The sequence below is a fragment of the Deltaproteobacteria bacterium genome, assembly GCA_016930875.1.
Taxonomy (GTDB): domain Bacteria; phylum Desulfobacterota; class Desulfobacteria; order Desulfobacterales.
Genome location: JAFGFW010000191.1, coordinates 1 through 53,519 on the forward strand (window position 1 = coordinate 1; position 53,519 = coordinate 53,519).

43 protein-coding genes are annotated in these 53,519 nt (G+C 49.5%); 32 read left to right on the forward strand and 11 right to left on the reverse strand.

Annotation, left to right across the window (positions count from 1 at the left end; translation table 11 throughout):
• The 12 genes from JW883_15935 to JW883_15990 all read left to right on the forward strand — a co-directional run.
• The coding region (locus JW883_15935) for a cation:proton antiporter subunit C (GenBank protein ID MBN1843755.1) at positions 1 to 364 on the forward strand (364 nt) is incomplete at its 5' end.
• 7 nt (positions 365 to 371) lie between these two features.
• Positions 372 to 1,865 (forward strand): monovalent cation/H+ antiporter subunit D family protein, encoded by a 1,494-nt coding sequence (locus tag JW883_15940; GenBank protein ID MBN1843756.1) that lies wholly within the window; start codon positions 372 to 374, stop codon positions 1,863 to 1,865.
• 305 nt (positions 1,866 to 2,170) lie between these two features.
• Positions 2,171 to 3,757: a response regulator gene (locus JW883_15945; protein MBN1843757.1), complete on the forward strand. Its 1,587-nt coding sequence runs from the start codon at positions 2,171 to 2,173 to the stop codon at positions 3,755 to 3,757.
• Between the two features lie 204 nt (positions 3,758 to 3,961).
• On the forward strand, positions 3,962 to 4,345 hold the full coding sequence (locus JW883_15950) for a response regulator (protein ID MBN1843758.1): 384 nt from the start codon (positions 3,962 to 3,964) through the stop codon (positions 4,343 to 4,345).
• A 125-nt stretch (positions 4,346 to 4,470) separates the two neighbouring features.
• Complete coding sequence (locus JW883_15955) at positions 4,471 to 4,905, forward strand: hypothetical protein (protein ID MBN1843759.1); 435 nt, start codon at positions 4,471 to 4,473, stop codon at positions 4,903 to 4,905.
• On the forward strand, positions 4,859 to 6,982 hold the full coding sequence (locus JW883_15960; protein MBN1843760.1) for a PAS domain S-box protein: 2,124 nt from the start codon (positions 4,859 to 4,861) through the stop codon (positions 6,980 to 6,982). The genes JW883_15955 and JW883_15960 overlap by 47 nt, the downstream gene beginning before the upstream one ends.
• A gap of 441 nt (positions 6,983 to 7,423) precedes the next feature.
• Complete coding sequence (locus JW883_15965; protein MBN1843761.1) at positions 7,424 to 8,410, forward strand: DUF4065 domain-containing protein; 987 nt, start codon at positions 7,424 to 7,426, stop codon at positions 8,408 to 8,410.
• Between the two features lie 29 nt (positions 8,411 to 8,439).
• A complete protein-coding gene (locus JW883_15970; protein MBN1843762.1) occupies positions 8,440 to 9,762 on the forward strand; it encodes a PAS domain S-box protein in 1,323 nt (440 codons plus the stop codon).
• The gene (locus tag JW883_15975) at positions 9,759 to 11,189 is read left to right on the forward strand and encodes a sigma-54-dependent Fis family transcriptional regulator (GenBank protein ID MBN1843763.1); all 1,431 of its coding nucleotides are present in this window, start codon (positions 9,759 to 9,761) and stop codon (positions 11,187 to 11,189) included. Before JW883_15970 ends, JW883_15975 begins: the two co-directional genes overlap by 4 nt.
• A 501-nt stretch (positions 11,190 to 11,690) precedes the next feature.
• Positions 11,691 to 11,963, forward strand: a complete 273-nt coding sequence (locus tag JW883_15980; GenBank protein MBN1843764.1) for a CBS domain-containing protein — start codon at positions 11,691 to 11,693, stop codon at positions 11,961 to 11,963.
• Positions 11,964 to 12,075: 112 nt separating this feature from the next.
• The gene (locus JW883_15985; GenBank protein MBN1843765.1) at positions 12,076 to 13,380 is read left to right on the forward strand and encodes a sulfite exporter TauE/SafE family protein; all 1,305 of its coding nucleotides are present in this window, start codon (positions 12,076 to 12,078) and stop codon (positions 13,378 to 13,380) included.
• On the forward strand, positions 13,377 to 14,063 hold the full coding sequence (locus JW883_15990; GenBank protein MBN1843766.1) for a hypothetical protein: 687 nt from the start codon (positions 13,377 to 13,379) through the stop codon (positions 14,061 to 14,063). The genes JW883_15985 and JW883_15990 overlap by 4 nt, the downstream gene beginning before the upstream one ends.
• A gap of 75 nt (positions 14,064 to 14,138) precedes the next feature.
• On the opposite strand, the gene JW883_15995 is transcribed toward JW883_15990, so the two are convergent.
• From JW883_15995 to JW883_16025, 7 genes are all read right to left on the reverse strand, one after another.
• Entirely contained in the window at positions 14,139 to 14,555 is a 417-nt protein-coding gene (locus tag JW883_15995) for a response regulator (GenBank protein ID MBN1843767.1), read from the reverse strand.
• Between the two features lie 181 nt (positions 14,556 to 14,736).
• On the reverse strand, positions 14,737 to 16,953 hold the full coding sequence (locus JW883_16000) for a PAS domain S-box protein (protein ID MBN1843768.1): 2,217 nt from the start codon (positions 16,951 to 16,953) through the stop codon (positions 14,737 to 14,739).
• Positions 16,954 to 17,161: 208 nt separating this feature from the next.
• Complete coding sequence (locus JW883_16005) at positions 17,162 to 19,741, reverse strand: pyruvate, water dikinase (GenBank protein MBN1843769.1); 2,580 nt, start codon at positions 19,739 to 19,741, stop codon at positions 17,162 to 17,164.
• Positions 19,742 to 19,766: 25 nt separating this feature from the next.
• Entirely contained in the window at positions 19,767 to 20,243 is a 477-nt protein-coding gene (locus tag JW883_16010; protein MBN1843770.1) for a CBS domain-containing protein, read from the reverse strand.
• Positions 20,222 to 21,379 (reverse strand): hypothetical protein, encoded by a 1,158-nt coding sequence (locus tag JW883_16015; GenBank protein MBN1843771.1) that lies wholly within the window; start codon positions 21,377 to 21,379, stop codon positions 20,222 to 20,224. The genes JW883_16010 and JW883_16015 overlap by 22 nt, the downstream gene beginning before the upstream one ends.
• 98 nt (positions 21,380 to 21,477) lie before the next feature.
• Positions 21,478 to 23,007: an SLC13/DASS family transporter gene (locus tag JW883_16020; protein ID MBN1843772.1), complete on the reverse strand. Its 1,530-nt coding sequence runs from the start codon at positions 23,005 to 23,007 to the stop codon at positions 21,478 to 21,480.
• A gap of 15 nt (positions 23,008 to 23,022) precedes the next feature.
• Positions 23,023 to 23,547 carry a CBS domain-containing protein gene (locus tag JW883_16025; protein MBN1843773.1) on the reverse strand — a complete coding sequence of 175 codons (525 nt, stop codon included), beginning with the start codon at positions 23,545 to 23,547 and terminating at the stop codon, positions 23,023 to 23,025.
• Between the two features lie 315 nt (positions 23,548 to 23,862).
• Here JW883_16025 and JW883_16030 point away from each other — a divergent pair, with 315 nt between their 5' ends.
• From JW883_16030 to JW883_16060, 7 genes are all read left to right on the forward strand, one after another.
• The gene (locus tag JW883_16030) at positions 23,863 to 24,816 is read left to right on the forward strand and encodes a sigma-54-dependent Fis family transcriptional regulator (GenBank protein MBN1843774.1); all 954 of its coding nucleotides are present in this window, start codon (positions 23,863 to 23,865) and stop codon (positions 24,814 to 24,816) included.
• A 35-nt stretch (positions 24,817 to 24,851) separates the two neighbouring features.
• The gene (locus JW883_16035) at positions 24,852 to 26,024 is read left to right on the forward strand and encodes a sulfite exporter TauE/SafE family protein (protein ID MBN1843775.1); all 1,173 of its coding nucleotides are present in this window, start codon (positions 24,852 to 24,854) and stop codon (positions 26,022 to 26,024) included.
• 185 nt (positions 26,025 to 26,209) lie between these two features.
• Positions 26,210 to 28,813, forward strand: a complete 2,604-nt coding sequence (locus tag JW883_16040) for a pyruvate, water dikinase (protein MBN1843776.1) — start codon at positions 26,210 to 26,212, stop codon at positions 28,811 to 28,813.
• Between the two features lie 15 nt (positions 28,814 to 28,828).
• Positions 28,829 to 30,484, forward strand: coding sequence for a GHKL domain-containing protein (locus tag JW883_16045; protein MBN1843777.1), 1,656 nt, complete (start codon positions 28,829 to 28,831; stop codon positions 30,482 to 30,484).
• A gap of 12 nt (positions 30,485 to 30,496) precedes the next feature.
• A complete protein-coding gene (locus JW883_16050; GenBank protein ID MBN1843778.1) occupies positions 30,497 to 30,916 on the forward strand; it encodes a response regulator in 420 nt (139 codons plus the stop codon).
• Between the two features lie 35 nt (positions 30,917 to 30,951).
• Entirely contained in the window at positions 30,952 to 32,637 is a 1,686-nt protein-coding gene (locus tag JW883_16055; protein ID MBN1843779.1) for a two-component sensor histidine kinase, read from the forward strand.
• A gap of 2 nt (positions 32,638 to 32,639) precedes the next feature.
• The gene (locus tag JW883_16060) at positions 32,640 to 33,071 is read left to right on the forward strand and encodes a response regulator (GenBank protein ID MBN1843780.1); all 432 of its coding nucleotides are present in this window, start codon (positions 32,640 to 32,642) and stop codon (positions 33,069 to 33,071) included.
• Between the two features lie 287 nt (positions 33,072 to 33,358).
• Here the strand turns inward: JW883_16060 and JW883_16065 are convergent, their stop codons facing one another.
• The gene (locus JW883_16065) at positions 33,359 to 35,965 is read right to left on the reverse strand and encodes a phosphoenolpyruvate synthase (protein MBN1843781.1); all 2,607 of its coding nucleotides are present in this window, start codon (positions 35,963 to 35,965) and stop codon (positions 33,359 to 33,361) included.
• Positions 35,966 to 36,263: 298 nt separating this feature from the next.
• On the opposite strand from JW883_16065, the gene ftsH reads away from it, so the two are divergent.
• The 5 genes from ftsH to JW883_16090 all read left to right on the forward strand — a co-directional run bounded on the left by ftsH (position 36,264) and on the right by JW883_16090 (position 42,756).
• The gene (ftsH, locus tag JW883_16070; GenBank protein MBN1843782.1) at positions 36,264 to 38,090 is read left to right on the forward strand and encodes an ATP-dependent zinc metalloprotease FtsH; all 1,827 of its coding nucleotides are present in this window, start codon (positions 36,264 to 36,266) and stop codon (positions 38,088 to 38,090) included.
• Positions 38,091 to 38,094: 4 nt separating this feature from the next.
• On the forward strand, positions 38,095 to 40,077 hold the full coding sequence (locus tag JW883_16075) for a GAF domain-containing protein (protein MBN1843783.1): 1,983 nt from the start codon (positions 38,095 to 38,097) through the stop codon (positions 40,075 to 40,077).
• A 4-nt stretch (positions 40,078 to 40,081) separates the two neighbouring features.
• Entirely contained in the window at positions 40,082 to 41,488 is a 1,407-nt protein-coding gene (locus tag JW883_16080; GenBank protein ID MBN1843784.1) for a sigma-54-dependent Fis family transcriptional regulator, read from the forward strand.
• A 160-nt stretch (positions 41,489 to 41,648) separates the two neighbouring features.
• On the forward strand, positions 41,649 to 42,023 hold the full coding sequence (locus tag JW883_16085; protein ID MBN1843785.1) for a response regulator: 375 nt from the start codon (positions 41,649 to 41,651) through the stop codon (positions 42,021 to 42,023).
• Between the two features lie 310 nt (positions 42,024 to 42,333).
• Positions 42,334 to 42,756, forward strand: a complete 423-nt coding sequence (locus JW883_16090) for a universal stress protein (protein ID MBN1843786.1) — start codon at positions 42,334 to 42,336, stop codon at positions 42,754 to 42,756.
• Positions 42,757 to 42,833: 77 nt separating this feature from the next.
• Here the strand turns inward: JW883_16090 and JW883_16095 are convergent, their stop codons facing one another.
• Entirely contained in the window at positions 42,834 to 44,654 is a 1,821-nt protein-coding gene (locus JW883_16095) for a hypothetical protein (GenBank protein MBN1843787.1), read from the reverse strand.
• A gap of 182 nt (positions 44,655 to 44,836) precedes the next feature.
• On the opposite strand from JW883_16095, the gene speD reads away from it, so the two are divergent.
• A complete protein-coding gene (gene speD, locus JW883_16100) occupies positions 44,837 to 45,202 on the forward strand; it encodes an adenosylmethionine decarboxylase (protein ID MBN1843788.1) in 366 nt (121 codons plus the stop codon).
• A gap of 36 nt (positions 45,203 to 45,238) precedes the next feature.
• On the opposite strand, the gene JW883_16105 is transcribed toward speD, so the two are convergent.
• Complete coding sequence (locus JW883_16105; protein MBN1843789.1) at positions 45,239 to 47,749, reverse strand: sigma 54-interacting transcriptional regulator; 2,511 nt, start codon at positions 47,747 to 47,749, stop codon at positions 45,239 to 45,241.
• Between the two features lie 338 nt (positions 47,750 to 48,087).
• Between JW883_16105 and JW883_16110 the strand changes: the two genes are divergently transcribed.
• The 7 genes from JW883_16110 (at position 48,088) to JW883_16140 (ending at position 52,943) form a co-directional block, all read left to right on the forward strand.
• Positions 48,088 to 48,498 (forward strand): universal stress protein, encoded by a 411-nt coding sequence (locus JW883_16110; protein MBN1843790.1) that lies wholly within the window; start codon positions 48,088 to 48,090, stop codon positions 48,496 to 48,498.
• Between the two features lie 104 nt (positions 48,499 to 48,602).
• Positions 48,603 to 48,854, forward strand: coding sequence for a hypothetical protein (locus JW883_16115; GenBank protein MBN1843791.1), 252 nt, complete (start codon positions 48,603 to 48,605; stop codon positions 48,852 to 48,854).
• Positions 48,855 to 49,054: 200 nt separating this feature from the next.
• Positions 49,055 to 50,086 (forward strand): sulfite exporter TauE/SafE family protein, encoded by a 1,032-nt coding sequence (locus tag JW883_16120; GenBank protein ID MBN1843792.1) that lies wholly within the window; start codon positions 49,055 to 49,057, stop codon positions 50,084 to 50,086.
• A 41-nt stretch (positions 50,087 to 50,127) separates the two neighbouring features.
• Positions 50,128 to 50,469, forward strand: a complete 342-nt coding sequence (locus JW883_16125) for a hypothetical protein (protein MBN1843793.1) — start codon at positions 50,128 to 50,130, stop codon at positions 50,467 to 50,469.
• Between the two features lie 671 nt (positions 50,470 to 51,140).
• Positions 51,141 to 51,368 carry a hypothetical protein gene (locus JW883_16130; protein MBN1843794.1) on the forward strand — a complete coding sequence of 76 codons (228 nt, stop codon included), beginning with the start codon at positions 51,141 to 51,143 and terminating at the stop codon, positions 51,366 to 51,368.
• A gap of 19 nt (positions 51,369 to 51,387) precedes the next feature.
• Positions 51,388 to 52,176: a hypothetical protein gene (locus JW883_16135; GenBank protein ID MBN1843795.1), complete on the forward strand. Its 789-nt coding sequence runs from the start codon at positions 51,388 to 51,390 to the stop codon at positions 52,174 to 52,176.
• Positions 52,177 to 52,211: 35 nt separating this feature from the next.
• Complete coding sequence (locus tag JW883_16140; protein MBN1843796.1) at positions 52,212 to 52,943, forward strand: hypothetical protein; 732 nt, start codon at positions 52,212 to 52,214, stop codon at positions 52,941 to 52,943.
• 240 nt (positions 52,944 to 53,183) lie between these two features.
• Here JW883_16140 and JW883_16145 read toward each other — a convergent pair.
• On the reverse strand, positions 53,184 to 53,519 hold a 336-nt coding region (locus JW883_16145; GenBank protein MBN1843797.1), incomplete at its 5' end, for a response regulator.

Consider the following 53,519-nt stretch of genomic DNA (forward strand, 5'->3'; position numbering starts at 1 on the left):
CAACTATTGGATGTACGTAGGTCTGATGATGATCGGCTTTTATGCCATGATGGCAAAGAGGAACTTGATAAAGAAGATCATCGGCATGAACATCTTTCAGTCAGCCATCATATTTTTCTACATCTCCACATCCGTCAAGAAGGGTGCGACCGTCCCCATTCTGGAGCATGCCCACGGAGGCCACGGGCACCATGCCGTTGATGTTATGCAATATGCCAACCCATTGCCCCATGTGCTCATGCTTACAGCCATTGTAGTGATGGTAGCCACACTGGGAGTGGCACTGGCTGTGGCCATCATGATTTACAGGAGATATCATACATTAGAGGAAGACGAGATCATTATGAGCATAAGAAGAGGTTGAGAAGATGATAGCACAGATCCCGATCCTGATTGTTGTAATCCCGCTGATATCCTCTATGTTGTGCCCCCTTATCGGACTGTGGAGGAAAGGCCTATGCTATTTTTGGGCCGTTTTCGTCCTTGCGTTATCTGCGCTGGCATCCATGAGTACGCTGCTTAGGGTGATAGAGAGCGGTACCATCCACTATCGTCTGGGAGGCTGGGCGCCTCCCTTCGGGATTGAGTATGTTGTTGATCAACTGAATGCCATGATGCTGGTTATCGTGTCTGTCATCAGCCTGATGGTTGCCATCTATTCCAAGCGGAGTGTCGAACAGGAATTGCCAGAAAGAACCGTTTACTTTTACACCGTTTTTTTACTCCAGGTGACGGGTTTCTTAGGCATCGTCATAACCGGTGACCTGTTTAACCTTTATGTGTTTTTGGAGATCGGCTCCCTGGCCGGCTATGCCCTGATCGCCGTCGGCGAGGATGGCGCGCCCCTGGCCACTTTTAGATACATCGTTATGGGAACCATCGGCGCCTGTTTCTATCTACTAGGCGTCGGCTATATCTACATATCGACCGGTTCTCTTAATATGGCGGATGTTCAGCAAATACTGCCGCGCCTGTATGATTCAAAGGTTGTCCTTACAGCCGTTGCGTTCCTTCTTGCAGGGTTGGCGGTCAAGATGGCCCTTTTCCCTGTCCATGTGTGGCTGCCAGATGCCTATACAAAGGCCCCTTCAGTTGCCAGCGCCCTGATTGCTCCCCTGATGACCAAAATATCGCTCTATGTCATGATCCGGGTGCTTTTTACCGTGTTTAAGCCTCACTTGTCCGTGGAGCTGCTTCCGGTTACCGACATAATGGCCTGGGCAGGTGTCATTGCCATATTAGGGGGCGCTATAATGGCCCTTGCCCAGACTGATTTCAAAAGGATGCTCTGTTACGTCGTTGTGGCAGAGGTTGGCTATATTGTTGGCGGTGTAGGATTGGCTAACACGATAGCGATGCAGGGAGCGATCCTCCACATCCTCAATGACGCGGTTATGACGGTTGGGCTCTTTACTGTTGCCGGCATTATAGCATACAAAATGAGAAGTCATAACCTATCTGATTTTAAAGGCCTTTTTAGAAAGATGCCCTTCACCATGGCTGCTTTTGTGGTTGGCGCTTTGTCCATCATTGGGGTCCCTCCCACGTGCGGCTTTTTTAGCAAGTGGTACCTTATCCAGGGGGCCGTGATAGCTGAGCATTGGGCGTTTCTGGCGGCATTGCTTTTATCCAGTCTCATTAGTATGATTCTTTTTTTTCGGGTTATTGAAATTGCATACGACTTCCATGCCTCTCACGGACACGAAGGGCACACACATGGTACCGGCCACGCTCAGATAATAGACGAGGCCCCTCTGAGCATGTTAATCCCAACGATTGCCATTGCCCTAGGTATTATCTTAATCGGTCTTTATAATCAGGCGATTTTGTCCAATATTATCGCATCTGCTGTGCCAAAGTTATGAGCTGCTCTGTAATCCTGATATATGAGGTAATAGTTGGGGGGGCAAGGGAACCCCCTGGACGAAGGCATGCCGCCATTTCCATCCCCCTCCGCCAAACCCTCACACTTCAGGCTAGCACTTACCCATGTCTTCCGCCCCCGGCCCCTCATACAAGGAGAAAGGAAGTATTGATCAGGGCAATCGAATTACACCTTGACTTGATTCTTAGGTGATTCTGATGATAAAAGTAGGAAGTGAACTGGGTGCTGCGTTAGAAAACCGGCGGGAAACTTAAGAAAAAGACCACAGGGAGATATCAAGAATAAATGTCTAAACTCCTGCTCATAGATGATGAGGAGTCCATAAGAAAGGTCTTGGGCCTCTACTTGCGCAGCAAGGGTTATGAAGTCATCACGGCAGCGGATGGCCCAAAAGGGATAGATTTATTCCTGCAAGAAAGGCCTCCTATCGTGTTAACCGATATGAAGATGCCCGGCATGGATGGGATTGAGGTGTTAAGAAGGATAAAAGAGGCCAGCCCTGAAACCGAAGTCATCGTCATTACGGGGCATGGGGATATGGACCTGGCGATTCAATCCCTCAAACTTAATGCCTCCGATTTTGTCACCAAACCTGTTGGAGATGAGGTCATATCGGTTGCCCTGAGACGGGCGCAGGAAAGGCTGGATACGCGGAGGCTGCTCAAGGAATACACGGATAATTTGGAGCTTATGGTCAAGGACGCGACAGAGGAGTTGAGGAAGGCCCACGACTTCCAAAAAAACCTCATCCAGAATTCCATTTACGGGATCATAGCAGCGGGAAGCGGCGGGACCATTGTCGTCTTCAATCGAGGGACTGAGGATCTGCTGGACTATGCGGCAGACGACGTTGTCGGCAAGATGCATATTGACAGCCTATACCCCCCTGGTGTTGGTGAAACGGTGCGTCAAACACTTTATGGCGAAGCCTGTGGAGGCAAACACAGACTTGTGGGTTATGAGAATGTCATTGTTTCAAAAAAGGGCGAACAAATCCCTGTGCGGATATCAGGGGCCACCCTTTTTGAAGACGGTGCGGCCACGGGCGTTGTGTATTTCTTCCAGGATTTACGGGAAATCAAGAGACTCCAGAATGAATTGATACAAAGCGAAAGGTTGTCCGCCATTGGGCAAGCCGTCGCAGGCATGGCCCATTATACCAAGAATATCTTGAATGGGCTCCAGGGTGGCGTTTACATCGTTAACACGAGTTTAAAGAAAAACAAGCCGGACCTTTTGCACAAGGGCTGGAGCATGGTCGAGAACAATGTTGGTAGAATTTCTGACCTGGTGATGAATATGCTCATTTACTCCAAGGAACGTGAGCCCGATTACGTGAGCTGCTCCCCGAATGATATTGCTCAAGAAGTCTATGATCTTATGTATCAGACCCTTGAAGCCAGGTGGGCGAAGTTACGTGACGTTATGAAAGAAAAGGCTCCGCAGCCTAAGGTGAAGCTAGTCAAGGATTTTGCTTTTTCTATTAATGAGTGTTTTCTTGACCCTACCGGGCTCCACCGATGTCTCCTTAATCTGGTCACCAATGCCATTGATGCCTGTACCGCCGAACGCCATGAGGGCAAGGAGTTCTTTGTAGTCATAAGGACCCGCAAGGAAGACGGTGGCATCAGATTCGAAATCGCGGATAATGGTGTGGGTATGACCCAGGAGATTCAGGAGAGTCTCTTTGAGGATTTCTTTTCAACCAAGGGCCCCAAAGGCACCGGCCTTGGGCTGCTTGTGACCAGAAAGATCGTTGATGAGCACGGTGGGACCATTACTTTTGATTCAACTCCAGGTGAGGGCACAACTTTTATTATGCGTTTTCCGTGCGGAAAAGCAAGTTCAAATAGGACAGAGCGAGCGGGATAACGGGAAACCTCAAGTCAACATAAGTATTCAATGGCGGCTCTTGTCACTTCGAGCGGAGCGAGAAGGCTTGCGTGAAAGAGTCCCTTCTCAAGATTTATCCCTTCGGTCGAAACGACATGGGACGAACGGGTGCGGGTCTTTACCAAAAGGCATATCCGAAAGAGTCCGGATAACAACGTGAAAAACGGAAAGGAGGGGGCTGTCATGGAAAAAAAGATTCTTATCGTAGATGACGAAGTCGAGCACATAGATTTTGCATCCACCATATTGGAAGAAAGCGGTTATGCACCGATAGTCGCTATGGATGGCAAGGAAGGCATGGAGAAGGTCAAGGCCGAAAAACCGGATCTCATTCTCCTGGACATACTGATGCCGGAACGGGGCGGGATTGGAATGTATCAGGAACTCAAGCATGACGAGGAGACCAAGGACATTCCAGTCATCATTGTTACGGGCATTGCCAGAGGCGGGCGTTTCGACGACCTCATTGTGCGGCAGAAGCAAGACCTCCCGGCCCCTGATGGATATATCGAAAAGCCGATGAATGCAGACGTCATGCTCAAGATGGTCAGTGATTTGTTATCGTAGATAAGGGCTCTTTATTGTAAGAGTTGGGGACACGGTTGGCTTTTGCTGAGCTGATTGTCTATTGATAACAAGATGTCGTCCGAGTCTGTCATATGAATACCGGTCAGACCCGATTGGAGGTCACCATGAAATGGTTGATAATCACAACGACTACCGGGCTCCTTACCCTTTGTCTGTTTGTCCTTTCGGCACTCCATGTTTCGGCTGACAAGGAAAAGGCAACTTATGTAGGAATGGAAAAGTGCAAGGAATGTCATCCAGAGCACGTAGAGAGTTATTACTCTTGGAAGTACTCAAAGAATTTCCGGGTCATAAAGATGAGGAAAAAAGATGATGACCCTAATTGTGTTCCCTGTCATACCACAGGATATGGAGAACCGGGAGGATTTGTCACTATCAGCGAGACCCCGGGCATGGTGAATAAACAATGTGAAAGCTGTCATGGCCCGGCCAGCCTTCACCTCAAGGCTCCGACCAAGCGCGAACATCAGGAGACACTGAGCATTCCACAGAATGTCTGTACAGTGTGTCACAGCGGCCACAAGCATCCGGGGTACTGATAAAATGGGTCTTGCCCCGTCATTCCTAGACAACTTCCGAGCCAGACTACGCATACCCAGCCTGACGCTCAAGCTGATATTAGGCATGAGCGTCATTTTCATTGTATTCATAGGCGTCTTTACTTATTTTGATATGGTGACACGAACAAAGTTTCATTACAGCAACCACGAGGAACGAGCCTATGAGATCAGTAATATGGTTATGAGAAGTATTGAGTATCCTATGCTCGATGGAGAGATGGAGGTCGTCCAGGCTATCCTGGAAAGCTTGAACAGACTGAGGGATGTGACAGTAGCAAATCTTTGCGATACTGAAGGCACTATCAAGTATAGTGGATTGCCAGCGAACATAGGCGGGGTCGACAGTTCAGAAGCCACAAAGAGGGCGTTACGCAACAGTGTTTTGGTAAAGGGCCTGGAGATGTTGGGAGAAAAAAAGATACTCCAACATGCCATGCCAATCCGCAATGAGAAAACCTGTCATAAGTGCCATGGTGCTGAAGAACAAATATTGGGGATTTTGTCCGTGGGAATTAACTGGACGCCTATAGAGCAAAGGATAGCAGCGCTCAGGGACAAGGAGATTACCCTGGCCGCAATTTCTCTTGTGGTTGTGGGTTTTTTCTTGAGCCTATTCCTGTCCAAATACATTACGCGACCCCTCTCTACGCTGACGCGTCTAGCCGATGAAATCAGCCGGGGAAGACCCGGGTTTGAATTTGGCAGAACGGTCAAATGCTGGGAGGTGGAGAAATGTGATAAAACCGACTGCCCAGCCCATGGGAATACGGAAAGGCTGTGTTGGTACGTGGGCGGGACCCTCTGTCACGGTCAGCCGTCAGGGAAATTTCCCGAAAAGCTGGACGAGTGTCGCAAATGCAAGGTGTATAAAATGCATGTGGGTGACGAGATGGTCCACTTGGCGGATTCATTCAAGGAAATGCTCAGCAAATTGAAGGTCTCTGACGAAGAGCTGAGACGCTCTGAAGCAAAATACAGGCGTCTGTTTGACAGCGATCCAAACCCCATTTTTATCTTGGATCGTCAAACACTTAGCATTCTGGATGCCAACGCAAGGGCTGAGAGCCAATATGGCTATTCCAAAGAAGAGCTTCTGAAGCTTTCTTTCAAGGATTTGGGATATGAAGCAGATGCACGGGAAATTATGTTGAGTTTCAGAGATGTCACGGATCATCGATCTATTGTGTTTTCCAAGAAGCAACATCGCAGAAAAGATGGGGGGCTTTTTTATACCAGCATTCACGTATGTGGCGCGCGATACATGAAAAAAAACGCTCTGATTGCTACAACAACCGATGTCACAGAGAGCGTGCAGAAAGAGACTCAGTTGATTCAGGCCGGTAAACTGGCAACTTTGGGAGAAATGGCCGCAGGCATTGCCCACGAATTGAATCAGCCGCTCAATGTCATGAAGATAGGCAGTGACTTTCTCACAGAGATGCTAAAGACGGGCAAAGCGATCAGTGATGAAGAATTAAACACTGTGGCTGGAGAAATCAGGGCCCAGGTGGCAAGAGCATCTGTCATTATACATCATATGCGGGAGTTTGCCAGGGTAGCGGACGTCAGCAGCTATAAACTTGATATCAATGAACCCATCAGAGACGTTTTTAAGATATTGGGTCAACAGTTAAGGCTGCATCAAATAGACTTAGAACTGGATTTGGGGGAAGACTTGCCTCCGATCATGGCAGATCATAATAAATTAGAACAGGTTTTCATAAACCTCGTGACAAATGCCAGGGATGCCATGGAAGAGAGAACGTCCGGCGCAACCAGGTTATTAAGAATAAGATCTTTTGTAGATAATGACGATGTCGCAGTAACCGTATCCGATACCGGGGCCGGCATTTCAGAAGACATCATAGATAGGGTATTTGAACCCTTTTTCACCACAAAAGGCGTCGGCAAAGGCACCGGACTTGGGCTTTCCATTAGCTATAGCATCATCAAAGACTGTGGTGGGACCATAAGGATGGAAAGTGAAGCAGGTCTTGGAACAAAGTTCGAACTACGGTTTCCTGCAGGTGCGGGGAATGCTCAAGACAATCCATAATGCTCTCGCCAGCCAGAAAAACTCATTGCCGCAAAAGAAACCACGCCCAGAGCTTGGCCTTAACCTGTCTCGCAAAAGGGTGCGCAGCGCGCATCACATCAATCCTTAGCCAACGTCATTGACTTCATGGGCGGAATCCGTTAGAGAAAAGATAACGAAAGCCGTTGAAGTGGCGATCAGTGACACCGGCAAACGCATTCACAAGAAGGCCGTAACATCTCAAAAAGTCCGGGTGCTGCTCCGGGCGAGGGGCCCTTTTTTCAAAGGCGATATCAACTAAAGATTTTGGGCTGCGTTATCGGTCGGAATCATCGACAACGTGCTATTTTTGCATCTTGCTCGGATTTGCCCTCTGGTCTTGCCAAAATCATGATCATAGATACGTGAATCTTTGCTTATCGATATAGAAGAATGTGTAGGAGTCGCGGGACGGTGATGTTTATGGAAGTTGATCATACTATGGATCAAGAGGAAAAAGACGTCCTAAAGAATCTTATCGTCTATTTAGGCTGCATAGTACCCCATCTCCAGGAAGTGAAGCTTAATAAGCTGATTTACGTCGCCCATCTATACCATTATTCAAATTATGGCCTGCTTCTAACCAAGACTCCATTTCTTAATTTTAGTCATGGTCCCCATGCTCCGGCGATTAGATCCGTCATAAACGAGCAACTTGAAAGCAATGCCATGCGCTTGGAGATATCCCGTAGCGAGACAGAACCACCATATTCAAACCCTTGTATAATTATTAAGTCCTGTATAAGGAAAGATGAAAGGCTATCTAATCAATGTTTGAATACTATGAAAGAAGTCGTCGAAGATTGGGGAGACAAGATTTTCACAGAGATACTTGATTATGCCACTAGAACGATTCCTTTCATTTCGACTGGATATAGAGAGCCCATCGATCTGACGAGTATCCAGCCATCGCAGAGTCTCAAGTGCGCCTTGACGTTGCCAGAGAGAGTCAGTCTCCACAAGTTTATTAAGACCCCTGAAGAGGCGGTTGGTAAAGCTGGCGGCTGTAACAGCCAAGCCTGCTCAGTGTCTGTTAATGAAGCAGCAGAGATATATCTTGCTTTGTGCGGTGATCTTCCGGAGAAAATCCCTTCCAAAGAACACCTTGGATTCAACGCCCAGGCGGTCCTGGATGCATTCGGCAATGCGTGTGACAAGAATGAAGACGGCACGGAGAACCATCTAACCGATACTGACAGTGCGGCACAACTGGCACACTCTCTGATAAATCCTGCGGGTTTCAGGTATCATAATAATTCAGTGGCCTTAAGGATCGGGATGCTCTTACTGAAAAGGCGTGGTTATTCTTTTGACAGGAACTTTGTGGAGGAAAATTCCCCGGCGGTGCATGATTATGAATCCCTAAGGGATTGGTTTGGCAGGGCAAGCTCAAGGCTTGCCACCGGGTGAGAGAAAGCAGGATTCGGCAACCTCAGGAAATGACCCCGCACACCCATAGATCCTTGCTCCTGGGTATCTCCTTAATTAGTGTTCTATGTCTGGCTGTTGGGCTTGCCCTGAGCTTCCGTTTGGGGGAAGACGGGGCAAGCCATCTATTTTGGTTTTGGTGTATAGCGACAGTGTGTGTCCTGGTAGGCGTGAGCGCAATCTTACTATACGAAGAAATGCGCCTTGGCAAGCAGCAGCAGCAGGTAACCCGGAAAACTGAGGAACTAAAAAAGTCTGAAGAAAAATACCGCAGCCTGGTTGAAAGCACTGAAGACTTCATCTTCACTGTCGATGCAACCGGGCATTTTCAATCTTTGAACAGCTTTACCGCGAATTTTTTTGGGGGCACGCCCTCTCAGTTCATTGGAGAGCCGCTGTCTGTCCTTTTTTCAGAAGAGGTTGGAGCTCAACAGCTCAGGCTTGTGCGCGTGGTCTTCGAATTTAGAAAAAGCGTGCGGGACGAGTTCATGGTGACAACTGGTGAACATCAGGCCTGGCTCAGCGCCAACTTCATGCCGGTCAAAGATGAACAGGGCAAGGTCGTGTCCGTTTTATGCATTGCCAGAGATATTACCGAAAACAAGAAACTGGAGAACCAGCTCGTCAATACCGAAAAGCTTGCCTCGATGGGGACCCTGGCGGCCGGAGTGGCTCACGAACTGAACAATCCTCTTGGCGTGATGCTAGGCTATACAGATCTGCTTTTGGAAAAGCTTGCCAAGGGGAGCCAGGATTACGAGGACCTGAAGACCATTGAGCGTCACAGCCTTCATTGCAAAGAGGTGGTGGAGAACTTGTTGAGCTTTGCCCGTCAGGAAGAAGGCGTTTCAGAGTATTGTGACGTCAATGAGGCCATCAACAACATAATCAACGTGGTCAGACATTCGTTGGAAATGAAAAATATCGATCTCCGATTAGATCTAGCTCCCCAGCTTCCGAGGGCAGGTGGAGACTCCCGTCAGATGCAACAGGTTTTTTTGAACCTTGTTAACAACGCCTCGGCGGCCATGAAAGGGGGCGGAATCTTGGAGGTTAAGACGGCTTTAAGCCCCGGTCAGGACAAAGTGCTTATCACAGTTCGGGACGATGGACATGGCATCAAGAAAGAACACATGGAAAATATTTTCGACCCTTTCTTTACGACCAAGAGTGAAGGTGAGGGGACGGGGCTGGGTCTTTTCGTCAGTCACGGAATTGTAACGAAATACGGAGGCGCAATTACCTGTGAAAGCAGCTTCCAGGAGGGTTCCCAAGGCCCACATGGAACAGTTTTTACTGTCACGCTAAAGGCCAAAGAGGGGGACGAGTTATGAGTGGCAGGATCCTGGTTGTGGATGACGAGAAGGACATGCTTTCCCTTCTGAGAAGGATCATTACGGAAAAGACCCTCCACAAGGTGGCAACCGAGCATGACCCCTTGAAAGCTGTTGAAATTATGGAAAAAGAAGCTTTTGATGTGGTTATCACCGATCTGAAAATGCCGGGGATGGACGGGATTGGCCTGCTTGGCGAGGTACGAAGGATTCAGCCTTGTGCCGTGGTTATCATCATGACCGCCTATGCCACCATAGAAACCGCGGTGGAAGCGATCCGAAAGGGGGCGTTTGACTACATCTCCAAGCCATTCCGAAAAGAACGCATCTTGCTCACTCTTCGCAGGGCCTTGGACTGGCAGGCCCTGACCCGTGAGAATATTGCCTTGCGCGAGTCCCTTGAACAACAGAAAAAGCCTCCGACTATTGTCGCTTCCAGCCCTGCCATGACATCGACTCTAAATAGGGTCAAACAAGTGGCCAAATCAATGGCAACCATCTTGATCCAGGGGGAGAGCGGCACGGGCAAAGAACTTGTGGCCAAGTCGATTCATGCCTACAGCGATCGCAGTGACAAGCCTTTTGTAACCATCGACTGCACGGCTATCCCGGAGCAGATCATTGAAAGCGAACTTTTCGGCCACGTAAAGGGGGCGTTCACCGGTGCCTGGAAGGATAAGAGGGGGTTGGTAGATGAGGCAAATCAGGGCACCCTGTTTCTGGATGAGATTGGAGAGCTGAGCATGGTCATGCAGGCCAAGCTGTTGCGCCTTCTTCAAGAAGGGGAATATAAGGCCGTGGGCGGCCTGAATACCAAGCACGCTGACATTCGATTTGTAGCCGCCACCAACTACGATCTCGAGCAACGCACGGCCGAGAAGAAATTCCGAGAAGATCTTTTTTATCGCCTTAACGTGATTCGTTTTCGTTTGCCTCCACTGCGGGAACGGCGAGAGGACATCCCCCTGCTGGTGTGTCACTTTCTGGAAAAATATGGCAAATTGAACCGCAAAGCAATACGTGACATTGACCCGGAGGCCATGTCAATACTCATGGCCCGGCAGTGGCCTGGGAACGTCAGGCAGTTGGAAAACGTGATTGAAAGGGGAGTGATTCTGTGCCGGTCTGAGCAAATTATGCTTGAAGATCTCATGCCTGAAAGCTCTCATGCGAGCGTGCTGTCCTGCTTCAACGGGGCCACTTACAACCTTCCTTTCAAAGAGGCCAAAGAAGCAGTGATCAGGGCCTTTCATCAACAATACATCCATGCAATACTCCAGCAAAACAAGGGCAATATTTCCAGAGCTGCACAGCAGGCCGGCCTGCAGCGGCAATATCTTCACCGCCTGATTAAGGAGGAAAACATCAGCGCTGAAAATTTCAAAGATGATGCCGCGAACCATGCTTCCAGGCCAGAGGCCCTCTAGGAGGCTGTCCGAGAATGGGTATTTCCCGCAATCTCTGCGTCAGACTCAGATTTTAATCCTCAAAATACTCAGTGTATTCCTGCAGTTAAAATCTTCGTCTTCCTTGACCTTGCAAAAAATCTCTCATTCTCGGACAGTCTCCTAGGCCGGAAGCTGACTGTAACCTGTTTGTTTCGCCAATCAACCCACTGGAATTCTGGTACTTCTTATAGCCTTCACCTAATATGTCACCTTGAACTGTAACCTGAAAGTTTACAAAGCCTCAGTCCTCCAACCAGGCTCGAAAGCTCAGGAATACTATATTTGCTGCTATTCCAAGGTGTTACAACCAGCCGCTTCTGCATTGTCACTATGGTACATATCTTGCGACAGGTGATAACTTAATCTTAATTCCCCTTTTTTAGCGGCGTAGCCGCGTTGTATAAAATCGCGGAAGCGATTTTATGTCAGGAAATCTACAATACTCGCCAGGCGGATCAGGCCGAGAGGATGAGGATGAGGATGAGGAAGCTTTGCGTTCAGGAGATTGTCATTCCCATTGAGGATCACGTTGCGTCAAAGCCGTCTGTGTCTCCTGAAGATAAGATCACGGATGCCATAGAGGTCATGTTGAAAAATGATCTGAAGCAAATTGCCGTGAGACGAGAAAACAGAGTCCTTGGCATGATCACCCTTGAAGATGCCTTCAAGGAAATCGGATTGGAAGGAGGCCTGAAATTAAAGGGAAAGCGAAGCGTTGTTGTCCATGGCAGGAAGCTCATGGTGGATGAATAGCAAGTGTCCAAAATCATACGGGAAAAACAGCATGGAGAGGGGGTGTGGATGGTTTTTTCGCGGCATTTGAGCAATTGGTCAGAAACTACATAGAAGGAGGAGAATTGTTGCCATGAATTTTTTTAGACAGTGGGGCCAATTTATGATGATGGGTGCAAGAGCCCTTGCCGAATGGGAAATCCAAAACTGTAACACCATTCTGCGTGACCGCAAGCGGCTCGTCATACTCGGTTTATTGATAGTCCCCGTCATACTCGTGGGCATCGCCTTTGCTGACCAGATTGGCGGGGCCTTGCCGGATTTGCTCGGCGGCAAAAAGGCCTATAGCCCGGCCTTTTACAGCACCGGCATTTTTATTGTATCTATCCTTATCGGCATGGGCGCCGGCCTGATCACAGGCTGCATCGGCGCAGGCGGCGGGTTTATCATTGCTCCGGCCCTGATGAGCGCGGGCATCAAAGGTATCCTGGCTGTGGGAACCGACCTTTTTCACATCTTTGCCAAGGCCATCATGGGGAGCGTGATCCACAGGAAGCTCGGGAACGTCTCCGTGCCTCTGGCCGCGGTCTTCTTGATCGGCGCTATTATAGGGGCGACAGTTGGCGGGGTGATCAACCGTGTGCTCTACGAGATCAACCCTGTGCTCAGTGACGCCTTTATCACGACCGTTTACTCCCTTATGTTGGGTTTTCTGGGGATCTACGCCATGACCGACTTTCTCAAGGCGAGAAAGGCTGCTGCGGGCGTGGATCTTCCCCATGGAGGGGATGCCCATGGAGGAAAAACGGAAGGGGCCGAGATGGGGAACCTTCCAAAGAAGCTTCAGGCTGTTAAGCTTCCTCCCATCGTCAGATTTGATGCCGACATTACGCCTGGTGGGCGGGGGATTTCATGGATATTTTTGGTCTTGAGCGGCGCGCTCGTCGGAATGGCTGCAGGCATTATGGGGGTTGGCGGCGGCTTCTTGACCTTCCCCATATTCGTTTATGTGCTTGGCGTTTCGTCCATGACCACGGTCGGGACTGATATCTTCCAGATCATATTCACTGCAGGCTATGCCTCAATAAGCCAGTACGCCATCTATGGGTTTATCTTTTATACACTGGCCATGGGCATGCTCTTGGGGTCCTTGCTGGGTATCCAGATCGGGGCCATGGTCACTAAAGTCGTTCCGGGTATCACGATCCGAGGCTTTTACGCCATGGCCGTGCTGGCAGGTTTTCTCAATCGTTTTTTTGCCCTGCCAGCCAAGTTGGGCGCCATGGGTTACATCCCCATATCAAAACAGCTGGGTGACATCCTGGATACCATCGGTGTTTGGGCCTTTTTCATTGTGATAGGAGGGTTTTCGGTCTGGGTGATCGGCACGTTCCTGAAGAATATCAAAGTTCTGAAGGGAGAGGAGGTGAGAGCATGATTGCGCATAAGAAAGAATTCTATGGCGGTATTGTAATGATGGCCGTGTTTGTAGTTGTGCTCATCATCGTTTTTTCACCGGTTTTCAAGGGGCAAAACGGTCTGGAGTACCTGGACTCCTTGTATAACTCCATATCAAAAGGCTCAGCCTACTACATTCCAAATGTCAAGGAAGAAGTCGACAAGTTCAGTGGGAACTCGGTGAGTGTGACCCTGGCAATGGACAATGAGGAGCAGGCAAAACAGACGGCCCTGCTTTTCATGAAGGGAGACGCACTGGTAAATGTATCAGGGGCCGAGTTAAAGGTCACCGGTGATCTGGCTAAGATCCTGAACAACTGTCTTGCCGATGCAGATGACATGTATAATAATCTTGGCAACAAGGTCTCCAGCAAATACGACTGCGACGAAAAGCGGGTCCTTTATAACTGGTGGAAGGCATCTAAGGCTGTGGATAAGGACTTGAAGAAGCAGAAGCTGTTCAAGGAGGCCAAGGTCGTTGCTGTGGTGATAAAGAAGGCCGTGGAATCGTCTTATAACTACTACAAGATCGAACCTGACCAGATTTCTGACCGTCTCGGCATAGTAGTCTTTTCTCTGATCTTTTATGTCGTTTACACCCTGTGGTACGGCTTTTCAATCATGTTCATGTTTGAGGGTTGGGGCATGAAACTGGAACATTAACATGCCCGGCTTGCAATTGCGATACGGCAGGGCCATTGTTGGCCCTGCCCGTCCCAAATTCCTTTTCGAGATGGATTACTCTACGTCCAACTTCTTCTTCAGCTCTATATTTTCCTTTTTTACAAGGGCTAGTTCAATGGCCCTGTTGATGGTAAAGAGTATGCTGTCCTTCCTGAAAGGTTTGGTAATGAAGTCAGCAATCCCCTTTTTCATGGCCTCGTCGGCTGTTTCAATTGAACCATAGGCCGTGATCATGACCACGGGAATGTCAGGTTTTATCTCTTGGAATTCATCAAAGAGCTCAATCCCGTCCAGGCCCGGCATCTTGAGGTCGGTGATTACTAAGTCGTAGTCCTTCTCTGAGAACAGTTTTATCCCTTCGGACGGGTTGTTGGTTGTTTCCACTTCATAGTCGGTATTCTCTTCAATCATCATCCTCAGGAGCATCAGCATATCTGGTTCATCGTCAATGATTAAGATCCGTTGTGGCATTGTTTTTCTCCTTTGTGATTGGTGTCCGATATATAACCAGTTTCCATCCGGAAACCGGGCAAAGTTGTCATTTCGAGCGAAGCGAGAAATCTTATCATATTGAAAGCACGTAGGTTTTAGATTTTTCCCTTCGCTCGAAATGACATAATAACATAAAGAGGGATTTCCGGGTGGAAACTAACTAACCTGTCTTGCCGTTGGCCACGGGCAGCTCCACGGTAAAGGTGGTTCCGGGTTCCTTTCCTTCCGCTCTCGTCTGGCTCTTGACTTCGATATGGCCTCCGAACTTCTTCACAATACCGTAGCTTACAGAAAGCCCCAGACCTGTTCCCTCTCCAACTCTCTTGGTGGTGAAAAAGGGCTCAAATATTTTATCCAGATTATCAGGCGGTATCCCATCGCCAGTATCTTCAAATCCTATTTTGACAATGTGATCGGTCAGGTGTGCTGAGATGGTCAATATTCCGCCACCCTCCATGGCGGCTACCGCATTGTTAATAATATTCAAGAATACCTGTTCCAGTTGCTGGCCATCACCCTTTACTCTGGGAAGGTTCTCTTCCATTTGGGTTGTGAGGTCTATCTTTTTTGTAAGAAGGGTATTCATGACAACATTAACAACTTTCTGGATATCGTCAAGCACATCAGTTTCTGTGGTGGTCTTCTGGGGTATCCTGGCAAAGGCAAGGAGATTCTCAACGATCCTTTTACAGTTATTCCCCTGCCTCTCAATGGTCTTGAGGATCTCATGTTCTTTGGAGCCTGCGGGGGTTCTATCCATCAATAGTTCCGTAAAACCAAGGATAATGGCAACCGGGTTGTTTATTTCATGGGCAACGCCTGCTGAAAGCGACCCCAGAGATGCGAGTTTTTCCGTATGAACGAGCTGTCCTTCCATTATCTTATGTTCTGTGATGTCTCTGGATATGATCAATACTGCGCCTATATGACCTCCGTCTGTCAGGACAGGCTTGTATTTTGTGTCAAGGCAATACTGCCTGTTTTCTATGTTTACGCATTCTTCGTGATTAATAGTCTCAGATGTTGCCAAGACCTTTTCAACCGTCAAGCAGACACTTTCGGGTGTTTCGTATTCGATCACATCCATTACTCTTTTTCCCACAACGTCGTCAACCTGACACCCCATCAACTGCAGGCAGTATTGATTGACTGAAAGGATATTACACTGTTCGTCCACAGTATAGATCATGTCATCTGCTGACTCGATAACGGATCGGTACCTTTCCTCAGAGCGTTGCAGCCTGTTGGCGTAACGCGCCAGGTCTTTTGTCTTTTCTTCGACTTCTTCTTCAAGGGTTTTGAGCCAGGTCCTTTCGTTTGCTATAAAGAAGGTAAATATGACAATTACCGCAGCAATTAAAACACCCTGTATCATAAATTGTCTAACATACACGGTGTGTACGGCGTCTTCCACCTCACTAATCGGCGCTGCCACGGCAACCGACCATATCCTTGTGGCGTTGGCAGCTCCAATTTGCACTGGCGCGTAGGCGATCAGTTTTTTCATGGGGCCCCTCACGCCACGGTGCCAACCTGAGATATACCAGGAGGTCCCTTCCTTTCCCCGCAGCATCTTGGTTTTTTGTATGAGGTCGATTTTGCTGAAAGAGATGTGTGGATCTTTAAATTTTCTCACCTCAAAGGCATTTTGGCCGATAAAATCCCTTTCCAGGTGGTACAGAAAATCCCCGGACTCATTAATGACCCATGCATACCCAGTCTTGCCTGACCTGATGCGACCCACGAATTTTTCTGCAAGCAAACCAGCGTCCAGGACAAACACCAGCACCCCCGAAAATTGGTAAGTGGGTTTCGGGTGTGCCTGATCGCTTGAGACGTTATAGACCGGCGTAGCCATAGTCATGACAAGACCAGGCTCAGAGTTCTCAACAACCTCCTTCTTGACATCGCTTATGTAGACCTTGCCTCTGTTTGCCGGTTCTTTGCACCATTGAAAATAATCCTCGCGGCCATAGGATCCCTTTTCCACAAAGACTGCATTGGCATAATTGACTGAATAGGAGTTGGTGCCGTGAGCGTTCACAAGCATGACTCGGATTACACCATAGTCCTTAATACTTGAAAGGGAGATTTTCATCCGGTTTGGCCAGGAGACCGCCTCCACATACTGAATCGAGGGTGAGAGGCTCAGAGTCATCAGTTCCCGCTTAAGGATTCTAAAATTTACAGTCAATATCTCTGTGGCATTTCTGGCTAATGAAAGCTGCTGTGCATTGAAGTCCTCATTGATTATCTTTTTCGTTTCGCGGGCTGAAAGCGTCCCCAAAATGAGGGCCCCCCCCAAGAGTACTGCGATGACTCCTGTGATAAGCCATAAACCCGGTTTTCGGGCAAAGTATTTGAGATATTTCTTCACAAGTCTTTAACTCGGACAAGCTGGAACCAAGAGAGGAAAACAGATTTACCACGAAAGCATGAAAGGACACGCCTTTTCCTAAGGCGCATGCCGCAAAGCACGAAGAAAAGATTCCTAGAGAAATTTCGTGTCTTCGTACTTTCGTGTTTTCGTGGTTGTCTTTAAAAATCTCCTGCCGGAAAAAAATACCAATTTCGTTGATAACGGACTAATGCGGAATGTTCACAAAAGACTCAATTCCCTTGATCATATCTTTGTAATACCACTCTACCATTTTTTCGTTGTGCATTACCATATCCATCTGCCGTGTGTGAACTATGACATGTCCCAATACCTTCAGACGTTCCTTCAAGAAGGCTTCTTCGTGCCCCTCAATACGCGCAAAGATACTGTCTTCTCTGACCTCCACACGGAAATCAAACTTGCCCAGTATCCTTGAAATAAAGGCGACCCTGCGGTTTCTCCTGCCGGAATCAGCCCCGCCACCCTTGAAGGCGAAGCTCACGTAATTCTGATTTTCGTTTCCACCCACGTAAGATTCGGTTGTGGAAAAATGGAAACCCAGGCGTACGCTTAAGTTACAGAAGTCTTTTGAGAGAACAATATAATTTTTGTCCGTCAGATACGATGCCGCGTCAGGGTCTATGGCCGACCCAGCCACCACGGACAAGAAACCTTTGGTGTCCATCGGGGGAGGCCCTTTCCACGGCACAGCAGTCATTCCTTCCCATATGGCACGCATCGGTTCGGATACAATGTCTTCGGGCCCTATCCGCTTTCCAAGGCCTTGTTTGAGGCCATCCTCAAGGTCTATGACCAGCCATTCCAGGGGAATATCCTTGCTTACCAGCTTTTTTGCCGATTTTTCAGAAAAATATGTATGCTTACCGAAATCGAACATCTCCCTTAACGCCATTTCGTGCGAAAACCGTGTGATATCGTGAAAGGTTCGACAAGTCTTCGCCTTAAAATCAGGGCCCCTGGGGTCAGTCATGTATAATGGGGTGATTTCCTTTAAGATTGTGCGAAGGCGCCGGTAAATTGGAGAACTGGAAAATCCACCAGTCTGTTTGCCGGCCTTCAGTAGCTCACCAACCTCACCCTCATAAACCCTGCCATATTGAGCATCGACTGTCACCAGCATGCCGTCTCTTAGAACTCTTGTAGCATCTTCTGCATTAAGAATGGCAGGCACGCCCAGTTCTCTTGCAACTGTGGCAAGGTGTCCCAAGACAGAACCTGTGTCAGAAATCACAGCAGTGGCCTTATCCAGGATCAGTGCGAACTCGGGATGTGCCTGTCTTATCACCAGAACGCCTCCTTCGGGGAAATCGCCCATTGCCCTTTCGTCCCTCACTTGGCGGACGGGCCCTGCTGATACCCCGCGGCAGGCAATCTTACCCTTATCAAGAAGAAGCTCGTGCCCTTCCACATGCCTGGGCTTATCCAAGAGTTTCTCTTTATGCATGTAGGACATACGAAGAGGCCTTGATTGCAAAACTTGAATAACCCCGTTATGGTCCAAGGCCCATTCCATATCCTGAGGGGATTCAAAATGCGATTCCAGCACGCGGGCAAGATTGCTCAGTTTTAGTACCTGATCTTCATCCAGGCACGATGTGTCCTGCATATGCTCGGGAACTGCAACCTCTTGTGTCCCGCCGTCGGCAGAGGCACGACTCATGACCCTTTGCCTGCCCTCTTTCTTGCGCGAAACCCTGCTGCCCTTTCCGCCTTTGGCCGGGGCGATGACTTTGAGAGTTTCCGGAGGGACCACCCCCCCTACTGCATAATCTCCCAGTCCCCACACAGCATTGATGAGGACCACGTCCTCATCCGGATTTCTGGGATCACGTGAATAGGCTATCCCGCTTGACGCGGGATCAATCATCTGTACGACGCCTGCGGCCATGGCCATCTCATTGATGTTAAAGCCCTTGTCCTTAAAGTAAAAGAGGGCTCTGGGCGTAAACTGGCTCGAAATAACCTTCTTGTAAGCCTCTATGAGACTTTCCCTTGTGACATTCAGCACAGTGGCGTACTGGCCGGCAAAGCTGGCCATGATGTCTTCGAGGATGGCGCTGCTTCGAACAGATACATGAAGGGATGTCTCTGCTGTTTGCCTCTTCATTTCGTCAAACGCGAGCAGTATTGCGTCTTGAAGATCGCCGGGGACCTCACTTTTTTGCACTAACCCCTGCATTGCACGGCTGGCATCCTCCAGGGCGGCATAATCCCTGATATCAACCGAGCCGCAGTTTTCCTCCAAAAGCGCTTCTATCTGGTTATGTCGTACAAAGCTCTGATAGGAGAATGTGGTGATGACAAAGGCATTAGGCACTTGGAGACGAATGTTGTTGGCCACCTCGCCCAGATAGGCCATCTTGCCCCCGCAGGAAGGCGCCATATCCTTATGAACGGATTCAAGGGCTAACACGTAATCGGTTTTGGGGATGGCGATTGCTGGATGGAGGATCTCCTGAGCTGTCTTGTTGATGCGGTCACTGGCACGCACCAGATCCTTGTACTTATTACCAGATACCTGGTTCAGACTGTCGATAATCCTGTTAATGCCCTTTGAAACGGACCGATACGAAGATTCCACATAGGCTGCATCGAAGACATAGGCCCCGCTTGCCTTTTCCTGCATATCCGCCATGGTGGCAAGCACCGCATTGTTGGCGTCAAGGAGTTCCCGAAAGGCCTTATACTTGTGGGTAAAGAGGTCCTTCTCTTCCTCTCCCCGTAGGGCTTTTTCTCGTCTTTTCTTGCTGAAAAAATTGAACATTGTTGTAAGAGCCTTTGTATCGCGGTTATAGCTTTAACATGGCGTTTGTTATTTCGTGAAACAGATCTTCCATCCGCACAACCCCGATAAACCTTTCCCCTTCCGTGACCGGCAGGAGACAGGTGGCCTCCTCCAGCATCATGTGAGAAGCCATCAAAATGCTCTCCTCGGCATCAATCGTGACCGTGGCCTCGGACATGAACTCCTTAATTGGCAGGGCAAGCCGCTTTTCGCTTACGGTGTTGAGCAGGTCGTCCCATGATATTGGGATACTCTCCTGGTTGCCTTGACCAAACTTCGGTTCAATTGCCCTTAAGATGTCATTTTGCAAAAGCATGCCCACAAGCTTGTATGCCTCGTTAAAGACCATGATTGTATGGTGTCCTGTTTCATAGGAGACATTGAGCTGTACAATCGCCTCCCTAAGGGTTCCCCAGTAAGGCATGTGAGGATAGTCTGTCAGCGGAATGACTAGATCCCTTACTCCCTTTTCGCGTACCATGTCTCCTCCTGGTCATTACATTCCAGTATCTGGTCTATGGAGAGTCTCCCCTTTGGGGGGGTAAAAGAATCCAGGAGACTGTTGATCTCAGACGGCCCCATAACAATCCCCTCTCGCTCGCCAGCCGGTTTGAAGAAGGCGTATTGGGGATAATAAACATTGGAATAATGATAAGTCCGCTCTTCACAATACAGATCGACAGTCAAACCGGACACGCCGAAGACCCCCTTGGACAGCACATCCGGAATTGCATGGATGGCATCCACGAATCGGTTGAACTCTATCCATGTGTTCACATTTGCAATAGTGGCCATAGGAGGATAGTCTAGACTGGACACGATTTGATGCATAAGCGGATGTAGTCTCCGGGTAATGTCATCCGGAAAGGGAGCGGACGAAGTCCAAAGGAATCTGAAATAGTCACCTGCAAGTTGGTCTCTTATTGGGGAGGGGTCGTGCGTTATGGCCTGCTTTTTCGCCTCAAGGGCATGTTGCAGATCCGGATGAACCTCAAAAATAACAGAGCGTGGGCTTTCCGCGGTCATGACACCTTCAGATTCCGGATTGCCTCTTATCAAAGAGGGATCCAGGCATAGCTTGGCAGGGTGGGGCTCATCAGAGCTGTGAATCCCAAGGAGTCGGTTTGGAATTTCAAGGAAAACTCTGCCCTCTTCTTTGAAGAGCTTAATGCTATTCTTGGCATATTCGTACTCTTTCAAGTAAGGCTCCATGACGCCGGCCAATTTGCCGCAGCATGCGCTAAAGCCCCCCTCTTTTTCGCGATAGATCTTTCCAAATGTTTCGGCCTGGTGGTCGTACCCGGTGTGGCTTCCCATCACATATACCAAGTTCTCGGCGTGATGTGAGGCCGGGACAATAGCCTTGGTGTCCAGTTCGGCTCCCACCTTTCCCCCAACAAAAGGAGATGTCCCGAAAGTGGCGATGAAATAGAGGAGCTTAAGGCCCTGGCTCTCATCCGGACACTCAACCTTTACAGGCATGGTTGTGGCCATATCAAACTTACAATAGCCTGCCACCAGTTCTTTGAGCTTTCCAAAAAATGTGGCCAGGTTGTATTGACGGGCCATCACGGCACGGTTGTCAGGGATTATGCGGGGACGTTTCAAATAGTCCATATAAACCTCCGGTGTGAATTGAAGATTGATTATTGATTATTGAAAAAGCGAGAACTTCTTTTTCAAATCATCAATCGCCAATCGCAAATCAACAATCCTCAAGGTGCCGGCAGAGTAATCGGCATTCCCAGGACTGGCCAGATCACCCACACGCACAGGGCCACTACTGCCATCAGGAGGACGCTTGCCGGAATGCCGTAGGTAAAGAACTCGCCCGTGGTAAATTGCTTTGAATCATACGCAATGGCATTCGGGGCCGCGCCTACCAGCAAGAGAAAAGGCATGCCGGCCGTGACCAGTGATGCAAAGAGGATCACTTCGCCGGATACGCCCAGATAAGGGGCAATCACCAGGGCCACAGGCAGCGAGATAGCAATGGCAGCCACGTTCATGATAAAGTTTGTCATGATCATGACAAAAAAGGCGATGCTCATGATAAATACAAACCCGGGAGATTCCTGGAACATTCCAAGCCAGTTAACGGCCATCCATTTCGCTGCGCCGGTTTCCCATAGGCAAAAACCGATGCTCATGGCCCCGGCAAAGAGCAAGATAATATTCCAGGGGATCTCTTCCAGGTCCTTAATATCGAGAATTTTAGTAATAAAGAACAGGATGGTTGAAATGAGAACAATCGCCGTCTTGTCAATCGCTTTCAGGGCCGGGACAAAGGACCGCAGGCCCATGACCAAGATGACGCCAATGACAATGGAGGCTGCCAGGATTTCTTTGCCGCTGATTTTGCCCAGTTGCTCATTGAGCTTCTTGGCCTTTTCCCTGAGACCGGGAATCGTCTTTTTTTCCGGTTTCAAAAAGACCATGAAAAATGCCCACAGGACAAAGACCATGATCCATCCGGGAAGAAACATATAATAGGTAAGTTGAAAAAAGCTGATATCCTTTCCCATGATGTCGTTATAAAAGCCGATTGCCACGGCGCCGCGCGCAGCGCCCAACAGGGTTACGATGCTCCCTGCGCCGGCCACATAGGCCATGCCTATGAAAAGGCCCTTCCCGAATTTGGTTTTTTTGTCTCCTTCTCCGTACAGGGCATAGATGGCCAAAAGGAGTGGATATATGGTAGCGGCCACTGCCGTGTGGGCCATGACATGGGTCATGGCAGCCGTGACCACAAAGCAGCCGAGGTAGATCATGCTGGTTTTTTCTCCCACAATAGCCAGCATCTTATACGCCAGGCGCTTGGTGAGGCCTGTCTTGGTAAAGACCATGCCGATGACTATTGAGCCAAAGATAAACATCACGGAAGGATCCATGAAATCCTTAAAGGCTGCCTTGGCAGGCCGGATGAGAAAGAGGGCTTGCATCACCCCTATTGTGATACTGGTTACCCCGATCGGCACAACCTCAAAGACCCACCAGGTGCCGGCCAGCAAAAAAACGGCCAGCGCCCCCTTGGCCTCTTTGGACAGAGCAAAGTGCTTTCCCATGGGGTCCACCGCGTCCGGCCACGGCGGGGCAGAATAGACTATGAAAAAGAGGACGATCCCTATTGCTATGAAAAGCAGGCGGTTCCAGTCCAGTCTGGGCTTTTCAGGAGAAAGAACGATTTCATCAGGCATCTCCGGGAGACCTGCCCCGGAGGCAATCGGCTTACTGTTTTCAACCATTATGCGTTTCCTCCTTCACTCTAATACGGTTTTAGTCAGCTCATTAAAAACGTCGCTCATGCGCAAAACACCTGCTATGTTCTCCCCATCCATCACAGGGAGCAGGTTCACGTCCGCCTGAAGCATGACAAAGGCCGCTCTTTCAAGAGAATCATTTGCCTCAACCGTTGCCCGGATCGGTACCATAACCTCACTGACCGGCTTTTCCGCCTCCTCTTTGCACCTGCTAGAAAAGGTGCCTTCCACAAGGGCAGAAAGGCTTGCATAGTCTTTGTCCGTGAGTCCCTCAAAAGGTGACGTTTCATCCCTTCTAAGAAACTTCGGCTCAATGCCCGTGAGAAGGCTTTTCAGTGTCAAAACACCCTGGAGTTGATACTTTTCATCAAATACAAGAACCATCCGGTGCTCTCCCAGACCCGCTGTCTCATCATAAGAACTGTGAATCATGGCGATGGCATCCCGCACGCTCATCCAGTAAGCAATGTGGGGATACTCGGTTATCTCAACCATGAAATCCTTCACCCTTTTAGCACTCTGCATGAAACCCCTCCTCTTGAATCGGTGTTGTTTATTCTGACATGGAAAACCTGGTACTCTGCAGCAAAAGCAATACCACGTCCTGTGCCCATCTCCTGACTATTAAGCAAGGGTCATACCAAGCCGCGAGAATGCCCTCGGTTTGCAATAACATATTGTTATTTAATACTTTTCCCTTTGTGACAGCTTGAAGAAAGCGACAGCGCAGAGATGATCCCGGCAAGTTTTTGCCAAAACAAACAGAAGATTGCCGCTATAGAGGTGAATCTGTTTGACACTCAGGTGGTATTGTGGTTAAGAACACACAAGGAATCAATAATGCAGAGATTTATCATCGGTTCTGATGTGATGCGCTTCATTATCAACTTGGTGCATCAGGTTGCCAAATACGATGTAAATGTGCTACTAACAGGCGAAAGCGGCACAGGCAAGGAGATGCTTGCCCGGATGATCCACCTTGAGAGCTCAAGGGCTGAAAACCCTTTTGTTCCGGTAAACTGCGGCATCCTCTCAGGCCTTCTGTTCGAAGACAAGCTTTTTGGGCACGAAAAGGGATCCTTCACAGGGGCCATTTGCAGGCAGAAGGGCTGCTTTGAGACGGCTGACAAAGGCACTCTGTTTCTCGATGAGGTCTCCGGAGTGCCTTTGGAAAATCAGGTGGATTTTTTGCGGGTCCTGGAAGATCTTCGGTTTTCACGCATTGGGGGAAATGAGCAAATTGAGGCGGATGTTCGGATTATCTCGGCAACGAACAAAGACCTCAGAGACCTGGTCAAAAAGGGGGAGTTTAGAGAGGACCTGTTCTATCGTCTTCATGTCGTGCCAATCTACATACCTCCTTTAAGGGAGAGAAAGAGCGCTATCGCCGAGATGGTGAATTACTTTCTGGATCAATTAAGCGTCAGGTACGAAAAACCGAGACCTGCTGTATCGTCAGAGGCCATGGATGTTTTTTGCCGCTATGATTGGCCCGGAAATGTGAGGGAACTGAGAAACCTCTTGGAAAGGGTTTTTATCCTGAACGTCAAGGATACGATCGGTATAGAGCAACTCCCTTCTGATTTTCTATGGCACTTTAAAGAACCTCCGGCCATGGATCTGGGAGAAGTCAAAAGAAAGGCGGAAACCAAGGCCATCCTGGACGTCTTTGATCGTGTGCAGGGCGACAGGGAACGGGCCGCCCGGATCCTTAATATCAGCCCGCGAACCTTGAGATACAAACTGAATCGATATGGGATCAAGGTGGATTCAAGACGCAACGTTTTGTCATGACCGTACTTTGTGATGGAGTCATCAAGAATGGAAAAATGAAAGTCCATCACATCATCTTGATCTTGTTATTTCTGGGGCTGACCCTCTGCCTTGACATCAACAACTGCCAGGCCGTCTCCAAGGCAGGGGGGAGTTCTGCCGTCCAGGCTTCGGCTGCTGAATCCACTGTGGCCTCCGGGGAGCATGAGGTCCCTTGGTACATTATAAGACTTCCTACCCTCAACCGGGACTTCAACGTCTGGGTCCTTATCGCCATCGGATTTTCCGTAGGGGTCCTGGGCCGGTTTTTTGGCACAGGGGGCATAATTTTTGTGACTCCGGCCTTGAATGTATTCGGCTTTCCAATAGCCACGGCAGTAGGGACCGACCTTGCCCAGATGACCGTTAAGGCCTGCATAAGACTTGCTAAAGGTGGTTGGAGGCAGCAAGTGGAACTCAAACTTGTTGTGCTGATGATCATCGGTATGGTCGCCGGTGTTGAGCTGGGGGCCCGGACGGTGATATGGCTTGCTGCGTTAAGTAAGGCCGGAACGGTTATCCGGATGGTCTATCTTGCCGGGCTTCTCGGGCTGGGCCTGTTCATGTTCATAGAATACAGAAAGATTACAGGCGTTCAACACGATGAGACATTTTCGGGCCAGAGTTGGCTTCCGCCACTTGATGAGGGCGGGACCGCCGTATCGAGGAGGCTCCAGGCCATGAAGCTTCCACCTGTAGTTACTTTGTCGGCATCCGGCGTTCGGGTCTCTTTCTGGATCATTATCGGCATTGCCTTTATTACCGGATGGCTCTTTGGCCTTTTGGGGGTGATGGGCGCCTTCTTGCCTTTGCCGGCCATGATTTATCTTATGGGCCTGGCGGCGGCCATTGCCCTGGGGACCGATCTTTTTTGCACAGCTTTCTCAGGCGGTTACGGAGCCCTCACCTACGCCTTGAAAGGACACGTTGAAATCATTGCCGTCTTATGGATTCTCGTTGGCACCCTTGTCGGCACGCAGACTTGCAGCCGCACTGCCCATTATGTAAAGGGCCCGGGCATTCGTCTTTTGTATGCTGTTACCGCGATCACGGTTGGGTTGTCTGTTCTTCTCAAACAGTTTGGTATGATTGTCCCGGCCCGTGTCGTGTTGCTGGTGGCTATTCTTGCCCCTTGCGGTATTCTTATGGCGAAGATGCTTAAGGGGTATTTGCGGGAAAGGCAAGAGTAGGGGCTAGCACCCTTAGGCGGCTAAGCTGGAACAGAAAAAAATAAAATTACCACGAAAGCACGAGATGACGAAAGCACGAAGAAAGAATTTCCGTAGAGATTTCGTGTTTTCGTGCTTTCGTGGTTAGTTTTGTTTCCCCTTTTTGTTTCCGGTGTTTCCCAGTTAAGGTTTTATGAGGTAGCGTCGTGTTTGGATTGACACGATTAGTCAAGAAAGTTGTAAAAGGAGCGGGTAAGCGAGAGCCCCAGGAAGCGCCGGAAGAACTGCGCTCCATGTTTAAGGCGAGATATTGGAACTTTAAGGCCCTCTTAAACGCCAATAATACGGCGCTCCATATCATGTCCGACATGGAACACGCCCTTCGCGGGAGCCACAGCTTTGGCATGGCCTTTGTTCGCGCTAACTGCACCGCTGTTTCAGTCAATGTGTATAAGATAATTCAGAACATGAACGAGATCTCCTCCAACCGCTATGAGGCCCTTTATGAGGCTTTTGCGGAAATCGAGAACGGCGTCAAACAGATCCTGGAAGAGCGCAAGGAATTCGGACAGGGCGAACTGATCCTGCCTCTTGAGGCCGTAAACAAGGATATGGCCGATCATGTCGGCGGAAAGATGGCGAATTTGGGGGAAATCCTGAATCGGGTCAGCCTTTCGGTGCCGGAAGGCTTTGTTATCACGGCCTCTGCGTATGATCTGTTCCTCAAACACAGTAACCTCCAAGAAGAAATCAACCGGCGGATTCAGCCTCTGGATCTTGAAGATATGGAGATGCTGCACAAGGCAAGCGCTGATATTCAGCAGTTTATTATTCAATCGCAATTGCCGGATGAGCTTGAAGAGGCGATCGTTTCCGCATACAAGGACCTTGAAGAGAAAACAGAAAAAGGCGTAAATGTCTCCTTGCGCAGCAGCGCCATGGGAGAGGATACGGAAAAGGCCTCTTTCGCGGGTCAGTATCGCTCCGAGCTTAATGTGAACCAGGAGTTTTTGGCCTACACATTTAAGGAGATTCTGGCAAGCAAATACACCCCCCAGGCCCTTACGTACCGTTTGAGCATGGGCTTTCGAGATGAAGACATAGCCATGTGTGTGGGCTGCATGGCAATGGTTGGCGCTGTTTCAAGCGGAGTGATGTATTCCCGTGATCCGAGCAATATTCGCAACAACGTGGTTATCATCAACGCGGTCTGGGGCCTTGCCAAATCGGTCGTGGACGGCACCGCATCCCCGGACCTTCTTGTGGTTTCAAAGGGACAACCGGGTGAGATCCTAAAAAAGGAGATTCACAGGAAAGAGCAAAAATTCGTGTGTTTTGCCGAAGAAGGGGTTTGCCGTATGGAGTTGACAGGTGATGAGAGGGACGATCCTTCTATCACTGATGATCAGGCAGTATCCCTCGCCGGGTTGGCTTGTCGTCTTGAAGACCACTATGGATGCCCTCAGGACATTGAGTGGGCCGTTGAGAAGGACGGTGTCATCAGAATACTGCAAAGCCGACCGTTGAGACAGATGGATACAGAAACAAAAGGTGTGGAAGAAGGGCCGGGTTTCAAAATACAGGAGCCCGTTGTCTTGCAAGGTGGTGTGACGGCCAGCCCGGGGGTTGCCTGCGGGCCTGCCTTTCTGGTGGATACCACTGTGGATCTGCTCCAGTTTCCTGCTGGAGCGGTATTGGTAGCGCAGCATTCTTTACCCCAATGGGCCACGCTCTTGAACCGGGCAGCAGCAGTGGTAACGGATCGAGGGGGTGTCACGGGACATCTGGCGACTGTTTCAAGAGAGTTCAGTGTTCCGGCCCTTTTCGACACCCTTGAGGCCACGGGCAAGATTCAACATGGCGATATCATAACGGTTGATGCAGACGGCCGGAAGGTCTATGAAGGAAGGGTCGAATGCCTGCTTGAAGAGGCCTCGGTTGAAAGAGCGAGCCTGATGAAAGGAAGTCCTGTTTACCATATTCTGGAAAAGGCCCTTGAGTATGTTGTGCCCCTGAACCTGATTGATCCGGATGGCGATGATTTCAACCCAAAGGGGTGCCGGACTTATCACGACATTACCCGCTTCTGCCACGAAAAATCCGTAAAGGAGATGTTCAGCTTTGGCAAGGACCACCGTTTTTCAGAGCGAGCCAGTAAGCAACTGGTCTATAAGGTCCCAATGCAGTGGTGGATAATCGACCTTGAGGACGGGTTTAAAGAACCGGTTGAGGGTGACAAGGTTAAACTGGAACAGATCGCGTCCATTCCCATGCTGGCCATCTGGGAGGGGACCATCGCCATACCATGGGAAGGCCCGCCTGCGGTTGACACAAAGGGGTTGTTCTCAGTCATGTTCTCTTCGACCATGGACCCGAGCCTGACTGCCGGGGGTAAATCTCGTTATAGTGAAAAGAACTATTTCATGATTTCCAAACATTTTTGCAACTTGACCTCTCGTTTGGGATATCACTTCTCAACCGTTGAGTCATTTGTGGGTGAGAGGCCCAAAGAGAACTATGTGAGCTTCAATTTTAAGGGGGGGGCCGCTGACTTCAACAGGAGGCTGAGGAGGATCAAATTTATCGGAGCAATCCTGGAGAAATTTGATTTCCGGGTCGAGATCAGTGAAGACGCTATCACTGCGAGGATAGAGGAATATGATCAGGACTTCATGATAGAGCGGCTCAAGGTGCTCGGATATTTGACCATCCATACCAGACAGCTCGATATGATCATGGCCAACGATGCCAGGGTCATTCACTATATGGACAAGATGATAAAGGATATCAATTCCTTTGTTTCGGTGTAATCCGGGATTATCTGAATGGAAGAAAAGGACTACAACAAATTACGGTGGAAGATAATCTTTACAACGCTATGCTTTTCGCTGATCCCTCTTTTTGCCTTGGGGTTCAGCATCTATCATCAGTTCAGTGTCTCTTACACGGCCAAGATCAGGGAAGACCTCAGGACCCTGGCGGAAAACAGGCGAAGCGCCATTGATCTTTTTTTTAGCGAACGTATCTCCCAGCTTACGACGCTGGCCTATACCCATTCTTTTGACCAACTAAAAGAAGAAGGCTATCTGGATAAAGTCTTTAATATCATTCAAACGCGCTCAAAGGCCTTCGTAGACCTCGGGGTGATTGGTCAAGACGGGAACCATGTGGCTTATTCGGGACCTTATGAGTTGAAAGGAGTCAATTATAAGAAAGAGGCGTGGTTTGCTGCGGTCATGTCACGAGGTGTGCATATAAGTGATGTCTTCATGGGGTTTCGAAAGTTTCCGCACTTTGTCATCGCGGTAATGCGCCGCGAAGGAAGCCAGTCTTGGATTCTTCGCGCCACCATCGATACATACATTTTTGACGCCATGGTGAGGGCGGCACAGGTTGGCAAAGCGGGGGACGCTTTTGTTATCAACCGGCATAATATGTTGCAGACCGCCCCCCGGTTTAGCGATGAACTCCTTGGAAAGGCGGATTGCCCTGATTTCTCGGCATCATTCGGCACCTCTGTTGAGGAGATTGAGTGGAATGGCGAGAAGACTCTCTTCGCCACAACCGCGATTGCAGATAATAAATGGCTGCTGGTCATCAAGGAAGATCCCCGGGAAGCGCTGACCCCCCTTCTTAGGGCGAGGTATATGGCAATCTGGATTTTCATTGCCGGCGCCTCGATTATTGTGCTCGGCACTATCCTTGTCGCCCGCGCGACGATAGCCCGCCTGATACAGACCGACCGCGAGAAGGCAGTGTTGAACGCCAGCCTGGTTCAATCGAGCAAGATGGCTGCCTTAGGAAAGTTGGCTGCAGGGATTGCCCACGAGGTGAACAATCCCCTAGCCGTCATCAAAGAAAAAGCAGGCTGGATAATGGATCTTCTTGAAGTGGAAGACATCGCAAAAAGTGTGAATTATAAGGAGGTTAAAGCTGCTATCCGCAAGATTGACCAACATGTCGAACGAGCAAAGAAGGTTACGCACCGCCTATTAGGCTTTGGGCGACGCATGGAACCGGTCCATGAGACTGTAGATATCAATAAGACCCTGAACGAGACCATCGAGTTTTTTGAAAATGAGGCCCATTACCGGAATATTGATGTCAAGACCGACTATCTTGAAAACCTTCCACTAACGACAAGCGACTCTGGCCAACTCCAGCAGGTCTTTCTCAATATCTTTGATAACGCCATCGATGCTATTGGCAAGAACGGTGAGATTGATGTCAAAACGGGTCTTGTTTCTAATGATAACGAGATTGCAATTACGATTTCGGATAGCGGTCCAGGTATTCCCGGAGAGACGCTAGATAGAATCTTTGATCCTTTTTTCACGACGAAAAAAGTTGGAGATGCAACCGGGCTGGGGCTGTCCATAAGCTACGGCATTATAGAGAAACTGGGCGGAAGGATTACAGTGGAAAGCAAGGAGGGACACGGGACCACCTTTACGGTCTATTTGCCAACACGAGAGAGATAGGGAGACAAGGGTATGAATGAGTTTAGTGTTTTGGTTGTCGATGATGAGGATGATTTTCGCGAAACTTTTGTAAAACGGCTTAAGAGGAGAAACCTCGATGTTTCGGGTGTAGAAAGCGGTGAAAAGGCCCTCGAACTTCTGGACGAAAATCCCTTTGATGTTGTTATCCTTGATGTCAAGATGCCGGGCATGGATGGAGTGGATGTCCTGCGGGAAATGAAGAAAAAGAGACCCCTCACGGAGGTTATCATGCTCACCGGCCATGCTTCGGTTGAGTCAGGAATTGAGGGGATGAAGCTTGGGGCATTCGACTACATCATGAAACCGGCAGATATCAATGAGTTGATGGACAAGATGCGGCAAGCATACGAAAGGAAATCCATTCATGAAGAAAAGATTCGCCAGGCCAAGATGAAGGAACTGACGGATTAGCCTGCACGGTTTTCTTAACAACAAGGAGGAACCGGATGGCCAAAAAGGGAAGGCACTCGTACCGAGGCCTGCGCCAGTATATCACGATCATTCTGTTCGTAGCGGCGGCCATACCGATGGCGGTCACCGGCGGAAGCATCTATTACGAATACCGAGCTTCCATCAGAGAGAAGGTGACAACGCAGCTAGAAGGTATAGTGATTTTCCACAAGGAATCGATTGAGCGTTTCCTGGAGGAGATCACTGCTGCCATGATGGTAACAACGCAGCTTAAACCCTTTGATAAGACGGTCCAAAGTGATGTTTTGCAAGAAGTATTTAATAGCCTGCAAAGACAGTACAAACATGCCTTTGGGGATATAGGGGTCATAGACTCAAAAGCGACCCATTTAGCCTACATAGGAGCCTATGATTTGCTTGGCAAGAATTACAGCGATGCCCCCTGGTTTAAAGAGGTGATGGAAAAGAGGGTGTTTGTAAGTGATGTCTTCCTTGGTTTCCGGCGACTTCCGCATCTTATCGTTGCCGTCAGGCAGGGAGATGGGAAAAATAGCTGGATCTTGAGGGCTACGGTGGACGCGGCCAGATTCGGTTCCGTTGTGGAGAATGTCCGGCTTGGACACACCGGACAGGCATTTATCGTGAACAAGGAGGGCTACTATCAGACCAGGCCCAGGACGGGCGGTTATGTTATGGAGAAAAGCGAACCGGGTGATTTGGAACTGAAACCGTTTGATGGCGTCAATTTTTGGGAAGTCCAGGGCAAAAAAGGACAGAAAGTTCTCCGGGCCAAAACCTGGATGAAAGACAACAACTGGCTCTTGGTTGTACAACAGGATGTTGATGAAGCCTTTGCCGAACTCTATACGACGAGAAACGCAGCCATCCTGATGTTTATCCTTGGGGGCATTTTGGTTGCCGTGGTCACTTTTTTTACCACCAGGCTTTTGGTGCGCAAGATAGAAAGGGCTGATGAAGAAAAGAGTGTTCTTGATGAGCAACTTATCCAGTCTCAGAAACTCGCATCCGTTGGTAAGCTTTCTGCCGGAATCGCCCATGAAATAAACAATCCCTTGGCCATAATCGGGGAAGAGGCTGGATGGATGCAGGATCTCTTGAAGCGGGATAGCCTGAAAGGCTTAAGAGAAATGGACGATTTCAAAGATTCGCTGCGAGAAATTGCCCAGCAGGCCGGCCGGTGCAAGGAAATCACGCACAAATTATTAAGCTTTGCACGCAAGATGAAGTCTGTCATTAAAGATGTGAACATAAACGAATTGGTTGAAGACGTCATTGGCATGGTGGGCAGGGATGCAGCGCTTAGCAACATAAAAATCGTCAGAGAGTACAATGCACACTTGCCTCTTATGTACAGCGATCCTTCCCAGTTGCGGCAGGTGTTCTTGAACGTGATCAACAACGCAAGGGACGCTATTGAGGGCGGGGGTGAAATCAAGATTGAAACAGGAATAGGCGAGGGCGATACAATCAGCATCAAAATAAGCGATACGGGCCCCGGCATACCTAAAGCGAACATGGGTAAGATTTTTGACCCGTTTTATACGACAAAACCTCCGGGCAAGGGGACCGGGTTGGGGCTTTCCATCTGTCACGGGATCATTGAAAAATTGGGAGGGGATATTTCTGTCGCCAGTGATGTGGGCAAGGGGACGACTTTCACCATCAATCTCCCCTTAGAACTAAAGAGAGGAGGGATCTAGAAATGCCAAAACCTAGGATATTAATCGTGGATGACGAGGAAAGATTTGTAAAGACCCTGACAAAGCGCTTGACCGAAAGGGGATTAGACGTATTTGGTGTGTACAGCGGAAGGGGGGCAATAGAAGAGGTAAGAAACAACCCTTATGATGTGGTCATCCTGGATGTCAGAATGCCTGGTTTGGACGGCATAGAAACCTTGCGCGAGTTAAAGAAAATCGATCCCGGAATTGAGGTTCTCATGCTTACGGGGCATGCCTCGGTTGATTCGGCAGTGGAGGGAATGAGATTGGGGGCCCACGAGTACCTGATGAAGCCGTGCGATATCGAGGAATTAATGGAGAAGATTGATGCGGCCTATGAATTGAAGCAAACCAGGGACGACAGAATCCGCCAGGCAGAAGCGAGAAGGATAGTTGATAGAAGTCCGGGGTAGAAAGAGAAATGCGCTAAAATGCCTAAAATAAAGAGAACAGTTCGTACTTCAACAGCACGCTTTAAGTCCCGCCTTACCTCTACCTCAACGAGAGCGATGGCCGGCACATCCCTAACTTTGATGTACTCGCAAGAAGTCGAACTCAGTGAATCTGTCATGTTACAGGGTAAGGATTTCTCGCTTTCAGCCGTCGTAGCCGAGGCTACTATGGCGAAGTCGGCTCGCTCGAAATGACCCCGCCGCTGGCGGGGGGTGAGGCATCTTACGAAACCATCAAGGCATTTTTTTCACTTCATCTCAAACTGGTAATCCCCTTCCAGGAAAGCCTTTGCCACAGCCTCCACAGTCGCTTCGCTGGTCATCAGCATATCCATCTGCCGGGTGAATTGAAGCAACCGCCCGACCATGTCCAGCTTTTCTTCAATCACGGGAAGTTCGTATTTTTGAAGACGGGCGTCTATCCTGTCTCCCGTGACTTTCACCGAAAAGTCGAGGCCTTCGAGCATCATGGCGATGGCGCGGGCCCGGCGATTCCTCCGGATATCATCAGCAGCGCCACCCTTAAAGGAAAAGGTAATATAGTTCTTGTGGATAGTCCGGCCGCAATATGAATCGAGCACACCGTAATGGTAGCCCACACGGGAACTGAAATTGAGATACTTGTCCGAAATGATTGCGTAGCTGCGGTCACCAAACCTTTGTCCGGCGCTCGGGGGGGGAGACAACATCTGTTCGGTCATGACTGAAAAAAAACCCTTAAAATCAACAGGGCGCGGTTGGCGTAAACGAAAATCTTCGTGCGTCATCCCCTTTAGGAGTGCCTTGAAAGGAAGAGATGCGATATTGTCCAAAGTCACCTTCTTAGCGTGTTCGGTCACCCCGGCAAGGCCGCCTTCCAGATCGATGACATAGAGGTCAAGAGGAATATTGGCATCTAGCTTTACAGCGCCCCCTCCTCTGACTGAAACAATGTCGCTGATTTGAAACATCTCGGTGTAACAGAACTCGTGTACCAGACGCATGATATCGTGAAGCGACTGGCACGATCGCGGGGCAAAATAGGAAGCCTCGGGATCCAAGAGATGCAAAGGTACGATCAGGTCGGCTGCCCGTCTCAAGGTTTGATACACAGGCGTATCCTTCATGTGAGGCTCCCTGGTAGTCTGTATGGCAAGCAATTCCGGAACCTTGCCCTGATAGACTCTCCCTGAATAGGCATCCACAGTGATTTCCGCACCAGGGGGGATAGAGGTGGTCGCCACCTTGAGATCCAGGATGGAGGGTACGGCAAATTCCCTGGCGAGGGAAGCCATGTGTCCGGTCACACTCCCTGAGTCGGTGACAATAGCCCGGGTCTTCTGCATAATAATCGCGAATTTCGGTGTCGAATGCTCAGCCACAAGGACCGCACCATCCGGAAAGGCCATAAGGTCTTCTTCTGAACGCACATGAAAGGCCGGACCGAATCCCACACCCGGGAAGGCCACAGCCCCGCCTTCTACCAGCAAAGGATACCCGGTCAACCTGGGGATGGTCTCTTTAAGACCGTTTTTCTCGGGACTTTCCACACGGAGTGGCCGGGTTTGCAACACAATGAGACGTCCATTGCTGTCAAGGGCCCATTCGATATCCTGTGGGCACTGGTAGTGCTCTTCCAGTTTCACGGCATAACCTGCAAGGGTGCGCACCTGCTCCGGCGATAGGCACGGCTTATCCTGTTTGTCCGCGGCCACGCCTATTTCTACGAGACCACCGTCCGGGTTACTGACCAACTGAACCGGTTTGTTGGAGGCTTTTGTCTCAACAATACTCAGCTCGTTATCCTTTGACACTGTATAGGTATCCGGGGTGATCACGCCATCCACGGCATAAGGACCCAGTCCCCACACGGCAGTGATCATGACATCATCTTCCAGGATATTGAATGGGTGCCTGGAATACATCACCCCGCTGGCCACGGATTCCACCATTTGAATGCAGGCCACGCTCATGGCAGTGTCCTCATCCCGAATCCCCTTATTGAGGCGATAAGATATGGCCCTGGGGGTATAGAGGCTGGCAACAATGTACTTGTACGTCTGGATAAGTTTGTCGGAAGGCACATTCAATGATGACAGGTATTGGCCGGCATAAGACAGCTCGCTGTCCTCTCCGATAGCGCTACTCCTCATCGATACACGTAGATCCCATAATCCCTCCTGTTGGGTCGCCTCTACCATCTGACCATAGGCCGACAGAATGGCCTGCTCCAGTTCAGCGGGGACCCGGGCCATGATTATCAACCTCTGGATTTCCTCACTCATACTGTTTACTGTTTCCGGCCTGTCCGGATCCATCTCCATTTTTTTCCTATTGATCTCATCGACAAGGTCGTTATAGGCAAGGAAGGAATCAAAGGCGTGGGTCGTGATGGCGAATCCTTCGGGTATGGGAAGTCTCACGCGATTGTACACCTCGCCCAGGTTTGCGTTCTTGCCCCCTACCCAATCCACCATCTCCCTGGTCACCCCGGAATAGGGCAAAACGGATTCAGTCGCGGGGATTTCCTTCTTTCTGACCAACTCCTCTTTTATCTTTTCATTGAGCTGTTCCAGGATGTCATATAGTGAAACATACTTGTTGTTTGAAAGATTATTCAGGCATTTGACCATACGAAAGGTGTGAAATACAGCGCGGGTCGATTTGGCACGCACATAGGACATACCAAAAACCTCCCTGCCCTGCAGCTTTTCCTCCATGTCTGTGATAATGTTTAAAACTTCAGTATTAGATGCCAACAGCTCCTTAAACCAGGAATACTTTACTCTAAAGAGGCGGGATATGTCTTCTTTTGAGGGGACGGGCTTCCGAGATTTCCGTCTAAATATGTTGAATTTTTTTAACACGTTCATCATGGTTCTGCCTGCCCTTAAGGATGTACGCGTTTGTTCATGGCAAAAAGAACTGCATGAGTTGACTGGATAGAGAGAGATAGCAAAAACGGCTCGACAATAAACTTTATTTATTTTAAACATACAATGTAAGTTGTGTCAAAAGACGATTAAGGAGTGTTTAGTAATCGTGTTCGATCCCGCTCCTACAGTTTTGGATATTTTGGCATTTCATATTTGGATTTGTTCCGGATTTGCGGCTCGCGCCTTGAAAACAGTACGTGCTTCGTATTTCCGGTTTATCCGGGTTAGGTATTTTTAAGTGAAGAAAAAGATAACCTGCATTCTATGTTTTATTACGGCTGTGATCCTTGTTGTCCTTGCTCACAACTACATCACCGGACGGCCATCACAGAATATCTCGTATAGTGAATTGAAGAAGCTCCTGAAGGAAAAAAACGCAGACCGGCTGGCCATATACAAGGATCGTATCGAGGGAGAATTGACCGGCGATGGTATCAAGTCTCTGGCCATGATGAGAGGTCTTGAGCTGGATAATAGATCGATTGAAAGCATGCAGAAAGAGCATACTTTTGCAACCAATCGCGTTGAAGACCCCCAATTGGTGGATGAGTTGGATCGGCTGGGGGTTTATTACCAATCCAGGTCAGGTCATGCCTGGATTATGACTGTTGTTTCCTGGATTGCTCCTGCCAGTATACTCCTCGTGGCGGGATTTATCTTTTTTAGAAAAATAGGCTTCGGATCGGGCAAGAGCAGCCTCTTTCTCGAGAAGAAATCCAACGTTACTTTCCCTTATGTGGCAGGGCTGGCTGTGGCAGAAGAGGAACTGAAGGAAGTTATAGGATTCTTGAAAAACCCGGCCCGCTTTCAGAACCTTGGGGGCAGAATCCCCAAGGGTATTCTTTTGGTGGGTCCGCCGGGTTCTGGCAAGACGCTGCTGGCCCAGGCGGTTGCCGGAGAGGCCAATGTGCCTTTTTTCAGTATCAGCGGTTCGGCCTTTGTCGAGATGTTTGCCGGAGTCGGTGCGGCCAGGGTGAGAAACCTCTTTGCCCGGGCGGAAAAGAAGGCCCCCTGCATTATTTTTATTGACGAGATAGACGCTGTTGGCAAGGCAAGAGGCGGTAGCGGTATTCCCGGCGCAGAAGAGCATGAACAGACCCTGACCCAGTTACTCACTGAAATGGATGGGTTTGATCCCCAGAAAGGGGTCATTATGCTTGGAGCAACCAATCGTCCCGAGATCCTGGACCAGGCCTTGCTCAGGCCGGGCAGGTTTGACCGGCACATTGTGGTGGACCGGCCGGATTTGAACGGTCGGGAGCAGATATTTAGAATTCATGCCAGAGATGTAAGACTGGGCAGAGATGTGGACTTCAGAAAGCTGGGCGCCAGCACACCGGGGATGGTGGGGGCAGAGATAGCAAATGTCGTCAACGAAGCGGCTCTGTTGGCGGCACGAAGGAATAAAGAGGCCGTTGAAATGTCTGACTTTGAAGAAGGGATTGAGCGTGTGGCCACCGGGTTGGAAAAGACGAACAAGTTGATCAATGCCAGAGAAAAGGAAATCGTGGCCTATCACGAGACAGGACATGCTATTGTATCCTTGTCATTGCCACGTGCGGATCCGGTTCATAAGATCTCCATCATTCCCAGAGGAATATCTGCTCTCGGATACACTGTCCACTTGCCTACAGAAGACCGCTACCTCCTGACAGAGTCGGAACTATCGGATAAAATAGCCGTTCTGTTGGGAGGCAGGGCATCAGAAGAGATCATTTTCGGAGAAGTCTCAACGGCCTCACAGAGGGATTTGGAAGAAGCGACGGAGATTGCCAGAAGTATGGTTCAGACCTACGGGATGAGCGATAAACTGGGGCCCCTTACCTTCGAGAAAGGACGGCCGCTTTTTTTGGACACGAAGTACAGTCCGCTCAAGGAATATAGCGAACACACGGCCAGGCAAGTTGATGAAGAGGTTCACAAAATAATAGCCCAGGCGTACCAAAGGGCCAGAGGAATACTTGTGGAACGACGTTCTGATGTGGAAAGGGTGGCCAGGGTCTTGATGGAAAAAGAGGTTATGGAGGGAAGCGAATTAAAAGGACTTCTTATGAAAACGAGCTAAACCCATGTTGCCTCCGGAAACAGATACGAGTTCGAATACCTTAAAGACACTCAATGTGGCCATTGTCGGCGGCGGGGTCCGTTGCAAAGCCCTTTTGGAGATGGCTTTTAGACATAAGTTGAAGAGATTCCGGATGAATGTGCTGGGTGTAGCGGATCCCAATACTCGGGCGCCGGGACTTGTATTTGCGCGGAGACACAGCATTTTTACGACTAAAGACTATCATGATTTTTATGAATTGAAGTCTCTTGACCTGATCATAGAAGTGACCGGCAAAAAAGGAGTGCGTGATGGGATAGTCCACTCCAAACCGAGACATATCCGCATCATGGATCACGATGCTGCCAACCTCTTCTGGGACTTCTTGCAACTGGAAGATGAGCAGGCCATTTATGAAAGGGACACCATAGAGAAAGTCAGGAAGGAGTTTTCACAACATACCAGGGAGCTTTCGGTTTTGAACAGTATCATCCATACCGTAAACCAATCCTTGGACGTTAACGGTATTGGCAGAGAAACTCTGAAACAGGTGCGATGCTGGTTAGACATGGATATGGCATGGATCCATATCAGAGATCCTAAAAGAAATAAGTGGGAATCATTTGGAGATCAGGATGCAACCGGAGGGGTTCCGGAGGGTTTTTTTGCTGAAATCCAGCCGGAATATTTCTTGCCGAGGGGAGTCGACAAAAAGGGCCCGGTTGTAATGAACAGGACCTCGAGGTTACCCATTTCACTGGAAAGGCATGGTATGCAATCTGTCGTAAATCTTCCTCTGTACTCCGGAGAGGAACTCGTTGGGGTTGTGTGCCTGGCCAGCCGGAGGCCAAGAGACTTCCTGGACAGGGAAATTCAAGTCCTGCAGTCCATCAGCGAAGAGATTGCCATTGGCGTTGCTAAGGCTACGCTTTTCGATACAGTATGCCAGGACAAGAGAGAATGGGAGTCTACCTTTGATGCCATTACCGCCCACATTTTCATAGTCGATTCCAGGTTTCGCATCCTTAAGGCCAATAAGGCATTCCTGGCCGATTACGGTCTGGATAACGCGGAGCAGCGAAAGTGCTATGAGGTTGTTTGCCAAGGGAAAGAACCATGCCAAGAATGTGCAGTGCAGGAGGTGTTTCGCCTGAAAGCAACTGTTGCTCTTGAAAGAGAGCATCCGGTGCTGGGAGGTTTTTTCCGATACAATTACTTTCCAGCCTTTACTCCCGAAGGTGAGGTCTCTTCCGTGACTATTTATGAAGAGGACATAACCGACATCAAGAGGGCGGAAGATAAGATAATAGATTTCCAGAAGAGACTCATCAAATCGGAAAGCATAGCCGCCATGGGAAGGTTGGCTGCCTCGATCGCTCATGAGATTCGAAACCCGCTGGGCGCGCTGTCCAATTCCATTAGCCTGCTTCGCAAAAGCATCACTCTGGCCGGGCCGCTGCAGGAACTCATGGAGATCATGGCCGAGGAAGTTGGACGACTGAACAACATTGTTCATGACTTCCTGACATACAGCCGTCCCAAGAAGCTCCAGTATGCGAAGATAGATATCAATAAACTGTTATCCGAGACAGTTACCTTGTTGACCAAGGACAAGGAGTTGATGGGGGAGTGTCAGATTCAGTGTCTTCTTGAAGACGCCCCCCCGGTGAAGGTGGATGGGCGTCAGATCAGAACGGCCGTTCAAAACCTCCTCATCAATGCATTGCAGGCCTCAAGGGGGAAGGGATTGATAACGGTTACCACCGAAAAAGCGGTGCAAAATCATCAGCGCCTTTTCAAGATCGGCATTCACGACACTGGAAAGGGAATATGTCAAGATAATTCAAAGAAGATTTTTGAACCATTCTTTTCTACCAGGGCAAAGGGGTTAGGCCTGGGCCTGGCCATAGCCAGAACGATCGTGGAGGGACATGGGGGAGATATTGAGGTCAGAAGTGAAGAAGGCGTAGGTACGTCGGTTTTTGTAGAGTTGCCTTTAGAAAGGTAAACCAATGGCCCGGATACTCATTGTGGATGACGAGAAGGGGGTGCGCAGAAGCATAGCGATCGCCTTTCAGTTCAGCGGCCATCAGGTTGACGAGGCCGCTACCGGAGAAGAGGCCCTGCAACTTGTCCAGAAAGACATCTTTGATCTCGTTATTACCGACCTGGTCATGGAAGATATTGATGGGTTGGAGTTGATTAAGAAGATCAAGACACTGTGTCCTACCTCATCCATCATCATGATGACTGCCTATGGCTCTATCGACAGCGCTGTTAGGGCTATCAAACTTGGAGCCAGTGACTATATTACCAAGCCCTTTACGGACGACCAGATTATCCTGACCGCGGACAAGGCCCTGGAACGTCAGAAACTGGAATCGACCATACGGGTTTTACAAAGTGTTTTAGTTGATAAGTACGACTTCAAGAATATTATTACTGTAAATCGCGAGCTACAGGAGGTGTTGCGAAAAGTCTATCTGGTTGCCTCTCAAAACATCACGGTGCTGCTGGTCGGAGAAAGTGGAACGGGCAAGGAGCTGATTGCAGCTTCCCTGCACCGCATGAGCTACCGGAAAGGGGGCGCTTTTGTTGCCTTGAATTGCGGCGCTTTTCCGGAGACTCTCTTGGAAAGCGAACTGTTCGGACATACCCGCGGCGCCTTTACAGGGGCAACCAGTCACAAAAAGGGGTTGGTTGAAGAGGCTGATGGCGGTACTATATTTTTGGATGAAATCGGGGATGCCCCTCTATCCTTTCAGGTAAAAATACTGCGTTTTTTGGAAAATGGGGAATTTAGAAGGCTCGGAGAGACCATTACCCGAAGGGCTGATCTGAGAATTGTTGCCGCCACACATAAAGATCTTGAACACGAGATTCAGTCCGGTCACTTTCGCAACGACCTATTCTTTCGCCTTAATGCCTGCCGGTTTGATTTGCCGCCTTTGCGTGCCAGAAGGGAAGACATACCTCTTCTGGTACGACACTTCTTGAAAGCCTGTTCATCAGAGATGAATAAGCATGTAGAGATGATACATCCCCGCGTATATGATATCTTTTCAGGGTATTCCTGGCCAGGAAACATCAGGGAATTGCAAAACACCATCCGTTACGCCGTGGCCATTACGGCCAAGAACTGCATCGATATTGAAGATCTCCCCGGTAGCTTTCAGATGCTTATTCGTGAAGAGACAAAACCGATCTACTCATTAGAGCAGCCGGCGAGCCTCTACGATCTTGAAAGAAGTTATATTCTTTCTGTCCTGGAAACAACCGGATGGAATAAGAAAAAGGCCTGTGAGATTCTTCAGATATCCAGGGCCACACTGCATCGCCGGTTGAAAGAATATAAGCTGGGCCAGAACCAGAACCCGAGAGGCGCCTCTTCCGCCATCCCTTCAAACGTCTCAAATTGATACTAACTTTCATTCTTCCCTGTCTCATTTTGAGACTGAGACAGGGAAATACCGCAGTCAACATAAAATAATGTGCTGCAATATCGGCATGTTAGTTTTAGATATGTATTGTGGCACGAGTCTTGATATGATGTAAGTCAAAGGCGGTGGCTAAGATAGCATGAGAATACTGGTTGTGGACGATGATAAGAATTTTAGACATTCACTAGTATTATATCTGACCTCAAATGTATGGAAGGTGGATGAGGCGGCTGATGGCGTTGAAGGCTGGCTAAAATTGAAAAACAATTCCTACGACGCGGTCATTACTGATATTGAGATGCCGGGCATGGATGGATTTGCCCTGAGAAAGAGGGCCAGGCAACAAAAGCTCGAAACAAAGTTTATTTATATGTCTGCCTATCCCTCTTCATCAACAAAACTCAAGAGTACCCCATTCTTGATCAAACCATTTGTCCTGGAGATGTTACACAACCTATTAGAAAAGATCGTTCTTGAACCAAATATAAAATCGCGAAGCGGTTTTATACCTTGAAAGGGGGTGAAGGTAATGTCAACGGATGTTCTTATTTTGGTCGCTGTAGGGGCAGTAGTTCTTGCCGCTTTTGGGACTTACATGGTAAAGACACTAAAGAGAAGAAAATAGACTTTTTCGGGCGGCTGTTGTGAATTGTGATTCAGCGGTGGATCGAGGTGACCACGCGTTTACCTTGATCCACGCTGAATCTGATGGTTTCCTGTAGCTTGTAAAGAGTTTCCTTCCATCATTGCTTTTCAGAACTCGCAGCAAAGCGAATAGACACCAACTACAGTTCTGGGAGATACCTATGAGATGGGGACCGTATATGAAAATCTTGGTTTATGTCGATGCCTCCATGCACTCTTTGCATGCAGTGGAGACTGCCGCCAAAATAGCCAAAGATGTACACGCATCAGTGACGATCCTGGCAATAGGCCTCCGCTATACTTCTGGCAAATCATATACTGACAAGCTGGAGGAGGAATCAACCATTGCCCTTAGGAAAGCAGAAGATATAATGAAAAAAGGCGCGGTAAGTCCAAGAACCATGCTGTTAAGAGATGTGACACTTTTGAATGCTAAGGATGAGATTGTGGATATTATCAAGGAAGATGGTTTTGACCTGGTCATCATCGGAAGCATGGCTTTGACAGGCTTAAAGAAGCTGATGTTTGGCGGTATAGACGTTGCATTGGTAGACGCTGTCCCTTGCTCAGTATTGGCGGTGAGGACGCCACTGGAAGATTAGCTCCGGGGGAAGGCTTCACAAATTCGGGCCGGCTGGAAGATATTGTGCTAGAAATGAAGTCAGCCCGGCTTATTAGGCTAAAAGATCGAGTCGAAAGTGATAGTTGGAATAGTGGGGCGGAGAACGGAGTTGACAAGTTCAGGCCTGAAGGTGGCCTCATGCTCGACATTGCCTGCCAGGGCAAACCGTTTGGCGTTGAATACGTGAAGGGGAATCCTGTGATCCACGTAACGCCTGCTTATGGCGCTTTTGCCGGCCCGCAGGAAGACGAAGCGCTGGCTCACATTGTCAACCGCCCTCCGCACCACGGTGTCGTAAAAGAATTCGCGTTCCTTTTCCGTGTCCTTGACCTCTACCAGGCCGCCCACTGTCGCGAATTCTTCCGCAATTTCCTCGAGCCTCGGGTTGTCGTTTTCCAACCCGACCTCATATGGAACCACGGTTTTGAAACCCGCCCCCCTGAAGGTGCTGTAATACCTTTCCCATAAGGTGGAGTCGGGGATGTCAGCGGCCGCGAAGCCGTCGTCAGCAAGATGGTTTCGAATCATGGAATAGAACTCACGGCTGAACAGGCGGGATAAGTCAAAGTTGGTGGGGTTCGGGAAATCGCAGTAAACCCCGTCGAATATTTCCCTGCACCGGCTGAGCCAGGCAAAGGCGTCCGCCTGTATGAGTTTGACCCGCCTGTCCGACATGGAATCGCGATTCATGCGAACAAGCAGGGGAAATTCCCTGGCCAGCCGCAGTATAACGGGGTCAATGTCTACCACGGTAATGCTCTCGACCTCGTCGTACTTGAGCAATTCCCGGACAACCAGTCCGTCGCCTGCCCCGAGCACCAGCACCCGCCGCGGCGGTTTGTCAAACTGTATTGGGATATGCACGAAGAACTCGTGGTATATCTCTTCGAAATTGGAGAAAAACTGGTACTGATGTTCCATGAAAAGCCAGATATCCCCAGGAAAATTCGGCTCGGCCCTGAACTTGTCCGTGTATGTCTTAAGTATTGAACCCAAAAATGGGTTGTCCGGCCGCCGCACAAAGTGGATGCACTGGTAGGGTGAACGAAAGGTTATGATATCGTCCATGTCGTCAAAAGGGCTAAGGAGTGAGCTGATATTGGTGATTTTGTCATCGTAGTAGAATTTCTTGAGAAAATACTGTTCGGTCCGGCCGACCATGGACAAGAGGGCGATGAGGAGTGCGATGATCACCCCTGCCTTCGCGGCTTGGCGGGTCCTGGCCTGGCACGGTTTGGAAGTCACGAGAAGGAGACAGGCGAAAACGTTCAGAAGCGCTGACAGGTAGGAGATCGAAAATAATCCCAGCCGCGGCAACAGAACCAGGGGGAAGAGTACGGCACCCAAAAGCGAACCAAAATAGTCCACGCCCAGAACCACATTAACGGCCCTTGCCGGGTTCGTGTCCGGCAGGGTCTGTATTTCCACCTTGCGCATGGCGATGAGCAGCGGCACTTCGTACCCCGACAGGATCCCGATGGCCACAATGATCAAGTGGCTGAGCACGAAAAAGGAGACTGCTAGAACCGGCTCGCCTGTGGGGCCCTGGAAAAAAAGGGAGGTATTGACGGCATAGCGCTGCACCGCGGCGAGCATGTGCATAATAATCACGGACAGGCCGCCGATGAGGCTTAACAGTATCTCGATGCGGATGAGCCTCTGGGCTGAACCTTTCTCTGAGTGGCCGCAAAGCAAGGCGCCCACGCCGAGCGAGGCTAGATACACACCGATGGTTATACTGTAGCGCAGGACCGTGTTGCCCATGATGGCCGACAAGGTCTGGGCCAAGAGCAGTTCGTACACAATGCTGCAATACGCTACGATCAGCGTAATGAAATAAGTTGTGGTGGCCTCAAAACGCTCTTTTGACTTGGGCATGCGAAATCAGCTCCAACGTTTCCCTGAATTTTTACTCACCGCAGAGACGCAAAGAGCGCAGCGCAAAAATCCTTGGCCTGTACTCTGTGGCATGAAATGTGCTGTAAGCGATGGTGTGCGTCATAAATATTGACCCGCGCATCTACACGACGCAAAGGCGCCCAACAACTCATCCAAAATCTATGGAGGTGGGCAAATTGACCCGGTCCGCCGCAGGTGTTCACTGTATTCTTGAACTGAACGGCTGTCCATATGAATTGCTTGACGACGAAGGTTTCGTCAGGGTAGCGGTTGAGCACGCTTCGGAAAAGGCTCTGTCCACGCTTCTCAATTTACACAGCCATAAATTTAGCCCGCAGGGCGTCACCGCCGTGGGGCTACTGGCGGAATCCCATCTTGCCATACATACCTGGCCGGAAATGAATTATGCCGCGATTGATATCTTTACCTGCGGAGTGTCCGCGGACCCGCGCAAGGCCTGCCATTTTCTCGTCGGCCACTTCAAGGCCAAATGTCATTCCATAATTGTCCTGGAGCGTGGCGGCTAGGTTAATGTGTACCCTATATCTCGCCAAAACATACATTTATTTAGCAGAATCGGGCAAGTTAGCGAGATAATAGCGAGTTGCCGGACCGCGGCCGGTCTTTTTTAAAAGACCCCTTTCTACAAAATCGCGTAAGTCGTAAAGGGCAGTGCGAGACGGCAGATTGTTCCCAACGGCGGCTTGGTACTCTGAACGGGTAATTTCTCCTTTACGGACGATAAACGGGAACGCCTTCTTTTGTCGCACATTAAGGTCTGGGGGAAAAACCTCACTGTTTTGGGTCGGAGGCTCAGGCCTGACCGGCTGAGAATGATATCCTACTACATTCTTCCCAGGAAAACGGAACTCTTCCACGCCACCTAATCTAATGTCATCGACGTGTATGAGTTCTCCTTCTGCCATGGCCACAGCTCGAGTAACGCAATTCATAAGTTCACGGACATTACCCGGCCAGTGATAATTCTTCATCTTTTCAAGGGCGCCCTTGGTAATGCCAATGTCTTTCCTGTTCATGAGGCGACCTGCCTGATTTAAAAAGTCCTCTACCAGCACAGGGATATTCTCTTTGTGGTCCCTCAAGGAGGGGGTGCGGATGGTTAGGACTTCAAGGCGGTAGTAAAGGTCTTCCCGAAAAATCCCTTTTCGAATTAATTTCCTTAAGTCCACATTGGTTGCCGTAATCAACCGAGTATTCACCTCGGTTTCCTCGTCACTCCCGAGGGGTTTGATTTTTCGCATAGAGATTGCTCTTAAAAGAGACTGCTGAACCCTGAGTGAGGCCGCTCCGATCTCATCCAAGAAGAGGGTTCCGCCATTTGCGGCCAAAAAAGCGCCCTTGCGGTCGACCCTGGCTTCAGTAAAGGCCCCTTTGACATGTCCAAAGAGAGAATCTAAGAGAAGATTCTCATCCAGTGCTCCACAATTTATTGAAATAAAGGGTTTTTCCGCCAGGGCGCTGTGCTTGTGGATGGCCTCTGCTGTGAGTTGTTTGCCGGTCCCTGTTTCTCCAACGATCAAGACATCGGCATCCACGGAGGCGGCTCTCAAGATATTGCCTTTCAGGGCATCGATGGTTTGGCCAAACCCAATTATCTCTTCAATATCATGGGGTTCAAGACGTCTCCTGAGGGCATTCACCTCCTCTTCCAGCCGGGCCTTCTCCCTCTCGCTCTCCTTCTTGATCATTTCGTCTTTTAGACGGATCTCTTCCATCTGTTTTTTCAACGTAAGAACCATCCTGTTGATAGCCCTTTGCAGGCCGCTCGTTTCATCGTCATACTTAGAAAGCGTGATCTCCTGCAACTTTCCTGTCTGCTGAATGTGGTTCACGGCCGCGGCCAGATCCAGAATTGGCCTGGTAATGATGCGGCTCAGGCCAACGATCAGAATGGAAATAACAATAATGGTTAACACGGTCACGAGAAACATCACATCAATCTGTTTGTACCCGGCCCATATTGTAAGGTTGCTTCTGTCCACCAGAACAACCCCGCCAAAGACGATCGGCTTCCGATCAGGGGCAATATTGAAATGGATGGGGGCATAGCCGTGAAAGTGGAGAGTGCTTGATGGGTTGCGATATTCTCCCAGGTCGATCATCCTGACCGATCCGTGTCTCCCACTGCGGACGTCCTTTACAATGTGCCAATAATCTTTATCCAGAGAACTGGGCCTGAAACGAAATCCAAAACCAGGTTTTTCAACCATGGCTTCCTCAATCTGGGGCGCCCCAGGGTCAGCAGGCAGCTTCTTGAGGTTTCCCGGGGTCTCCTCTGAGTGAAACAGAATCGATCCCTCTTTATCAAAGAGATAACCATAGATTGGTGGCGAACCACCCGTACGGGCGAACAGGGGGGACTGCGGAGAACTGATTTGAGAGAGTATCTTCAGAAGTTGGCGAGCGTCCACAGACAGCAGCAAGACACCAGCCTTGGAACCATTTTCATCATAGTAAGGCGTTACAAACCGTATTATTTTGGCTGGTTCCTTATTGGCATCCCGGTCCCCCAGTCCAAAAGGGTAGACAACATCTATGACGTCTGAAATCCAGACCTCACCATTTTTCAACTGGCTAACATGATATGCCAAAGTAAGAGGGCTCGGGCTGATCATGGCCACATGTTCGGCTCGAACGGAACATATGTCGTCGCCCACAGCCGCAACGTATACATGGTCTTGCCCATTTTGTGAGATAAAGCCAAGCTCGCTGTACGGCACCCCACTTATGTTCCTGCGAGATTTAAGCAAACTGTGGAACCTTGATCTCGTGATAGGTCTTTGCGCGACATCCAGCAGATTCTCTTTGCATTGCCCGAGCAAAATCTCAAAATCGCGGGCAAGGGCAACGGTCTTGATCTGAAGACTCTCCTTGACCGCCTCGTCCAAAAATTTACTAGAAAACCAAAGGGTTATATAGCCGGTCAGGATAAGAATAACCACCACGGACGGGATCAATGCAACCAAAAGCTTTGTTCGGAGTCGCCAAGTCTTAAAACCATGGCGCATCAAAGACAGGGGGAACTGACCGTAGTCATGATGAAGAGTGCCCATCCTCTAACCCTTTAAAATCATGTCGTTAAGATCGTTAAGACACGATGGCCGCAATCTTAAAAGCTGCTTCTCGCAAAATCTCGCATTCATCTGATTATCACCTACTCTGGGGCACGTCAAGAGATTTTGTAGATGTCACGAAGATAGTCGTGTTCACCTATACTGGCCTTGCCAACGATGCGCTTTTTATGCAAAATCGCCGGTTCAGAAAATCCGCGATCCAAAATCCAGAAATCGTATCGTATTTGGATGGCACACATATTGCTGCTGTTCCTTTCCAGTCTGGGCCAACGGTTCTATATCGCAAAAACTAGCAAAGAAAGGAGGGGTGAGAAGGTATGAAAATTTTGGTACCGGTGGACAATTCTGAGTTTGCCTTAAAGGCGCTCGACAAGGCTATTGACCTGGCGAAGCAACAAGGAGCGGAATTGACCGTAATGTCTGTTGCCCTGGAGTTCCAGGATGTGGAGGAGATTCCCGTCAGCTATGCCGGAAAATTCAAGGACCAAGCAACAAGGGCAGTGAATAAGGCCAGCGAAGTAGTTGAAAATGCGGGGCTTAAACCACAAACCCGGGTTGAGATAGGGGCGTCTCCAGCAGACAACATTGTCAAATATGCTGAGGAAGCCAAGACAGATCTCATTGTAATGGGGCACCGGGGCATGGCAGGACTCGGGCGTTTCTTGTTAGGGAGCGTGGCCGGAAGGGTAGCGGCCCACGCGCCATGTTCGGTCCTGGTGGTACGGTAACTTGCAAGCGGCCTAGCCGCGTTGTACAAAATCGCAAAGCGATTCTATGAAAGGAGGTATTCCTAATGAGAGCGTTTTTTTACAGAGCGTTTGCCTTTTTAACCATGGCCTATCTCTTGATCCCGGAGCCGGTCTGGGCCGCTGAAAAGGGGAAACTTCTGGTCCATGTGTGTGATACTCGTGGTCTTGCAGGCATTTATCTCTATTTTGGCAACATGTATAATACAAATCTCTTGATGTTTGGCATCTGGACGGTCGTTGTTCTCACGGCCATGGGGTCGGCCTTAGGGTTCGGTATGGACGTACTCATGTCACGGACAGGGCTTGACCTGACGTCCCGTGAATTGGAGGAATAAGACCGCGCAGCTTAAAGATTCTGTGTGGGTAGTCGTCAAGGGTTTGCGGTTGGACAGCTCGTTACGGAAATCGTCGGTCGGCTTAGGAATGTGCTCTACCATATTTGAGCCGAAGCCTATCCCACGTCGGACGAAACGAGTCGCGAAACCGATGGACGTTAGACGTTACCCTCATGATACAAAGAAAGGAGGCTTAACTCATGGAAACAGCGTGGTATTTGATGTACATGCCCATTTCGGGCATCGATATTTTTTGGCCCGGCCTTGTCCTCATAGGATTCGCCGTAGGCGTTATCGGCGGGTTCTTTGGTATGGGGGGCGCTTGGCTGGTGACCCCGGCGCTAAATATCCTGGGCTTTCCCATGGCCTTTGCCATTGGAACGGATATCGCTCATATTGCCGGAAAATCGATGATTGCAACCGTCCGGCACGCTAAGTTCGGCAACGTGGATGTCCCCCTCGGACTCGCCATGCTCGTCTTCACCATGTTAGGAATTGAGATCGGGGCGAGGCTCGTCATGTACCTGGAGGCAATCGGGTTTGTCGGACCTGTGGTGCGGTGGGTCTATGTTGGTTTTCTGCTCGTCATCTTTTTTATGACTCTCAAGGATATTCTCGGCAAGCGCAAGATAGAAAGGGAAGCCAAGGAAGGTGAAGACGTCAAGATGAGGCGCGGGATCGAGTGGTACAAGACCTTTCACAAGATCAACATACCCCCGATGATAAATTTCAAGGCGGCAGGATTCCGTTGTTCCCTGTGGCTGCCTGGTCTAGTCGGTTTTGTCACCGGTGTGCTGGCAGGGTTCCTCGGCATTGGTGGCGGTATGCTCCGTATGCCGGCCCTGATCTACTTTGTCGGTTGTCCCACGCATCTAGCTGTCGGCACAGACCTCTTTGAGGTGATGATCTCAGGGCTGTACGGGGCCTTTACTTACACGCTCAAGGGGCGGATCGAGCTGATCGCAGTGGTTGTCATGCTCTGCGGTGCTGCCATAGGCGCCCAGATAGGCACGGTCGCCACCAAATACAGCAAGGGACTCGGGATCATATTCTGGTTCATGGTCTGCATCGTGGTCTGCATGACCTCTATTATCCTCAAGCAGTTTGGCCAGCCGATGATCGCCGGGATTCTGATTCTGGGCGTGGTGGCCTGGGTGTGTTTAGTTATTCTGAGGATCTGCCTTAAGGGCGCTTTCGCAGAGCTCAGAGCAAAGAAGGCCGCAGGCGCATAAAGAGGTTTGGCGCACGTTAAAGAAAGGAGGTAAACCATAAAATGTCAAAGAACAAGCTGTTAGCCACAGTGTTTACCGTAGCCCTGGCGATTGCATTAATAGCACCTGCTGCAATGGCCGCAGAAGTTGTACAGGGAAAATGCGTGGCAATAGACAAAGAGAACAAGACGTATACTATTGACCTGTACGACAAGACCAAGGACAAGGACAATCCTTTCGGAAAGTCCACAGGCGAGGCCTTGATAGTCAACTATTCCAAGAGCCTGATTGGTAAGGATCCGGAAGTCGGAAATATACTCAGGATCGCTTACGATGTCGAGGGGACGGAGAACATGGCCATAAGGGTGATGAACGTAACAAAACAGGATATTATGAAGAAATAGTGAGCACAGGCGGAGTGGGGGCAGCTTGAAGTCGGGCTGCCCCCTTCGTTTTGTAGTAACCGTTCACACGGTACGCGTGCTGTCATTGCGAGGAATGAGGAACGAACGACGGAGCAATCCGATCCGAAGGGTCGTCACGAACGAAGTGAAGTGATTTCCTTATTGACGGGGATTGCTTCGCCCGAGATACTCAGGGCTCGCAACGGCTTCGCCGCACTGCTTCGCTTCGCCCTCTGGGGCGTAAGCCTCTCCGAACTGTAAGCTCTCTGAGCCGGAAGTCTACGGGCCGGAGGCCCGCAATGAGTGGCTGTATATCGCACAGTGATACAGCAGACTTTGGGAGCTGTGAACGGTTACGTTTTGTATTGCTCAAAGCAAAAGCGTTCGTTTTCCTGCTTTCAGCTTTGAGCCTTGAGCTTTCACACTTGACCTTTGAGCTCTATTCTGATAACTAGTGCTTGAACGAAAACTCCCCGAAGCACAGTTTTTCTGTCATTGCGAGGGAGTACGACCGAAGCAATCCCCTCACTCCTCGCAATGACAGTTCGGAACCAAGGGTTTTCGTTCAGGCACTAACTATCATTCAATTGACGATCAACCATCAACAATCTGCAATCGAAAAAGGGGAAGGCATGATCGGAATCCGCCCAACAAGACCTCGGCGACAACCCATGAATAGCAAACAGAAGATAGTGGTCGTCGTGATGGATATTCTTATTTTTGTCGAGCTTGCCTATAGCATCGTCCAGGCCAAGACCAACCCCGAATATATGACCCCCATCTTCTTCAAGTATTTCATTCCCATGCTCATTATCACCCTTTTCCTGGCAAGAGCCCTGGTTAAGAGATTCAGGACAGAAGGGATCGAGGCAAAACCAGGGGCTGTCAGTCCTAAGTAGACATCTCGGCCTGCTGCCCATGACACTTCAAAGAGTTTCATTCTGGATTAAGGTGGTCGGGAGATTGGCTGCCCTTGTGGGGGTGCTCGGCCTGGCCCTGGCTGTTGACGGGTTTATGGACGGGGCAGACCGGACCGCCAGGATCTATTCCGGCTATCCCGGCATGAGTCAGCCCATATCCGGAAGCTCGTCCAAACGGATAAAGTCGATAAACCAGCTTTCCTGTACCACTCCTTCCGAAGGGGTTACATTACGTTTTACCAAGGCTGAAAGCAGTGTCTGGCACCACGCCTGGTGGGGCACGCTGGAAATCGGCCCATCGGTTGAGCCGGGTAATCATACCCTGTCGGTAAAGTGCGAGGCAGAGATTCCTGAAAAAAGGGTCACCCAGTACAGGATCCGGGTTTACAAGGATATTTCTGCTTACAAAACCCACCTCAGGTCGTATATTCGCCGCCATTGGGGAGTGTCCCCGTGGTGGGTTTTCTTGGGTATCCTCCCTGTCTTGGTTTTTTCCTTTGCCCTCGTCTATCACCTTTCCGGTCGCAAACAATTGCTTATGGCTGCTTCGGGCCGCACAGAGATATACAGGATTAAACGATCAGGCGAAGATTGGTTAATCTCATTTGCCCTGGGAAGTGAGCACGGCGTCAAACAGGGTGATATAGTCCCCATTTATGCGCCGGATGGCGGTTCGGTGGGGACCGCTAAAGTACGAGATGTATTCCCAGAACATTCACTAGCCGTCGCCCCCAGATGGCAAAAGGTCAAACCGGATTATGAAGTAAGGCTTCGCCCGGGCAAATAGCAACCTGGCGTCACCTGCTTCCTTCCTGATTTAGAATGTGGTCTTTCAAGAAACTTTTCGAGAAGGTCCCCATTAATCAATATGTTCCTACCCGGACGGCCTGGTTTTCCCTTTTTCCCCAGGAGATTCGCAAGGCATACGAGGATCTCGATTTTAAAGGCCTAACCCATTTTCAGCTCAACCTTTACCGTCCGGAAGCGAAGAAGATCATGCCTGTTGCTCAAAAGATCATCCAAAGCGAGATCAAGCGCCTGGAGGACAAGGGCTGGTTGGAGAAGATGCCCATAGAATTTCCGGTAGAAGAGGTTCTTATTTCAAAACAGGTTCATGATATCCTTCTTCTGGAATACAAAGGGGCCGCGGAAGAGCGGAGAGAACGCCTCGGTTTACTTGTAGGATCGAAAAAAGGTAGGGTATCTGAAGTAAGAGACCTTGTCTTGACCGAGGAACTTGAACTAAAGGGGTTTTTTAAGGAGCGTCTCGAAAGAGGTGTAATATTGGATCTCGAGCCCTGGCAGACAATACTGGAGAATTGGCAGAAACTTTTGCCCAAACGGGCCTTTCCGATTATCGGCACCTATCACACGCACTTATTTGTCAGTCGGTTTTGTCCCACCAGAGAAGATATGGGCGTGTTAGCGGCAAATCCAGGCATGCCGCATTTGATCCTTTGCGGGGGGGAAGTTTATGGTTATACTTGCAAAGAGACAAAGCGCTTTATATTGCGCTATTATATCAGGTCGGCTTTGAAAACGAGAATCGTGTAAGGAGAATGGTATATGTCCACATTAGGAATACTTAGTCTGGTTTTATCCCTGGGCCTTGCTATCGTACTTGGTGCTTATATTGGAAACCTGATTAGAAATCGGCGCCAAGAAAAAGACGATAAAGTCAAAAGTGGTTAAAATCGTCTCCAGAAATGGCGGCAAGGATCATCCTGGGACACCAGTGAGGTCTTAGCGGATCTGTGGAACGCCTTTGGTTGATGCCTTTTTGTGACTTAGAGCTTACCTGCTGGAAGTTCTTCCGAACTGGTTCTCTTTGCTAAAGACCCACTTCTCGATAGTCTCAAAGACTACTTCTCTCTTGATCGGCTTTGCGATATAGTCATTCATGCCCGCTTCAATGCACATCTCGTTATCACCCTTCATCGCATGGGCGGTTAAGGCAACGATCGGAACCCGTTCCGGTTGAGCTGAAGGCTGAAGGCTGAAAGCTGAAGGCTGATCGGAAGAAGCTCCATCTTCTGTTTTGACCTTGCCGACTTCGCCCGCCTGCGGGCCACAGCCTCCGGGCTCTCCGCCATAGGCTCCGGCCCGCAGGCGGGCGGAGAGCCCCGAGTG

Excerpts from the sequence above, each read along its gene's own strand:
- JW883_15975 (MBN1843763.1), top strand. The coding sequence starts at position 9,759 with ATGAGTGGCAGGATCCTGGTTGTGGATGACGAGAAGGACATGCTTTCC.
- JW883_16125 (MBN1843793.1), top strand. The coding sequence starts at position 50,128 with ATGTCAAAGAACAAGCTGTTAGCCACAGTGTTTACCGTAGCCCTGGCG.
- JW883_16030 (MBN1843774.1), top strand. The coding sequence starts at position 23,863 with ATGCAGAGATTTATCATCGGTTCTGATGTGATGCGCTTCATTATCAAC.
- JW883_16065 (MBN1843781.1), bottom strand. The coding sequence starts at position 35,965 with ATGATGAACGTGTTAAAAAAATTCAACATATTTAGACGGAAATCTCGG.
- JW883_16085 (MBN1843785.1), top strand. The coding sequence starts at position 41,649 with ATGAGAATACTGGTTGTGGACGATGATAAGAATTTTAGACATTCACTA.
- JW883_16010 (MBN1843770.1), bottom strand. The coding sequence starts at position 20,243 with ATGGTACGCGAAAAGGGAGTAAGGGATCTAGTCATTCCGCTGACAGAC.
- JW883_16115 (MBN1843791.1), top strand. The coding sequence starts at position 48,603 with ATGGCCTATCTCTTGATCCCGGAGCCGGTCTGGGCCGCTGAAAAGGGG.
- JW883_16055 (MBN1843779.1), top strand. The coding sequence starts at position 30,952 with ATGGCCAAAAAGGGAAGGCACTCGTACCGAGGCCTGCGCCAGTATATC.
- JW883_15965 (MBN1843761.1), top strand. The coding sequence starts at position 7,424 with ATGGAAGTTGATCATACTATGGATCAAGAGGAAAAAGACGTCCTAAAG.
- JW883_16015 (MBN1843771.1), bottom strand. The coding sequence starts at position 21,379 with ATGGACTATTTGAAACGTCCCCGCATAATCCCTGACAACCGTGCCGTG.
- JW883_15950 (MBN1843758.1), top strand. The coding sequence starts at position 3,962 with ATGGAAAAAAAGATTCTTATCGTAGATGACGAAGTCGAGCACATAGAT.
- JW883_16005 (MBN1843769.1), bottom strand. The coding sequence starts at position 19,741 with ATGTTCAATTTTTTCAGCAAGAAAAGACGAGAAAAAGCCCTACGGGGA.
- JW883_16060 (MBN1843780.1), top strand. The coding sequence starts at position 32,640 with ATGCCAAAACCTAGGATATTAATCGTGGATGACGAGGAAAGATTTGTA.
- JW883_16080 (MBN1843784.1), top strand. The coding sequence starts at position 40,082 with ATGGCCCGGATACTCATTGTGGATGACGAGAAGGGGGTGCGCAGAAGC.
- JW883_15960 (MBN1843760.1), top strand. The coding sequence starts at position 4,859 with ATGTCTGTACAGTGTGTCACAGCGGCCACAAGCATCCGGGGTACTGAT.
- JW883_16120 (MBN1843792.1), top strand. The coding sequence starts at position 49,055 with ATGGAAACAGCGTGGTATTTGATGTACATGCCCATTTCGGGCATCGAT.
- JW883_15955 (MBN1843759.1), top strand. The coding sequence starts at position 4,471 with ATGAAATGGTTGATAATCACAACGACTACCGGGCTCCTTACCCTTTGT.
- JW883_15985 (MBN1843765.1), top strand. The coding sequence starts at position 12,076 with ATGAATTTTTTTAGACAGTGGGGCCAATTTATGATGATGGGTGCAAGA.
- JW883_16045 (MBN1843777.1), top strand. The coding sequence starts at position 28,829 with ATGGAAGAAAAGGACTACAACAAATTACGGTGGAAGATAATCTTTACA.
- JW883_16105 (MBN1843789.1), bottom strand. The coding sequence starts at position 47,749 with ATGGGCACTCTTCATCATGACTACGGTCAGTTCCCCCTGTCTTTGATG.
- JW883_15945 (MBN1843757.1), top strand. The coding sequence starts at position 2,171 with ATGTCTAAACTCCTGCTCATAGATGATGAGGAGTCCATAAGAAAGGTC.
- JW883_15970 (MBN1843762.1), top strand. The coding sequence starts at position 8,440 with ATGACCCCGCACACCCATAGATCCTTGCTCCTGGGTATCTCCTTAATT.
- JW883_16135 (MBN1843795.1), top strand. The coding sequence starts at position 51,388 with ATGACACTTCAAAGAGTTTCATTCTGGATTAAGGTGGTCGGGAGATTG.
- JW883_16090 (MBN1843786.1), top strand. The coding sequence starts at position 42,334 with ATGAAAATCTTGGTTTATGTCGATGCCTCCATGCACTCTTTGCATGCA.
- JW883_16035 (MBN1843775.1), top strand. The coding sequence starts at position 24,852 with ATGAAAGTCCATCACATCATCTTGATCTTGTTATTTCTGGGGCTGACC.
- JW883_15990 (MBN1843766.1), top strand. The coding sequence starts at position 13,377 with ATGATTGCGCATAAGAAAGAATTCTATGGCGGTATTGTAATGATGGCC.
- JW883_16020 (MBN1843772.1), bottom strand. The coding sequence starts at position 23,007 with ATGGTTGAAAACAGTAAGCCGATTGCCTCCGGGGCAGGTCTCCCGGAG.
- speD (MBN1843788.1), top strand. The coding sequence starts at position 44,837 with ATGGAGGTGGGCAAATTGACCCGGTCCGCCGCAGGTGTTCACTGTATT.
- JW883_16130 (MBN1843794.1), top strand. The coding sequence starts at position 51,141 with ATGAATAGCAAACAGAAGATAGTGGTCGTCGTGATGGATATTCTTATT.
- JW883_15995 (MBN1843767.1), bottom strand. The coding sequence starts at position 14,555 with ATGCCACAACGGATCTTAATCATTGACGATGAACCAGATATGCTGATG.
- JW883_16110 (MBN1843790.1), top strand. The coding sequence starts at position 48,088 with ATGAAAATTTTGGTACCGGTGGACAATTCTGAGTTTGCCTTAAAGGCG.
- JW883_16140 (MBN1843796.1), top strand. The coding sequence starts at position 52,212 with ATGTGGTCTTTCAAGAAACTTTTCGAGAAGGTCCCCATTAATCAATAT.
- JW883_16075 (MBN1843783.1), top strand. The coding sequence starts at position 38,095 with ATGTTGCCTCCGGAAACAGATACGAGTTCGAATACCTTAAAGACACTC.
- JW883_16095 (MBN1843787.1), bottom strand. The coding sequence starts at position 44,654 with ATGCCCAAGTCAAAAGAGCGTTTTGAGGCCACCACAACTTATTTCATT.
- JW883_16050 (MBN1843778.1), top strand. The coding sequence starts at position 30,497 with ATGAATGAGTTTAGTGTTTTGGTTGTCGATGATGAGGATGATTTTCGC.
- JW883_16025 (MBN1843773.1), bottom strand. The coding sequence starts at position 23,547 with ATGCAGAGTGCTAAAAGGGTGAAGGATTTCATGGTTGAGATAACCGAG.
- JW883_15980 (MBN1843764.1), top strand. The coding sequence starts at position 11,691 with ATGAGGAAGCTTTGCGTTCAGGAGATTGTCATTCCCATTGAGGATCAC.